This window comes from Paenibacillus vietnamensis, from assembly GCF_020169515.1.
Taxonomy (GTDB): domain Bacteria; phylum Bacillota; class Bacilli; order Paenibacillales; family Paenibacillaceae; genus Pristimantibacillus; species Pristimantibacillus vietnamensis.
In genome coordinates, this window is record NZ_JAHMHW010000018.1 from 1 (window position 1) to 57,671 (window position 57,671).

Consider the following 57,671-nt stretch of genomic DNA (forward strand, 5'->3'; position numbering starts at 1 on the left):
TAGGCTGGGCTGTGATGGGGAGCGAAAATTACAGTAGCGAAGGTCATGTACTCCGGCTGTCAAGAAAAGCCTCTAGTTAGATCTAGGTGCCCGTACCGCAAACCGACACAGGTAGGCGAGCAGAGCATGCTAAGGCGCGCGGAAGAACTCTCGTTAAGGAACTCGGCAAAATGACCCCGTAACTTCGGGAGAAGGGGTGCCTCGGTAGGGTGAATAGCCCGAGGGGGCCGCAGTGAAAAGGCCCAAGCGACTGTTTAGCAAAAACACAGGTCTGTGCGAAGCCGTAAGGCGAAGTATACGGGCTGACGCCTGCCCGGTGCTGGAAGGTTAAGGGGAGCGGTTAGGGGCAACCCGAAGCTGTGAACCGAAGCCCCAGTAAACGGCGGCCGTAACTATAACGGTCCTAAGGTAGCGAAATTCCTTGTCAGGTAAATTCTGACCCGCACGAATGGCGTAACGACTTGGGCGCTGTCTCAACGAGAGATCCGGTGAAATTTTAATACCTGTGAAGATGCAGGTTACCCGCGACAAGACGGAAAGACCCCATGGAGCTTTACTGCAGCTTGATATTGGACTTTGGTACGATCTGTACAGGATAGGTGGGAGCCTAGGAAGCCGGAGCGCCAGCTTCGGTGGAGGCGCCGTTGGGATACCACCCTGATCGTATCGGAGTTCTAACCTGGAACCGTGAAACCGGTTCGGGGACCGTGTCAGGCGGGCAGTTTGACTGGGGCGGTCGCCTCCTAAAATGTAACGGAGGCGCCCAAAGGTTCCCTCAGAATGGTTGGAAATCATTCGAAGAGTGCAAAGGCATAAGGGAGCTTGACTGCGAGACCTACAAGTCGAGCAGGGACGAAAGTCGGGCTTAGTGATCCGGTGGTACCGCATGGAAGGGCCATCGCTCAACGGATAAAAGCTACCCTGGGGATAACAGGCTTATCTCCCCCAAGAGTCCACATCGACGGGGAGGTTTGGCACCTCGATGTCGGCTCATCGCATCCTGGGGCTGAAGTAGGTCCCAAGGGTTGGGCTGTTCGCCCATTAAAGCGGTACGCGAGCTGGGTTCAGAACGTCGTGAGACAGTTCGGTCCCTATCTGTCGCGGGCGCAGGAAATTTGAGAGGAGCTGTCCTTAGTACGAGAGGACCGGGATGGACGTACCGCTGGTGTACCAGTTGTTCCGCCAGGAGCACCGCTGGGTAGCCAAGTACGGACGGGATAAGCGCTGAAAGCATCTAAGCGTGAAGCCCCCCTCAAGATGAGATTTCCCAGTATGTAAGACCCCTTGAAGACGACGAGGTTGATAGGTTCGGGGTGGAAGCACAGCAATGTGTGGAGCTGACGAATACTAATCGGTCGAGGGCTTATCCTATAACGTTTGCTTGGTCCATACAACCGGCAGACACCAACAAAGGAATACTATGCCAGTTTTGCATCCAGTTTTCAGAGCGCAAAGCTCATCTTTGGAATGAAACCGCCTTTCGGCGGTTTTTTTGCGTTTTCGCTATGGATGGCCGCCTGGATTGGCAGCAAGTTGTCATGATCTCCCGAACCATGTTACTAATTTGTAACTCTCTGAATCTGCTATTCCTTTAAGATGAATCTATCAGCGAGGAATAGAAGGTGAGCGAAATGGATAGGGCAAGGCGGAGGTTGTTTGTTCTGGTTATTTTGGCGGTGGTAATGGTATGGATGGCGGGATGTTCGGCTGGTTTGCCTTTGAGCGTGTCGACTTGGGTGTCGGCCGGAAGAGACTCTATCGTGGAAGGTACAGGGGGGAAAGGGCCTTTGACGGAGGCAGGCGCAGGCACAGGCGCCCGGGAGGAAATTGTCGTAGCAGGCCAAACGGGAGGAACGGCCGGCGGCGGCATTACGCATGGAAATTTAGAAGACTTGTCGGATCTGCAAAGCTCGGGAGGCGGCAGCATTGTCAAAGAAACTTCATTCCCGACACCGGCCTCCGCTGCTGCACCGACATCTACACCGGCAGCGTCAATAACGCCGACATCAACCCCAGCACCGACGTTTACACCGACGTCTACTCCGACGCCTACTCCAACGTCTAAACCGGCAAATGATCAGAAGCCGGGGACGCCGTCGCCGACTGCAACGGAATCTGCAAAGGATGGCCAAGCGGATGCGGAGGAGCCGGCAAAGCCGACCCCGGATGCGGATAAGCAGGACAAGCAGAAGGTGATTGCCCTAACGTTCGATGATGGCCCGGACGCGCGTTACACGACGGAAATATTGGATATCCTGAAGGAAAAAGGGGTGAAGGCTACCTTTTTCGTCGTTGGCACTCAGGCGGCCAAATACCCGGAGATCATGAAACGGATCGTGGACGAGGGGCATGCTATCGGCAATCATACGAACCAGCATAAGGATTTGAGCAAGCTGAGCGAAAAGGGAATTTTGGACGAAATAACGGAGGCGGATGAGACGATTAATGAGGCCGTAGGCTTCACGCCGACGCTTTTCCGTGCTCCTTACGGGGCGGTATCGGATACCCTCAAAAAAGTTTTGAAAAGCATGAATCGCGAGCTAATCGGCTGGAACGTGGATACGAGAGACTGGGCCGGCACATCCGTAAGCGATATGCGCAAAATGATCCGGAACGAGGCGAAGCCCGGTGGTATAATATTAATGCATTCTTTTGGAGGCAAGCATATCAAAAACACGGTAAAGGCGCTTCCCGGCATTATAGACGATTTGGAGGACATGGGTTATTCGCTCGTCACGGCTGGCAAGAAGAAGTAGGGACACAGGCAAGAGGGGGCTGCATCGTTGAATGACGCAAGCAATGGAGAGGCTGCGAAAAGGCGCGGCGGTAAGCTGCAGGCTGTTTGTCGGCTGGCAGCTTTACTGCCGCTCCTATTTCTGACGGCAGGCTGCCGTTATACGGCGGCTCCTGCAGATTTGCTGCAGAAGCCGAAGATCGCGCCGGACAAGCAGGCGATCGTTAAGGCGATCGAGGAGACGCTGCCGGCCTACAGTAAGCTGACGCTCCCGCTCCGGGAAGATCATATGGAGGCGGTCCGTCTGATCGATGTGGACAGCGACGGGGAGAAGGAAGCGATCGTTTCTTATTATAATGAGTACAATACGCCAGAGCTTATGTTGTTTAACTATACTTCCGGCACATGGACGCCTTGGGTGCTTATCCAGCAGCCGCTTGCCAGGCAGATCGCCTGGCTCAAGCTGGAGGATCTGGATCTGGACGGCGAATTGGAGCTGATTCTGGGCTGGGTCGGCGGCTTTGACAGTCCGAATATGCTGGAAATCTATTCATTCGGGACGACGCCGGTGCGCAACGATGCGGGCAAGCTCGCGCTGAAGCCATCCGTATCTATGCCCTATTCATACGCGGAAACCGGGCAGCTAAACCTTGACGGCAAGCCGGAATTAGCGGTTGTGACGGAGTCGATTGCCAACCAGGAGGTTGCGCTGCCGGATTTTTATTTGACGACGTACAGCTGGGAGAAAGGCAGTCTTAAGCAGTTGAATGAGGTGAAACTGCAAGACGGCGTAAACCATTATGACCGATTATTGATCGGCCGCATTTCTCCTCGACATCATGGTTTGATTTTGGAGGCGTCGACCGGGGCGCATGCGACCTATACCGCGATGTATGCGTGGGAGAGCGGCAGGCTGCGCCTGATCTATCCTGCTGAAGGAGACAAGCGGAACGGGGTAAGCGGCAGGCCGGTCATGAGCGGCGACCAAAATAATGACGGCATTTTGGAGCTGCAGTGGACGAGGGAGGCTCCAGGCTACGGGAATGTCCCTTATTCCGATTCCAAATGGATTGACGAGTGGATGCAGTGGGATGGAAAAGAGAGCTTCGATAAAATCCGGGAGGAGTTCAGCGATTACCGGTACGGCATTCAGCTGCGCATTCCCGAGAGCTGGTTCGGACGCTATACGCTGCGCAACCCGGTTCGTGATGCTTATGCGGTCGTGGCTATCGATTACTGGAATGCAGGATCGCGGTATACCTCCGAGCTGGCCGCTTTATATGCCGTCCCCGTTCAGCAGTGGGAGGAAATTCAGGAACGCTGGAAGGACAAATCCCGTTCCTACCGGCGGCTGCTGACGGACAGCGGCAATGTCATCGCGATTTCCTATGCGGAGCAAGCGCCGGACGGCTGGCCGGCGTACGAGCGGCAGGCATTCGGCGAAATGCTGGAAGCCCGGGACGAGCTTGCTTCCGGTTTGCGGATTCGCCATGATTTTTAGAGAAGGGGCGGGCGGTGAGTATGCGAATATTATTGCTAGAGGACGAGGAGTCCATCCGCGGCTTTGTCCGCATTAATCTGAAGCGCAACGGGATGGATGTCGTGGAAGCGGAAACCGGGGAGGCTGCGCTTGATTACGCCCGAACGGAAGGGCCTTTCGACATCGCGCTGCTGGATGTCATGCTGCCGACGATCAGCGGGTTTGAGGTTTGCGCAAAGCTGCGCGAGCTCTATCCTCGGATGGGGATTATTATGCTAACCGCCAAATCCCAAGAAGAGGACAAAATTTATGGTCTGGAGCTGGGAGCGGACGATTATGTGCAGAAGCCGTTCAGCCCGGGCGAGCTGATCGCGCGGATCAAAGCGCTATACAGGCGGATGAAGCCAGCGCTTGACGCTGCAGATGAGTCAGCCGGCGTATCGCAGGCGGAAGCGCCGGACAAGTTGCAGCACGGGCCAAGGAAGGTAGACGTGCAAACCGGCTTGCTGCAGGGGCAAGAGAAAATAGACGAGCATAACAGTGTGTCGGATGTGCCAGGGACTATGGCGGAAGCAGAGGCTCTCAGACAGCTGACGGGACATTCGGAGCAGGCGGCGGCCGCGAATGCGGCTAGCGCTTATGAGCTGCAGGTGGCTCCATTCCGGCTTTCCATTACGGAGCGCAAGCTGTGGAAGGATGGAAAGGAAATTATTTTGACGCCGACGGAATGGGCGCTGGTCAGGCTGCTGATGGAGCGAGTCGGCGAGAGCGTGAGCCGCGACCGTATTTTGACCGAGGTGTGGGGAAGATATTACGTGGGGGACTTGAAGGTCGTCGACGTCAACATCCGGAGAATCCGGCAAAAGATTGAGAAAAATCCGTCCGACCCCGCCTTCATCGAGACGGTATGGGGTTATGGCTACCGCTGGAAACGGGGCGGTAACGGATGAAAAGCGTCCAGACGCGAATGGTGTGGAGCTATTTGCTGCTGATCGTGCTCGTCGTCGGCGTACTGGGCGGCGCATTCGCCGCATTGATGTGGAACTATTATTACGGAAGCGCTCAAAGCTCGGTCAAGCAAAGGGCGGAGTCCGCCCTGAATCTGCATAGCCGCTCGTTATCTTCGCTGACGGTGCAGGATCAGGCCGACTACATGCTGCAGAATATGGTCGATGGCGGCACGCGGCTGCAGCTGCTCGACAGCACCGGGCAGATCCGCATCGATTCGGACGGCTTCGCGGCGGATGTCCGTTATACGACGCCCGACGTCAAAATTGCCAAAGCGGGAACGACCGGCACCTGGCGCGGCGTAGATCCTTATTTCGGCGAACGCGTCACCTCGGTTACGATTCCGATCTGGAACGGCGCGCGCGTCGTTTCGATGTTGAGGTATTCCGCTTCCTTGCAGCAGGTGGACGCCATGGTCAGTTTGTTGATCCGGATGGCCGCCGCGGCGGGAATCGGGGTCGTGCTGCTGTTTCTCGGGCTGAGCCTGTTTCTGGCCCAGCGCATCGTAATGCCGATCCGCGAGCTGACGAGAGCGGCGCGTTATATGGCGGAAGGAGATTGGACCCGGCGGGCGCTGAAGCGCAATGATGATGAAATCGGCCAGCTGGCGGAAACGTTTAATACGATGGTTATTGAGCTGAGCAAACGGGAAAAGCTGAAAAACGATTTTATATCCTCGATTTCCCATGAGCTCCGTACGCCGCTGACGTCAATTAAGGGCTGGAGCGAGACGCTGAAGGAAAGCAAGCCGACCGAGGATGACGAAGAGGTGAAGCTGGGATTATCGATTATCAGCAAGGAAACGGAGAGATTGTCGGGGCTCGTGGAGGACTTGCTCGATTTCTCGAAGCTGTCCGCACGGACGATGGAGCTGCACACCGAGGTGCTCGATTTGACGGGACCGGTAAGGGAAACGGTGAATCAGCTGGCGGTCCGTGAAGAGAAGATGAAGGTCAGGCTGCTCGCCGTGTATGGCAAAGAACCGGTTATCGTAAAGGGCGATGCAAACCGGCTGAAGCAGGTTATGATTAATTTGCTCGACAATGCGTTCAAGTTTACTCCGGCAGGAGGGACGATACGCGTTGCCGTAACGGCTGAGGCGGAGCATGCGCTGCTGACCGTAGCCGATACGGGCTCCGGAATTGCAGCCGAGGATCTTCCTCATGTAACGGAGAAGTTTTATAAGGCGAACACGGGACAAGGCGGATCCGGCCTCGGTCTCGCCATCTGCAAGGAAATTATAGAGCTCCACGGCGGTCAGCTAACGGTTGACAGCGAACGCGGAGCCGGCACGGTCGTGACGATTCGAATGCCGCTTATGCATGAAGCGTAGCCGGGCGGCATTTCGGATCGTTATTCTTTGTAAAACAGCAGCTTCCGCTTTGCGATTACGTAAACAACGGCAATAGCGGCGCCTACCAAAAGCGCGAAGGACAGCCAGTGATCGCGAAGCCATTCAATCCATAACGGCATAGTTACAGCACCTCCTGATGCAATGACGGGTGACGATGATCCGAGTCCCTCCGTCTTCTCCGCTTAAGATACCCGTGCAAGACCGCTATTATTAACCTTTCAAAGGGAAAACGCCGCAATTCCGATTATGAGGTTTGGAGGCATTAAAACATTGACAGAATAATGTAATCGGTGATATTATGAGTTAACATTAATTCATAGTATACGGGTAGGAATTATTATATATGGATGCATCAGGAGGTTATCGGTATGGAAAAGCAATTGACGCTGCGGCATGACGGGCTTGAGCTTACAGCTACGCTTCATTATCCGACGGACAGAAACAGAAATGATTTGGAGAAGAAGCAGGCGATCATTATTTGCCATGGTTTTATCGGCTCGCGTGTGGGCGTAGACCGGCTGTTCGTGAAAACGGCGCGGGCGCTGGCTGCGCAAGGCTCCTACGTCCTGCGTTTTGATTACGGAGGCTGCGGCGAAAGCAGCGGCGATTACGGCGCGCTTGGCTTCGATTCGATGGTCGACCAGACGAGAACGGCGATCGATTATATCGCCGGCATGGAATGCGTCGATCCGCGGCGGATCGTGCTGCTGGGGCACAGTCTTGGAGGAGCGGTCGCGATTATGACCTCCGTGAAGGACCGGCGCGTGAAGCGTCTCGTCCTATGGTCGCCGGTAGCTTATCCGTTCAACGATATCGTACGCATTGTCGGCCGCAGCGGATATGACGAAGCCGTCACGAAAGGAAGCACCGATCACCAGGGCTACACGCTGCAGCCGGCTTTCTTCGACTCCCTGCTTCAGCATCAGCCGTTCCAATCGGCGACAAGGTTCGGCGGAGAGGTTCTGCTTGTTCACGGCACGGGCGACGAGCTGATTCCGGTCGATTACAGCTTTCTGTACCAAAAGGTGTTCTGGACCCGCAGCGAGGGCTTGTGCGATAAGGAAATTATTTTTCAGGCCAATCATACGTATTCGTCCCGCCCTCACCAAGAGGAAGCGATCCGAGTGACGGCCGACTGGCTGAACGGGCTCGACAAGCAGCAGGCGGAATGGCATCATTGGAGCATATAATTCATCAAGCAGCTTTAAGCGGCAAGCGGCTGCCCGGAATTTCGGGCGGCCGCTTTTTTTGCCTGGATGGAGGTTTTCTCATTTTGCGAGACAACCGTCTGGAAATATGATTAAATGGAAATTAGCTGTAACCGTATTCAAGCTTAACAATATGGGGGAAAAGGCAGGGATGCTCATGGACAAACGAATGCGAATTTCGGCAGCAGCGCTGCTAGTGCCGCTTATTCTGCTGGCCACGGCATGCAGCGGCGGAAATGGAAATGGCGGGAATGCGGTTCCTGAGGCGACTGAGGTCATTGTCCAGCCAACTGCAAGCGAAGCGCCGCCGCCAACGCCCGAGCCGCTGCCGTATACGGCGCCGCTAACCGGCATCAAGCAAGCAACCGAAGCGAAAGCAAGACCGATAGCGGTTATGATCAACAATTTTGCCGCAGCGCGCCCGCAATCCGGACTTACGAATGCGGACGTCATTTGGGAGGTGCTTGCGGAGGGCGGAATTACCCGTCTCATCGCCGTGTTCCAAAGCACGGACGCCGCAACCGATACGGTCGGACCGGTCCGCAGCATCAGGCCTTATTTGATCGACATCGGAGACAGCTATGGCGCAGTGCTCGGCCATGCCGGGGCAAGTACGGACGGTTACGCGGTTTTGCAGAAGCAAGGCAAGCCGTACTTGGACGAAATTTCGAATGCGGGCGGCTCGTTCTGGAGAAGCAAGGACCGCAAGGCGCCGCATAATTTGTATACGAGCCTTGAGAAGCTGCGCGAGGGCGCGGACAAGAAAAAATATAAGACGGACGTAACGGTGCCGGCGTATACCTTCGCGGACGAAGGAGCGGCGGAGCCGGGAGTTCCGGCTACAGGCATTACGGTTTCTTTTTTATTGAAGGATTACAAGGTTGGATACAGCTACGATGCGGCTGCCGGACTATACAAGCGTTCCATAAATGAAAAGCCGCATATCGATTTGAATAATGGGGAGCAGCTGACGGGGACGAATGTAGTCGTGATCGGCGCAAATCATAGAACTTTGGACAATGAGGGCCGGCTTGCCGTCAATCTGACGGACGGGGGACCTGCCGTTCTGTTCCAGAAGGGCAAAGCGATTGAGGCGGAATGGGTGCGCGCGCCGGACGGCATGATCCGGATCGTGCTGAACGGAGCGGAGCTTCCGCTTGTGCCGGGCAAAACGTTTTTTCATATCGTACCGAACAGCCCTTCGTTTGAAAGCCATGTGGCATGGGTACAATCGTAGCACGTTGGAAATACTGTTAACTGTCGTTAACGGATAGCTTCCAGCGGGCAAAAGGACGCAAATCTGTGACGGGTTTGCGTCCTTTTTGTGCTTCATGCATGAAAATGTTAAAATTTTTCGCGTATGTTTACATTCTCTTAACAATTAGGCTGTAAACTGTGTTAAGATATTGTGGGCTTACAGCAATAGCCTAAAAACATCCAAGTCAGTAAAGGGGATTTACGATGTTCAAGAAGAAGGATATTTTCTTTAAGACGTTTGAAGAAATGGCTGATACCATCGTGGAGGCTGTCGAGTATTTCGGCAAAGGGCTAACCGACTTGTCGGACGTAACGGTCTTCGCCAAAACGATGAAGGAATACGAAAGCAAATGCGACAAATACACGCATACGATCCTTAAGGAACTGAACAAAACGTTCATTACCCCGATCGAGCGCGATGATATTATGGCGCTGACGACTTCATTGGATGATGTGCTTGACGGCATTGAGGCCTGCGCTTCGAGGTTTGAGATGTACAACATTACCGAGAAGGATGAGTATATTACGCTGTTCGGCGACATCCTTGTCCGTTCAGCTCACCAAATCAAGAAGGCGATTTACTTGCTGACGGAGAAGAAGCTGCTTGCGATCCGCGAGCCGAATATCGCGCTCAACGAGCTTGAGAATCAAGCCGACGATCTTCTGCGGGTAGGCATTAAGAGCCTGTTCTCGAACGTAACCGACCCGATCGAGCTGATGAAGCGCAAAGAGATTTACGAAATGCTGGAGCTAACGACCGACTGCTGCGAAGATGTTGCGGATACGCTGGAATCGATCATTATGCGCAACAGCTAACCTAAGGAGTAGGAGTTATACAAATGGAACTGATCGTTTTATGGATCGTAGTGTTTCTGGCGTTGGCATTTGATTTCATCAACGGCTTTCACGATACGGCGAATGCCATCGCCACATCGGTATCGACGCGCGCTTTGAAGCCGCGGGTCGCCATTCTGTTGGCTGCTGCCATGAACTTCATCGGGGCAATTACCTTTACGGGCGTTGCGGCGACGATCGGCAAGGGCGTAGCGAATCCGGCGGAGCTGGCAAACGGCGTCGAGATCGTTATCGCCGCTTTATTGTCGGCAATCGCATGGAACTTGATCACCTGGTGGTTCGGCATTCCGTCCTCCTCCTCGCATGCCTTGATCGGCTCGCTTGCAGGGGCGGTAATCGGAGGAGCGGGGATTGGCGCTATCAACTCCGAAGGCTTGATCAAAATCGTACAAGCGTTGATTTTCTCCCCGCTGATTGCGTTTTCCGCAGGTTTTATCATTATGTGGATTCTAAAGCTCATTTTCGCCAAGTCGAGCCCGCATCAGGTGAATAAGGGCTTCCGCTTCGGCCAAATTTTGACGGCGGCGTTCCAATCGTTCTCGCACGGTACGAATGACGCGCAGAAGGCGATGGGGATCATCGTGTTCGGCCTTGTAGCGGCGGGTCTTCAAGATACGATGGACGTTCCGATGTGGGTTAAAATTTCCGCGGCGACCGCTATGGCGCTCGGAACTTCGGTCGGCGGCTGGAAAATCATCAAGACGATGGGCACGAAAATTTTCAAAATCGAACCGATTAACGGCTTTGCCGCCGATATCGGCTCCGCAGCCGTCATTTTGTCGGCGACGATGATTCACCTTCCGGTCAGCACGACGCATGTTATTACGTCGTCGATTCTCGGCGTCGGCAGCGCGAAGCGCTTCTCGGCCGTGAAGTGGGGCGTAGCCGGACGGATTCTGATCGCATGGGTCATCACAATACCGATCACGGTGCTGATGGCGATGCTTTTCTACTGGCTGATCGATTTGTTTTTCATAAAGTAATTTGAACAACCGGTTGTGGGGTTTTCCTCACTCGCCATGAGCTCGATCTCATGGGGGATGAGGGAGGCCTCACTTTTTTTCGTCCGATTCGCTTGAAGTGGGGCAGGAGCGGGAGACAGCATTGGATTGTGGACAACCTTTTGGCGAAAAAACTCGAAATTTGCGCATGTTCACAATTCTACTCACAGCTGTGTATGAATGGCCTGAATAACTGCCTGGTTGTACACAACAGGAGGCTTCGGCGAATGAACATATGCACATTGAAGCCACAGGCGTGGATGAACGAGCGGGGCAGGGCGATTAAGTTTGTCGAAGGTTGCGTTTGTGCACAATTTCATTGAGGAAATTTGTTTTGTAAAGACGGAATTGAGGACAAAACTGTGGATAATGAGAGAAAAACGGTTATCCACAGCCGTATAATAGTAAAGCAGATTGTGTGAAAATGTGCATAAATAATAAACGGGATTAAATAGGTTGTGCCGGCTTCAAAGAGAAAACGCCCGGTCCGCACAGAATTTTCTGTGCAGTCCGGGCGTCTGTTCGACCAGAGGTATCCCGGGTGGCGGGATCCGGTCTAGCGGCGTTTCTTGGCGGGTCTGCGCCGTCCACCGCCGTTGCCGCTTCCGGTTCTTCTGCGCCTCCTGCGCTTTGGCTCACTGCTGTCGTCCGAATCCGAAGGCTGATCCGCCGGTTTCTTGAACGAACCAAGCAGCACTTTAACAAGCGGAGCCATTTGCGAAACGCTGGACACCACCTTCTGCACCTTTGTCACGGTCGTCAGTATGCCGTCGAGCCCGCCCATGCGGTCAACGAAGCCTTTTATCTCGCCAAGGCTGGCGAGAGAGAAGCCGCCTGATTTGGCAGGGGCGGTCGTATCCACTAATTCGGCAGCTGTTTCCGGAATGACGACGGGCAGGATATCCTGCGCCGGAGCGTGAGGCGCTGCCGGAGGCATCACGGGCAAATCCCCGCCGAGGCTGAAGCCGCCCGACTTGGAGCCGAACGATTTGGAGGGATGGCCCTGCCGCGGCGGTTCATTCCAGTCGTATTGGTGGTTGCCGGTACCGGGGTTATTGCGATAATTCACACGGATCACAACCCTTTTTTTTATTAGTCTATGGAGTAGGCAAACATAAGGATTGGACGAATGTCCCGGTTGCGGAACATTTTTATGGATAAACGCCCGTATTTATGCGAATGCTTGGGCTTCCCGAAGCGCCAAAGCTCTTCCGTCCTGTAAAGCGTGAATACGGTAACGTTTGAAAAAAAGAGCTAAAAAAGCTACAATAAAAGCATTAGTTTTTTACTTGGGAGTGGATGCGCATGCAGCTTAAGAAGCTGAACGATAAAGCGATAGATCAACTGTTCGAAGCGGTTCTTACCTTAAAATCGGTCGAGGAATGTTACATCTTCTTCGACGATTTGTGCACGGTGAACGAAATTCAGTCGTTGTCGCAGCGGCTTGAGGTGGCACGGATGCTCGGCAAGGGCAGCACCTATAACGCGATTGAAGCCGAGACGGGGGCGAGCACGGCTACGATTTCGCGGGTGAAGCGCTGTTTGAATTACGGTAACGACGGCTACAAAATGGCGCTGGAGCGCCTCGGAAGGTAAAGCGTCCGATGAAGCCCGGCATTCTTGTCATTAGTCACGGTTCAAGAGAGGCCGCGTGGGTCCGGCTCGTGGACGATGCCGTATCGGCAGCGGCTTCTTCGCCGCGTTTAAAGCCTATTCCGGTCGTGTCGTCCTTCCTTGAGATCGTGGAGGGACGGCTTATTCAGGATGGCATTGACGAGCTGGAACGGCAGGGGGTCACGGATATGCTCGTTATTCCGCTTTTCATTTCCTCCGGCAGCACGCATGTGGATGAAATCGGACAGGCGTTCGGCGAGCCTTGGGTGTCGGACCTCGAGGGCGATTTGGGAACGTTCCGCGTGAACGCGAAGGTCCGTTACGGCCGGCCGATCGATGACGATCCGGAAATCGCGGAGCTGCTGGCCGGCAATATTGCCGGGCTTTCCGAGGAGCCTGGCAAAGAAGCTTTGCTGCTTATCGGCCACGGAAGCAAAGAAAAGGTGTTTCACGAGCGCTGGCAAGCCGGCCTCACGCGGCTTGGCGAGCGGCTTCGCGCGCTGGGCGGCTATGCCAGAGCGGAGTCCGCGATGCTGCTGCCGGATCAGGCGGCCGCGAAGCTGAAGGCGATGCAGACGGAGCACCCGGAGGAAGCGGTAATCGTCGTTCCGCTGTTTTTGAGCCGGGGTTATTTTACAAATCAGGTTGTGCCGTCCCGGCTGGAAGGGCTGGATTACCGGTACAACGGTCAGGCGATGCTTCCCCATCCGGCTGTCGAGCGGTGGCTGGTGCGGCAAATGGAGCAGTGGCTCGAGGGCGGGCAGGTCGTATAGAAACGATGGAAACACCCTATAAATAGGTTGAATGGATTGTTGGGAGTGAAAGGTAATGGCAACCAAACGGGCGAGACTTATTTATAACCCGACGTCAGGCAGAGAAGAAATGAGAAAGAGACTGCCTGATATTTTGCAGCGGCTGGAGCGCGGCGGCATTGAGACGAGCTGCCATATGACGATCGGCGAGGGCGATGCGACGCTGGCTGCGGCGAACGCGGCGGACCGCGGCTACGATATGATTATCGCGGCGGGCGGCGACGGCACGCTGTATGAAGTGATCAACGGCTTGACGGGCAAGGAGAATCGTCCTCCGCTCGGTATTTTGCCGGTCGGCACAACCAACGATTTCGCGAGGGCGATGGGCATTCCGAAGGCTTGGGAATATGCCGTCGACTTGATCGTCCAGCAGTATTCGCGCCCGATTGACGTCGGCAAGGCGAATGAGCGTTATTTTATTAACATTGCGGGCGGCGGCTCTCTTACGGAGCTGACCTATGATGTGCCGAGCAAGCTGAAGACGATGATCGGGCAGCTCGCTTATTATATGAAGGGCCTGGAGAAAATGACCCGCCTGCGCCCGACCGAATTGAAATTTCAGGCAGCCGGCGTCGGCGAATTCCATGACGAGTTCATGATGTTTCTGATCTGCAACAGCAACTCGGTAGGCGGCTTCGAGCGGCTGGCGCCGGATTCCAAGCTGGACGACGGCCTGCTCGACGTACTGCTTATCCGCAAGTGCAACCTGCCGGAGTTTATCAAGCTGGTATCGCTTGCGGTGCGCGGCGAGCATTTGAGCGACCCGCATGTGCTGCATTTCCGGACGAAAGAGCTGCGGGTCACGACGCCGGATTACGTACAAATTAATCTGGACGGCGAGTATGGCGGGGTGCTTCCGTGCACGTTCTCGGTGCTTCCGTCGCATTTGCATATTTTTGCGGACGAAACGGGCGAGTCGACGTATCAATAGAAGATTTCATCAGGAAAGTAGAGCGGAGAGAGCTTATGCATAAAGGAAAAAGCAGAGGCGGCAAGCGCGGCGCCGGCAAAGCGGGGGCTCCGGCTCCGGATTTGGTCGATGCGCCTTACCGGAAAAACGAACTGGTCACCGCCGATATTATCGGGCTGACGCATGACGGGGAAGGGGTGGGCCGCGCAGACGGTTTTACCCTTTTTATTCAGGGGGCGCTGCCTGGAGAACGCGTTCGCGCGAAGGTCATGAAGGTGAAGAAGCAGTACGGCTATGCTCGTCTGGAAGAGATTCTTGAGGCAAGTCCGTCGCGCATTGACGTTTCATGCGGTATTTATAAGGAATGCGGCGGCTGCCAGCTGCAGCATTTCGATTACGATCCGCAGCTCGAATGGAAACGGCAGCATGTCGTGGACAATCTGGTGCGGATCGGCAAGCTGCGCGTAGCCGGGGAAGAGGAGCGCGGGGGAGCCGGGAAAGCTGAGGATGACGCTGAACACGGTAATCGCGCAGGCGGCACGGACGCGATTATCGTACACCCGACGATCGGCATGGACGAGCCTTGGCGCTATCGCAACAAAGCGGCGGTTCCGGTCGGACGAGGCGCAGAGGGAGAAGGGCTGCAGGCCGGCTTTTATGCCCGCGGCAGCCACCGGATCATCGACATGGACGATTGCCTTATCCAGCATGAGCTTAACGACGAAGTCATTCGTGTAGTGAAGCGGATCGGCCGGGAGCTCGAAGTATCACCGTACGACGAAGAAACAGGCCGCGGCGTGCTTCGTCATGTGATGGCTCGGACGGGCGTCGTGACCGGCGAGATCATGGTCGTGCTCGTGACGAACAGCCGGAAGCTGCCTTCCGCGGACCGCTGGGTCGAGCGCATCCGCGAGGAGATGCCGGCAGTGAAGAGCATCGTCCAGAATGTGAACGAGCGGAAAACAAACGTAATCTTCGGCGACGAAACCCGCGTGCTGTGGGGCAGCGAGGTCATTTACGACGAGCTGGACGGCATTCGCTTCGCGATTTCGGCCAGATCGTTTTATCAGGTGAATCCGCTGCAGACGGTGAAGCTTTACCGCAAGGCGGTCGAATACGCGGGCTTGACCGGTACGGAGGATGTCATCGACGCGTATTGCGGCATCGGAACGATCTCGCTGTTTCTGGCCCGCAAGGCGGGCAGGGTGTACGGCGTCGAAATCGTGCCGGAGGCGATCGAAGACGCGGCTCGCAACGCAGAGCTTAACGGCATTAAAAATGCGACGTTCGAAGCGGGTCCGGCGGAGGTCGTCATTCCGCGCTGGCGCGAGGAAGGCGTCACGGCCGACATCATCGTCGTCGACCCACCGCGCAAGGGCTGCGACCAGGCGCTGCTGGAGACGATTCTTGCGATGGAGCCTAAGCGCGTCGTATACGTGAGCTGCAACCCGTCGACATTGGCTCGTGATCTTCGCGTGCTCGAGGACGGCGGTTACCGGACGGTTGAAGTAACTCCGGTGGATATGTTCCCTTGGACGACACATGTGGAGTGCTGTTCTTTGTTGGTTAGGAAAGACAATTAAATCAGATATGTATGGCCGGAAATAGCAAAGAGGGGCGGAGAGCCCCTCTTTTTTCATCATTGTAATTTACAGGGGGATTATCCGAATTGCTTTCCTTTAACTAGGCAGTTGCATAGGATAAACGGTCGATAAAAAAAATCACCGAGAGGAGCATGAATATGTACCCTGAATCAGGCAATTATTATCAATGGTATAATCAAATGCAATTCCACCGGAATAACCAATGGAATAATGATTGGAATCCCCATTATTACAATTGGAACAATTGCAACTTTAGTCCTTATTACAGAGACATTACATTACAGGATTATGGTACAAGACCATTTGTAGTGAATATTGACCAAGCCGCCAAGCAAAACAACAATTACCGCACCGCTTTATGGACAGGTAAATATTTTCAAGTAACTTTGATGAGTATTAATGTTGGTGAAGACATAGGTTTGGAAGTTCATCCGACAACTGACCAATTCATACGGATCGAAGATGGCCAGGGACTTGTTCAAATGGGGGATAGCAGAGATAACTTGGATTTTCAAGTCATGGCGTACGATGATTATGCCATTATGATACCTGCAGGAAAATGGCACAATGTAACCAATACAGGTGATCGCCCTCTTAAAGTTTACGTTATTTATGCCCCGCCTGAGCATCCATTTGGTACCGTTCATGAAACGAAAGCAATCGCTCAAGGAATGAGGTAAGTGAACACAGCTTTGGAATATGCAAAAAATAACGTTAGGTTTGTTAATTGAACGTTGACTTTTCTAGCCGCCCTTTAGGGGCGGTTATTTGCGTTCGGCGAACATTTTTGAAAATAGTTCAGGCGGTACAGAAGGTTCCAACTCCAGGGGAATAATGTTAAAGTTGCTTTAGTAAAATCTTTTGAGAAAGGAGCAAGATAGCGTGTTCATAGTTAACGTAGAAGGTGCAATCTGCAGGGATGATAAATGGCTTGTTATTACACGAAGCACCAAAGAAGAACATGCGGGGGGTACTCTGTCTCTTGTGGGAGGAAAAGTCGACGTTGAAGGGAACACGCTCGAAATCCTGGAACGAACCGTAAAACGAGAGCTTTATGAAGAAGTCGGCATCGGGATAAAAGATGCTGTTACTTTTGTATACAGTTCCTCTTTTGTGACAGATGATGGATGCAACGTTATAAACATGGTTTTCCTATGCGAATACGACAGTGGTTCCGTACATAGCAAGAGTCCTGACGAGGTTGAAGCCGTACATTGGATGACCTGCGATGAAATAATGAATCATCCCCAAGCGCCTCCTTGGACAAAAGAGAGTATAAGAAGAGCGGCGCTGGCAAGGAGATAAAAATAATGATCAAACATGTTTATGTTGTACGGCATTGCAAAGCAGAGGGTCAGGAGCCTGATGCTAAGCTGACTGAACCAGGAATCCAACAAGCTGAGAATCTTGCCGAATTTCTCTTGGATAAAGATATTGAATCTATCGTTTCAAGTCCTTTTGAAAGGGCTTTCCGTACCATAGCGCCATTGGCTGAACAAATAGGTGTAGAGGTTGTATTGGATGATAGATTGGCTGAGAGGATTCTATCAAGCAAAAATCATCCTGATTGGCGCGATATGCTTCGCAAGACATATGATGACCTAGACTTACGTTACGAAGGCGGGGAATCCAGCAGCACGGCCATGGGCCGTGCCATTAGTGTAGTTATGGAGGTACTGAATAGTGAGTACAAAAACATTGTATTCGTTTCTCATGGAAATTTGATATCTCTGCTGCTTAAGCATTTTGATGACCGTATTGGATTTAAGGAGTGGGAATCTTTATCCAATCCCGATGTGTTTCATCTTTCCTTCTCGGAAAATAAGCCCTCCATTCGTCGAATATGGGCACCGCATTAGCGCTTGAACAGCACCGGGAAATAATCGTTATCGAAAGCCTGCCCGTCGACAGGGCGGGGACCGAGCAGACGAATGTTGTCATGCCGCTGGATGCCGGCGCGGTAACGGGTACCGCCTTTCATCACATGCGCCACGACGGAAAGCCGCGGATCAAAGGTCTGGTTCGGGCCGGATCCATGGAACGTGAGGCCGTGATGGAAGCTGGCTTGTCCCGCTTTCAGAATGCATGGCTCTTCTACCCACTCGCGTCCCCCCGCGTGCTTTTCCTTCAATTCCTCCATGTTCGGATTGAAAAAGGAGTCGCTTCCTTTGAGGAGTCCCCACTTATGAGATCCAAGTATCGTCATCATGGCGCCGTTCGTCAAATCGGTATCCTGCAGAGCGATCCAGACGGTGATCATGTCGGATGAATCCGAGCATTGCCAATAACCGTAATCCTGGTGCCAGCCTACATTGCCATCCTTTGATTTGTTCGTGCCGATCCCCGGTTTGTAGATGACCTGGTCGTGCCACAGCCGGATTTCATCTGACTCCAGCAAATCGGCCGCCAATTCCCCAATGAACGGATCCGTTACGACCTTGCGTATCTCGTCGTTAATCCACCAGCCGTTATCCAATTTCCGCAGCGCGTTCGGATTGTCGCTAAGCCGGAGGCCGTTCATCGGAACTCCGTCTCCGTCATAATCGCCCGACCAGATTCGCTCATGCGCGTGGCGCAACCACTCGATTTGATCATCATCGATCAATTTGGGACTGATCCAATAGCCGTCCCGGTTGAATACCTCTTTGTCCTTTGCTGTAATTTTGTACGTTCTTTCGGCTTGCAGGTTCATCTGTACATCCTCCTCGTTTAAGATTGCCCTCATCATAACTTATCTCTGCTCCGATTGACGTTCGTGAAATTGGGGAGTAGGATTAGAAACATGAAACAGAAATAGAAACAGAGAGGTTAAAATGACAACTTACGATCCGGACGAAAGCAAACCGATATTGAATGAAACTATGCCGCTCTCGTCATATTCCCGCAATACACGGTGGACTTACGATACCGCCGTCGATCCGCCGATTTGTCAGGTACCCGAGCTTGTTATGCTCGGCAGTGATGAATTGCGCAAAGCGCTGCCGCTCTTCGAACATGAACATCCTGGATGCTATGAGTTTGTTCTCATCGAACGCGGGAAGGCAGGGTGGGAGTTGGAAGGGGAGCAATACGAAACGCCGGCAGGACATTTATTTCATTCCCGCCCCGGCGAGAAGCACCGCGGCAGCTTCAACGTCATCGAGCCCTGCAAGTTTTGGTGGGTGATCATGCAAGCGCCAATACACGATGGCTGGTTACGCTTACCCGCGGAGGAATGCTTGTCCGTTCAAGAAGCGCTTGCGAGACTGCCTCGAGTTAAGCACGTAGGACTGCCGCCGGTAGAGAAGTTCAAGAGACTGAAGGACGCGCTGCTTTCAAAAAGTCAGCTTCGAGGCATAACTGTGCGCGCCGCCCTGCTGGACTTGTTGCTCGCTTGTATAGATTTGGATGCCGGTTTGCACGAAATTGCTGCCGATTTGAGGCAGCGGTTCGATCGACTGATCGAAAGATTGGGGACGGAGCCGGAGTGGCGTCCATCCGTCGATGAATTGGCATCCTTCGCCGGAGTCAGCGCCTCTCATTTCTACCGGACGTTCCAGGAATATACGGGCGAACCGCCGATCACCTTCGCGGAGAGGCTTCGAGTGAAAGAAGCTTGCCGGCAGCTGGAGACATCCCGAAATTCAATAACGGATATTGCGTTTCGCCTAGGATATCCATCCAGCCAACATTTCGCTACCGTATTCAAAAGGTATATAGGCACTACCCCGACTCAGTGGCGGAAATCCCGTCAAGTGTAAATGATGAAGAACCGCGTTACTGAAATGATTTTGGCATGGACGCTTTGGTGCATGAGAATTAGAATCGAGGTTGATAGATTATTACGGATACTATATATGTACATGTTCGTCATTGGCTTTTTTGGTATGGAGTATATGGATTTTGCAAAAAAAGTTGTAATGATGAAATTACACTATATTCGGATAAGGGATTGACGCTAGGAGCGACGACATATTCCAGCGTCTTATTTTTATCCTTAACATAGAGCCTTGTTCCATTTAATATAAAAACATGAATCAAGCTCCCGGCCGGGCTGGATTCATGTTTTTTTCTAGTATTTCGCAGATGGAGGTGCATGCCCGATGAAGTTTTTCTCCGTCAAAAAGCTGCTTTCCCCCAGTGTAAGCATACAGGGGAAAATCTTTGTTGCGTTTAGTTTAGTTACATTGCTAGGAATCGTTGCAGTAACAAGCATTGTTTATCTCTATATGAGAGAAAACGTCAAGGATAATGCATTTACTTCCGTCATGGACAGCATACGGCAAGCTGACGAATCCGTTAATCTCCGATTAGAGGAAATCGGTCAATTAAATACGGTTGTCGTGACCAATAAAACCGTGATTAACACCTTGCTAAGCGCTTCGGAGGAACCAAGCTACGAATGGTTCCAGGAGCAGAAGCGGGTCGAAGAATTTTTATCCGCGGTGATTGCCTATAAGCCTTATATCTCGCGTGTGGCTGTTATCGGGTTGAACGAAAAAGTGTTTTTTGTCGGGTCTCCGTGGCTTGACAAGAGTGTCATAAAGACGACGATGATGGATTATTTGCTTGAGCATGGCTCGGAGCGCGCTTATTATCATCAAACCGGGGTCAGCGACTCCATTGTTACGGGCCGCGAGCTCCGGTATAACCGGAATGTCATCGGTATTGTCATGTTTGATCTTAACGATGGATTTATTAAGAAGGCCTATGATGTCAAGCCTACATCGGACAGTATGCTGTATGTGATCGACGAGAAAAACGAATTTATTTATCAGCCTGATCAAAGCGTCTTTGACAAGGAGACTATCCTGAAGGTAAATCAGGAGCTGGCTGTATCCGATATCTCTGCCGAACGGATCATCGATAAGAAGTCTTACCTTGTTATCAGCCGAAAATCGGATTATACCGGATGGACTACGCTTGCACTCGTTCCTATGGAATCGTTATTGAAAGAAACCGTACGGATCCGTAATGTTTTGGCTCAAGTGGCCATCATTGTGTTTGTTCTTATTGTCATCGGTACGTTGCAGGTTTCTTCGAGAATTACTAGAAATATCCGCAGGCTCCGGTCCATGATGATACGTGTGATGGATGGCAATATGACGCTGCCCGCCTCGGAAATTCACTCAAAGGATGAAATTGGCCAGCTCTATCAGGTATTCAAAAGTATGGTGGAAGAATTAAAGCGCTTACTTGAGGGGATTGTGACCAAGGAGAGGGAGAAGCGTGAAGCGGAGCTGGCCGTGCTGCAGGCTCAAATCCGTCCCCATTTTCTCTATAACGCGCTGAATACGGTCAAGTATTTGGCCAAGCTTAACGGGGTGCCGAACATTGTAGAGGTATCGGAATCGTTGATCGAGCTTATGCGGGGGGTTCTGGGGAATTCGAATGAGTTTCTCACGTTACAAGAGGAGCTTCAGTATGTTCGCAGCTACGTCAATATTGAAAAGTACAAATATGTGGAGCCTCTTCAGGTAACCTTTGAAATTGAGGATGGAGAGCTGCTGAGCTGCGGCGTACTCAAGCTGATGCTGCAGCCCTTGGTGGAAAATGCGATTATTCATGGAATTGCTTCCGCGGGGCAGGGGGGGATGGTCTTGATTCGGGTGTACGAGGAGAACAGCGAACTGAGGATCGAGGTTAGGGATAACGGCAAAGGCATGACGAAGGAACAGATCGAGGCGATGTTCGAAGAGAATAAAGGACAAGCTTACTCGCGTTTCAGCGGCATGGGCGTCCGCAATGTGCATGAACGTATCGTTCGGCTGTACGGAGAGTCTTATGGTGTGTTTGTTTATAGCGAGCCTGATTCCTATACCAATGTACAGATCAGATTTCCATTGCTGCCAAGCACGGATCAAAAGCAACAGGAGGAATGAAGGATGTTTCAAGTCTTATTGGTTGATGACGAGGCCTTGGCCCGCAACGATATTAAAAGCATGCTGGATTGGGAAAAGCACGGGTTCACCATATGCGGTGAAGCGCAAAACGGGGTGATCGCGCTGTCCTTCATGGAGCGGCAGGCTCCGCATATCGCGATCCTGGATGTCAGTATGCCGACCATGAACGGGCTGGAATTAAGCGGCATCATTCGGGATCGGTTTCCCAAGGTAAAGATGATTATGCTGAGCAGCTTTGACGACTATGATTATGTCCGGGCTTGTCTAAAGAACGGTGCGATGGACTACTTGCTAAAACATCGCTTGAACTCTGCTGCTCTATTGGCGCTTCTGAATAAAGCGGTTCAGGATTTGAAAGAGGAAGAGAAGGAGAATGAGACGCGCAGCGCTCAGACCAGGATGCTCGAACGTTTGAGTCCGGTCATTCATCGCGAGTATGCGGCTAATCTGACAAGAGATGAAAGTGGAACCGGAGAAGAGCTGGAGACTTATGCACGGGATAATCAGCTGTACGTCCAATGTATGAATTATGCCGCCGCGGCTGTACAGATCGTTCCTTTTCAGCTGCTGACGGAAGCCTTGACCGATGTACAGAAGAACCGGTTCGTGCAGCGGGCCATGGATGTGATGCAAATGGCAATCGGCGATATACACAAACAGACGGTAGCCTATGTGGGGGAGGGACGCTTCATTGTCCTCTTCTCTTCGGCGGATCGAAGTGAGCACACCGCTGTATCCCAAATCAAACAGGCCTTGAGCAATCTAGCTCATTCGGTCGAAAAGTTTCTTAACTTGAAATGTGTTTATGCCATAGGGACGTTATGCGGGAGCTTAAGGCAGCTTGGCCTCAGCTACGGCAAAGCCAATAAAGAGATAAATGACCTCCTCAATCCGGGCATGAGCACAGCCGCCAAGAGAGAAGCTTTGTTTATGGAAGAGCAGAAGCAGCTGCTGCTTTATCTGGAGCAGCTGGATGAGGAGAGGATGAAAGGCGTCATCTCATCCATTTTTGCATCGCTGCCGGGTCTGCCCGTGTACTCCGCGACGATACAAGGCATTGTAAGCCAAATGCTTCATATGGCGGATATATCAATGAAGCGGCATCTTCCTAATGGGTTTATAGAAGATCATAAGCTGACACCTGCCCGGAGCGAGTTTGGTCGAATGGAGAAGGCAGCCGAGCTTGAGCGTTGGCTGATCGGATACTTCACGCGTATTATGGAGGCGATGAAGAAGCAGTATGCAGGAGGGAACTTCTCGCGGCATATATCGAAAGCCGTTCAATTTATTATGGATCATCATGCCTCCGACATTTCTTTGGATACCACAGCGAGCGCTCTGAATTTGAACCCGTCTTACTTCAGCAGATTGTTCAAGGAAGAAACGCAGATGACGTTCACAGAGTATTTGAATCGAATCCGCATAAAAGCAAGCTGCAGCCTGATGGAATCCGGCGTTTGTTCCTTCAAACAGATCAGCAGCCAGGTCGGTTTTGCCAATTATACTTACTTTTTTAAAGTTTTCAAAACGATAACGGGGATGACGCCGCAGGCCTATATGGATCAGCTAAAAGAGTCAAATAAGTAGAATGGAAAGTCATATATTTTAAATCTTCCGGTGAAATCCATTTTCTATAATGAGAGTAGCCCTTTTGGAAAACGCTTTCTTGGAGGCAAACCATTTGATCGGAGGACGAAAGAATGAAAAGAAATTGGGGGACGTTATTGCTTTCCACCTTGGTCGTTTCCGGTATGACGCTGACCGCGTGCAGCTCGGGTACACCAAGTGATGACAAAGGGGATCCGTCCGATACAGCAAATAATACGAAAAGCGTGTCTGCAGAAGGTTTTCCCATTGTCGAAGAACCGATTAAGCTGGAGATGTTCACGAGAATCGCCCCGACCAACGGTCCGTTCAAGGACATGCCGGTGTTTCAGGATTATGAAAAAATGAGCAATATTCAAGTGGAATTTACCGAGGCCCCAACGGATGGCTTTAACGAGAAAAAGAATCTGCTTTTTGCCTCGAATGAGCTTCCGGATGCGTTGTACCGCTCGGGCCTTACTCCGTTAGAGGCAACCCGCTACGGTGCAGGGGGGCAATTGATTCCGCTGGAAGACTTGATTGAATCCCACGCTCCAAACCTTAAACTGCTGATGGATACGTATCCGGAAATCCGTTCGGCCATTACGACGCCCGAAGGCCATATCTATGCGATTCCCGGCATTGTGACCGTCAATGCGGCCAGAACCGACAAGAGATGGATGAATCAGACCTGGCTGAAGAAACTGAACCTGAAGGAGCCGGAGACAACGGAAGAGCTATACGAGGTGCTGAAGGCTTTCCGGGATCAGGATCCTAACGGCAACGGCAAACAGGACGAGCTTCCGATGACGGCACGTAACGGCTTGAGCATTGTGCCGATCATGGGCGGCTCCTTCGGATTGGACTTCCAGCTGGGTTATAACATCAACCTGGAGAATGACAAAGTCGATATTTGGATGGGAAGCGAACGGAATAAAGAGCTGTTAATGTATTTGAACAAGCTCTATACGGAAAAGCTGCTGGACAACGAGCTGTTCACTCATAAGGAAGCCCAATATCTTGCCAAGCAAGGGTCGGGAAATACCGGCTTCTTCTTTGACCAGACGAATAATCCTATGCTGGATACGAAAGTGGCGGATCAATATATCGGGATTTCACCGGTCGAAGGACCGCACGGCGACCGGCTGCAGCTGGCTGCTCCGGTACCCCGGGATTTCGGCGCCTTCGCCATTACTTCGGTCAACAAGCATCCGGAAGCAACCATGCGCTGGGTGGATTATTTCTACGGCGACGAAGGCTCCACCTTGCTGCGCTTCGGCCGGCTGAACGAGCATTATGAATTGCGGGACGGCATTCCTTACTACACCGATGCTTTCTTGGCGACGGGGAATCAATCCAAGCTCACCCCATACGCCGGAGGCGGGGCGCCGCATCTGATCAGCGAGAAGGTTGCGTCCTACATTAATCCGCCTCAGGTACAGGAGGCGCAGAAGAAGCTGGATCCGTACATGCCGGAGATTCGCTACGCGGCACCGATGTTCGATGAGCAAACCGCGCAGCAAATAAATGTGCTCCGAAACGATATCGATAAATATTACGAAGAGCAGAGCACCAAGTTTATCGCGGGAACCCTCAGCTTCGATAAGTGGGAAGAGTTCCAGGCGACACTCAAAAAAATGAATATCGACGAGCTCCAGAAGCTGTATCAGGAAGCTTACGATAACATCAAAAACCAATAATAAGCACCCCATGATAATTGGAGGGCTACAGATGAAGAGTACAGCAACTACAACAGGCGCAGCGTCCCGATCTCGATCGGGACGCTCCCGCCTCCTGAAATCCATGAGCAGCCGATACGATCTCTACCTGATGCTGCTCATCCCTATCGTATGGTACCTGGTGTTTCATTATGGACCCTTGTACGGCTTGCAGATCGCGTTCAAAAACTTCAGCCCGGCCAAAGGGATCTTTGAAAGCAGTTGGGTGGGCTTGGAGCATTTCGAGCGGTTTGTAGAATCCTACTACTTCTGGAGACTGCTGTGGAACACCGTTTCCATTAACCTGTTTTCCTTATTGTTTGCTTTCCCGATTCCGATCCTGCTGGCGCTGCTTATTAACGAAATCCGCAGCAAGGCATTTAGTAAAATCGTGCAAAACGTGACGTATATTCCCCATTTTATTTCGATTGTTGTCATGGTCGGCATGCTGATGCTGTTTTTATCCCCGCGCGGCGGACCTGTGAATGCCATCATTGAAGCGTTAGGCGGAGAGCCCGTTCGATTCCTGGATTCGGCGGCCTGGTTTAAGACGATCTTTATCAGCTCCAACATATGGCAAAATATGGGCTGGCAATCGATTATCTATATTGCGGCCCTGAGCGGGGTAAACCCGCAGCTTTATGAAGCGGCCAAGATGGATGGAGCAAGCCGGCTGCGGCGAATATGGCATGTATCTCTTCCGGGCATTCTCCCTGTTATCGTGATCCTTCTTATTCTTGATGTGGGGCATTTCATGAATGTCGGTTTTGAGAAAATATTGCTGATGCAAAACAATTTGAATCTGGAATCCAGCGATGTGATCTCCACGTTCGTTTATACAACCGGCATTCTAAAAGGAGAATACAGCTACACGGCGGCCATCGGCTTGTTTAATTCCGTTATTAACCTGGCACTGCTGATCCTTGTTAATCGCTTTGCCCGTAAAAAGGCCGAGACAAGCTTATGGTGAGGAGGGCCCTAAAGGTGAAGGAACTAAGGTTAAAGAGATCAAGGTCGAATGACAAAATATTCGATGCCGTCGTGAACACGCTGGCTGCTCTTATATTGGCAGCGGTTCTGTATCCGTTGATTTTTATCGTTAGCGCCTCCTTCAGCGATCCGGCTTTGGTCCTGAATGGAGAAGTGCTGCTGCTGCCAAAACAAATAACGTTGGAGGCGTACCGGAACGTATTCGATAACGATCAAATCTGGAACGGATATGCCAATACCATGGTATACACGGCGATCGGAACGTCGGTCAATTTGATCATGACGACGTTAGCGGCATATCCGCTTTCAAGACCCGATCTGCCCGGGCGTGGAGTCTTCATGTTCATCATCACGCTGACGATGTTCATCAGCGGCGGGCTGATTCCATCGTATCTTCTCGTGAAAAGCTTAGGCATGGTGGATACGATGTGGGCGTTGATCGTTCCGGGTGCTGTCGCCACCTATAACTTGATTGTCATGAGAACTTATTTTCAATCCAGCATACCGTGGGAAATCCAGGAGGCGGCGCATATTGACGGCTGCTCGAACTGGAAGCTGCTTACTTATGTCATTCTGCCGCTTTCCAAGCCGATTTTGGCGGTTATGGTTCTGTTTTACGCGGTCGGTCACTGGAATTCCTACTTCAATGCGTTGATTTACATTCGCTCGGAGGAGCTTTATCCGCTGCAGCTGGTGCTGCGTGAAGTGCTTATGGTCAGCCAGTCGGACGCGGTCGACAGCAACGTGGGCCTGGAGTCGAAGGTGCTGCTGGCCGAGAGCATCAAATACGTGGTCATTATCATTTCCAGCTTGCCGGTACTGGTGATGTATCCGTTTGTGCAGAAGCATTTTGTAAAAGGCGTTATGATCGGTTCTTTAAAAGGATAATCGGAGGAAGGATGAGTTGCTGTCATGGTGCAATCGAGAGCTAGGATCAGTCTGAATTCGAGCAGAAAAGGCCGGGATCAAATAAATCCGTATCTGTTCGGACATTTTGTGGAGGATATTCGCGATCATATGGATGCGATGCTGGCCTATCCTCTTAAGGATATGGATTTTGAAAGTATGGATGAGACGTACCGGGGGCTTTCGGGAAGCTGGCGTCCTTATACGAACGGAAAGAGTACCCGATATGCCCTTGAAGCTGCAGCTGCGCTGCATTCCGGGCATAGTCAGATGGTTCGGGTTTACAGCGCGGACGATGCGTATGCCGGCATCTCCCAAGCCGTTGCCGTGAAGGAGGATCGGGACGGCTATGCTTTGGCGATATATGCAAGGGCTTCCGTAGAGATTAAATATGTAGCTGCAGAGATTGTAGATACGATGAGCGGAGAAGTGGTTGGGTCGACGCGAATCGATCTTGTCAGCCATAACTGGATGCATTATGAATCGCGTCTGCCGGTACAAAGGGACTGCGAGCATGCGGAGTTCAGGCTATATGTGCCTTCGGAGCATGAGCGATGGCTGGATCATGTGTCCACGGGAATGCTATGGCTGGATCATATTTCGCTGCTGCCTTCCGATAGTGTGGGCAATGTCCGTAAAGAAGTATTGGATATGACCAGGGACTTAAACGCCGGTATGATGCGGCTTGCAGGGAATTATATTAGTGCCTATCATTGGCGGCAGGCCATCGGTCCCGTCTATGAACGCCCTTGTGTTGTGAATGAAGCGTGGGGTGGCTGGACGAACAAGTATTTCGGTACGGATGAGTTTATTCAATTTTGCCGTGAGCTGAAGGTGGAGCCGCTTATTTGTGTGAACGATGGATCCGGCACACCGGAAGAAGCGGCCGAATGGATTGAATATTGCAACGGGGATGCCGATACGCCCATGGGGGAGCTGAGAGCCGCTAACGGGCATGTCGAGCCGTATGGCGTGAAGTATTGGGAAATCGGCAACGAGGTCTGGGGACCATGGCAGGTCGGCCATTGCAGCGCAGAGCAGTTCGCAGAGCGGTATTTGCAATTTGCCCGAGCCATGAAAGCCGCGGACCCCGGGATTAAGCTGCTCGCATGCGGGGATGTCAAGATGGAATGGAACCAAACGTTGATCGAACGGGCCGCCGAGCATATCGACTACGTAACCCTGCATTTGTACCATGGGTACAACCGGTTCGGAATGAATGAACGTACGCCGAAAGAGGAGCGTTATAAAGCGATGGTCTCTTATCCGGAATGGACGGGGAACACGATACAGGAGTTAAGGCAAATGTTCGAAGCCTCCGGGCGTTATGCTCATCTGAAGCTGGCGGTTACCGAATATAACACGATGTACTATCCGAATACGATCCGGAAAGGCCTTCCGAATGAGCATACCCTGGAAGCGGCGGTTGCGAACGCTGCGAATTTGAATGAATTGATCCGGAATAGCGACCTGGTTCAGATTGGCAGCTTTTCCGACCTTGTCAATGGCTGGCTCGGCGGTTGTATTCGGGTGGGCGATTACTATGCGGATCAGTTTCGCGGGAAACTGCCCGGCTGGAGTGGGAAATCTTCAACCGTATACGGCACGCCGACTTATTACGTTATGAAAATGTACGCAAACCGGGACTTGGGCTATGTGGTTCAGAGCCATACCGAATGCGGCAGCTTCAACGTCCACAGTCAGGTGCCTGCTTCTCCGAAGCTGGACGATTTGCCGAAGCTGGACGTCGTTGCTTGTACGAATGCCGCCGGAGACCAGTTGACGATCTTCATGGTGAATCGGAGTCTCGAAAGTATGATAACCGAGGTACAGCTGGACGGATTCGCCGAATCGGGTACGGTCCGGCTGCTCGAATTAACGGCCGACGATTATGAAGCTATCAATAATGTGCACCAGCCGAATTTCGTAGATTATCAAACACATGAGCTGTCCTATTCGAGCGGCCAAGTGATTTGTCAGCTCAGGGCGACATCCGTATACGTTTTGGAAATTTGCGAGAACAGGAAGGAACGCTATGACGACTAAAAAATATGTGAAAAATTATCCGAGACCGCAATTCGTGAGAGCCAATTGGATGGACTTGAACGGCGAGTGGCGGTTCGGCTTTGATGATGACAACGCAGGGGAAGCGCAGGGATGGCACCGAAGCTTCGGAGGAGACCGCCGGATTACGGTTCCCTTCACTTACGAGACGAAAGCCGGCGGGATAGGGGAAGAAGCCCATCATCCTTTCGTATGGTATAACAGGCGGCTTGACATTCCTTCGGATGCCGAGGGTAATCGGGTGCTTCTACATTTTCAGGCGGTTGACTATATCGCCAGGGTCTGGATGAACGGCGAATACGTGGGAAGGCATCAGGGCGGATATTCGGCCTTTTCCTTCGACATTACTCCATACGTGCAATTCGGGTCTTCCAACGAGCTTACCGTTCAAGTGGAAGACAGCAAGGACGCCACCCAGCCGCGAGGCAAGCAGCGGTGGGTGGACGACAGCTTTGAATGCTTCTATGTGCAGACGACAGGCATATGGCAGTCCGTGTGGCTGGAGTATGTCCGGCCGGATTATATCGATTCGGTAAAAATCACGCCGGATCTCGATGCCAGTACCGTCCGGTTCGATTATCAGGTCAAAGGCGATGTATGCGCCGGCGGTAAGCTTCGTCTGGAGACGATCATCTCCATGCAGGACCGCCAGGTTAAGCAGGCCAGTCTGGCCATTGACCGGCCGTGGCTGCAGCTGGAGGTTGATCTGGTCCACGAAATGAACGGACCCTGGAAGCGTCGTTATTGGTCGCCTGCACATCCGAACTTGTACGATGTGGAATTTATTTTGTACCGTGACGATGTTGTTGTTGACCGCGTCTATTCCTACTTCGGCATGAGAAAGATATCGATCGAGAAAGGCAGGGTGCTGCTGAACAATGTGCCGGTCTACCAGCGGCTGCTGCTGGATCAAGGCTATTGGCCGGACACTCATCTGACGCCGCCTTCCGAAGATGCGCTAATCAAGGATATCGAGCTCCTGAAGAAGATGGGATATAACGGCGTTCGCAAGCACATGAAGGTAGAGGATGCCCGGTTCTTGTATTGGTGTGATGTATTAGGCGTACTCGTATGGTCCGAGATGGCGGCAGCCTTCGAATTTAACGATAACGCGGTTCAAAAGTTCACGGCAGAGTGGATGGAAATCGTTCGCCAGCAGTACAACCATCCATCCATTATCACCTGGGTTCCGTTTAACGAGTCGTGGGGGATCATGAATATTTTCAAGGATGGCCGGCAGCAGAAATTTACGGAAGCGATTTATCACTTAACGAAAGCGTTCGATCCGAACCGCCCTGTCATCGTGAATGACGGCTGGGAGCATACGGTGTCCGATATATTGACGCTTCATGATTATGTGGAAACGAAGGAACAGTTCCTTAAGAAATATGCAAGCAAGGATGAGATTGTGAACAACGAGAAGACGTTCAACCAATGGAAATATGCGTTCGCAGACGGCTACAGCTACAAGGGGCAGCCGATTATCGTGAGCGAATTCGGAGGCATCGCTTTCAATTCGGACAAAGGCTGGGGCTATGGGAAGCAGGTTGCTTCGGAGGAAGCGTTCCTGGAACGGTTCCGCGGCATTCACGAAGCGATCAAGCAGACGGATTACATTGTCGGATATTGTTATACGCAAATTACCGACGTGCAGCAAGAGGTGAACGGACTTTTGACCGAGGAGCGGGAGCCGAAAATAACGATCGATACAATCAGGGAGATTAATCTGGCCTAATCTTCCATTAGGAGCTGATATTCAATGAAGCAATGGTTGACGGGACTATTTGCTATACTTTTGATTCTGTCTTTTCCGGTATCGGGCTTCTCTTACAGCAATCCTCAGATCGTGCCTGACTCCTGGCAGTGGAATAACGGCAATTTTTACGGGGAAGGCGATCCGTATATCTTGAAATTCAACGGAGTCTACTACCTTTACACCAGTACGGTGGACGATAAGCCGGGCGTGAAGGTATGGTCTTCGGAAGATCTGGTGAACTGGGAATACCGCGGACTGGCTGCTGAAGAACCGGTTACGAAGGGAGCATATGCTCCGGAGGTGGTGTACTGGAACGGCGACTTCTATATGTATACGGCTTTGCTCCGGGACGACCCCAGTACGACGCAGCGAGGTCACCGCGTGCTGAAGAGCTCCAGCCCTACGGGCCCGTTCACGGCCCAGACGGGCAACATGGTCAACGGCATTGACGGTCACGTCTTCATCGACGATGACGGCAAATGGTATTTTTACAGCACAGGTAACGGCAATATCGACGTTCGCCCGATGTCCGATCCTTACACGTTCGGAGAGAAGACGAATACCGGCGCTGCGATGAAGGGCTGGACGGAGGGGCCGACGGTCATCAAACGCAATGGGAAATATTATATGACGTACACCGGTAATCATATCTGGAGCGATGCGTACCGTGTGGATTATGCGAGCAGCTCGAATCCGGTAACGGGCTTTGTTCCGGCTGTCTCCCAGAATCCGATTCTGCTCGATGCGGAAGGCGATCATGTCGGACTTGGGCATAACTCCATCGTGCGCGGTCCCGATCTCGATTCCGATTACATCGTTTATCACAGCCATGCAAATCCCGGAAGACATCTGAATCTCGATCGGATCCTATGGAATGGGGACAAGATGCTTGTGTTAGGTCCTACAACCTCCGAACAGCCCGATCCGGCTATGCCCGACTTCAGTGACAGATTCCAAAGGAATGCATTGGGCGGCGAATGGAAGGCTGTCGGCGGAGGAAATTGGGGGATTCGGGACGGCAGTACGTTATATCAAGACGCACCAGGAGAACCGGAACAATCCCATATGCTGCTATCCCGGAAAGCAACGGAAGACAGCTTCACAGCGGAGTTTAACTTGAAGCAATCAGCGCAGGGAGATAGCGGGAACCCGCTCATAGGTGCCGTCTTTTCCTACACGAATGAGAACAATTATGGGGCTGCCGTACTTAGCCGCAACCATAACCGATTAGAGACCTATTTCCGTATTGACGGCAAGGAGACGGAACGGATCTTTACCCCGCTGCCGGAAGGGTATGATTATACCAAATGGCATCAGATCCGCGTGGAGAAGGAGGGCTCCGACTACCGCATTTATGTAGACGGCATGCTCAAGCAAACCCGATCTGTCGAACAACTCGGGAAGGGCAAAATCGGCTACATGACCCAAGATACGCAAGCGGATTTCGGTTATGTCGCGTTCAGCAACAAGGTGGGCGGAAATAGCGGAGATTCGGTCTACAAGCCGATTCCGGGGGATATCGAGGCCGTTCATTTCAACAGGAAAGGAAATAGCGGGTCTGAACGCGGTAACCAACAAACAAGCTTCGCTGAAGCTCCGGATGGCAGCTATTATCTTACTTCGTTTCAGCAGGGAAATGTGCAATATAACGTTAATGTATCCGAAGCGGGAACCTACGATGTCCTCATCAGGTATGCTGCGGCAGACGATGCACGGTTAAAGCTGGAGCTGGACGATTCGAAGGAGCTTACGGACATCGTACAGCTGCTTTCGACGGGCAGCTCTGCTCAATGGGACAATGTGTTGATTCAGGACATCGAGCTGCCGAAAGGACTTCATCAGCTCAAGGTAGTTGCGCTCGGAGGAGCGTCGTTCGAATTCTCTTCCATAAAGTTTAACCGATCTGAAGAAACGACGCCTGTATCTGATGATTTCAATGACGGAGACGATCTGGGCTGGACGAAATTCGAACAAGGCTGGCGGGTAGACACGGGAAGCGCACCTTCGTTCGACCAACCCAAGCCGGTGCCCGGAATTGTCGAAGCTCCTTACTATAACACGGGGGGCGAAGGGGTCGCCTATCATGACAATACTCCGGATAACATCGGGGGAGCCTATAGGGGAGACTCCGTCGATATCCGGACGAACACGAATTTCAACGGGTTAAATGTGGGCTGGAATCAAGCCGGCGAATGGCTCAAATACAATATCGACGTAAAGCATGCTGGAATATACAGAGTCGAAGTGACGGCGGCAACCACGTTCTCTGATAATCAGGCGCGTGTATGGCTGAATGGTACGACGGATCTGACCGGTGCGATGAATATACCGGCCACTGGAGCGTGGAACAATTGGCAGACGACGCTTTCCCCGGGCTTCTATCTGCCGGAAGGGCAGCATACGATTACCTTCGAGACCGTGAAGGGCGAATATGATTTTGCAAGGCTCGAATTCGTATCCTTTGATACGCCCAAACCGGTTCCGGGTATTATAGAGGCCGTTCATTATAACTCAGGCGGCGAGGGGATCGGTTACCACGATAATGCTCCCGCGAATCTCGGCGGACAATACCGCGATGACGGGGTTGACATTCGCGTCAATCCGAAAGGCGGCTGGAACGTCGGCTGGAACCAGACCGGTGAGTGGCTCAAGTATAACGTGAACGTTGCAGATTCCGCCGTTTATGAGCTGAGTGTGAGGCTTGCGACGGCGCTTAACGGCGGGAAAATCCGGCTGTGGCTTAACGATACGACCGATTTAACCGGTGTCGTGGACATCCCTGCAACGGGCGGATGGAATAGCTGGAAGAACGTAAAACTGGGAGACATAACGCTGCCGGAAGGCAACCACACCCTGAAGCTTGAAATCGTTCAGGGAGAATATGATTTGGAAAGCCTCTCCTTCCATCCGTTAAACAATGCCCAGACTATTCCCGGAACCGTTCATGCCGTGGATTACATGATTGGAGGGGAAGGAGTAGCGTATCATGATAACACGCCGGATAACATACGCGGACTATACCGTACAGATGATGTCGATATTCGATTGCTTCCGGAAGGGTTCACGACAGGCTGGAACCAGACAGGCGAGTGGCTGAAATATAGCGTGAATGTTACCGAGAACACATCCAGGCTCGATATGAGGGTAGCTACGGGCTTGAACGGCGCTCAAGTCCGGCTTTGGCTGGATGATACGACCGACCTTACCGGAATCATCAATGTTCCGAATACGGGAGGGTTTCATGAGTGGATGAACTTAACGAAAGAAGGAGTCTTTCTTCCGGCAGGCCAACATACCATTAAGGTGGAGGTAGTAACCGGTGAATTCGACTTTTACAGCTTCCGTTTTCATAACGACCCGATTGTTCCGATACAAGGTGTTTACAAATCTCAGCCGAAAGGATATCCGAAATCGGTCATCGGAGACAGCGATTGGTCGGACTATATCGTAGAGACGGATATCAAGCTCGGCTCCAATACGCAAGGCGGAGGGAATGCCGGGATTCTATTGCGCGTCAATAATCCCGCTGACGGAACAGAGTACGGACAGAATCGGGATGATTTCTTCCAAGGGTACCTGGCCTATTTGACTGCTGACGGCGTGCACTTGGGTAAATTTAACTATAACTTCCAGCATTTAACCGGTACGGCGTTCACTGGAGCCGTCGGGAGCTGGCAGCATATGAAGGTAGTTGCAGCCGGCAGCAGGATCAAGGTTTACGTCGGCGATATGGAGAAACCGCTTATTGATTTCACGGATCGTAGTGAGAAGGCTTTCATACATGGAAAAGTAGGGGTTAGAAGCTTCAACGGTGAAAGCTTCATCGATAACTTCACAGTGATGCCGATTATAAAATAGGTTCAATTGCTAGAATGCCGCCGTCAGATTGACGGCGGTTTTCGCTGATTCGGGCATGCTGAAGAATCCTGTAGAAATAACCTGGTAAATTCGTCATTTTTCAGGGAAAATATCGATAGATGCGTTGACTTTGACGGGCGGGCATTTTAAAATTAGAAGTGTACCGAGAGTAACGGATCGAATATTGCTCACTTGTATGTCGGTCCTCTGCGGATGACAGGGACGTTAATAGGTAGAATATCATCCACTTGTATGTCTCCTCCCCGAGAGTAACGGAGAGGTTAAATCGAGAATATTACTCACGTGTATGTAGGAAAATCCCTCTGTTCTGTTTACGCGGAGGGATTTTTTCTTTCATGGGGAGGTAAAATGAAATTAACATCGATTTCGGATCGTTTTTTCCAAACCTTCCGTCCGCTCGACCCGGAGATTTTGGAAAAAGACGACAACCGGCCGTATTTGATCATTCTTAGGCTGAAGTACAAAGGAAAACGACATGATTTTGCGATCCCTTTTCGGTCAAATATAGCAAGCTACATACCTAAAGAGCAGTATTTTCCTTTGCCCCCAAGGCCGACAACGCGCACCAGCCGTATTCACGGCTTACATTATGTGAAGATGTTTCCTATTAAAAAGCCCTTCCTTGAGAAATTCCACACCATGGGCGATCCGTACTATATAACCATTTCCGACATTATTAAGAGAAATTTGAAAGAAATCATTGGACAAGCACAAGCCTATTTAGATCGTTATCAGGCGGGCCAATCCATGAGTATGAGCACAAATATCGAGCTAATCTATAATGTGCTTAACCCTGTCGCTGCGGTTCGGGAGGCTGCAGCCGGCAGCCAGGAGATGCAAACCAATATTCATGCCGAAGCCGTACGAGTGCAGATGGAGAAACCCCAATCTTAAGATTGGGGTTTCTTTGTAACTACTGCATGATCCGGTTTCGTGTCGTTTGTAACGTCTTGCTTTTCAGCTCATCGATCTCGCCGATCAATAGGGAGAGTCTCTCCGTATACTGACGTCTCGACTCCAAATCTCTTAATGACGCTAAGTTGATTTCAATGGTCAGCAAGGCGGACTGTGCGGCGGCTTCGAACAAAATGGCTCCAATTCCAAGATCGGAGATCACGTTCTTATTAGAAGCTTCAGCAATGCTGTGCGTGCATATCATACCAGCCTTACAAACCTCAATGAGACGGAGCGGGACCTCGATTGCACGGATCGTCGCTTCTTGGATCGCCTTTACGCGGTTGAGCTTTTCTTCATCCGTCCCCTTCGGAAGCCTCCATGCATCCATATATTTGTCGAATGATGTGATATCGGCATGCAGCAATTTTTCACATTGTTCGGTTAAGCCGTTCATCCTCTCGATCACTTCAGTGATCTGAGGTCGGATATGAGCGAACTTCTCCCCTTGAGATAAACTTCCGACCATCGATGTCATGGAGGCGCCGAGCGCGGCGACAAGAGCGGCGACGCTCCCTCCGCCCGGTGTAGGCTTCGAACTGCCGGCTTCTTGCAAAAAGATTCGAATGGAATCATCCCATGTAATTGTACTCATCTTGAGTGTACCTCCCCGAGTTGAAAGGCTATAGCCTTCAAGAGGTTCTCGTACAGGATCGCAGTCGTCAAAGTTCCGACTCCGCCGGGAACAGGGGATACCGCTGCTGCATGATCGCGAACGTCAAGGGCTGTGTCGCCTACGATTTTTCCGCCCTCTACTTCATTTATTCCTGCATCGATGACGGTCAGGCTCGAATGAACCATATTTCCGCGAATGATATTCGGACGGCCAACCGCAACAAATGCGATTTCAGCATGGGCCAGATGGGAAGCGATGTCCGGTGTGCGGGAATGACATACCGTAACGGTTGCATTTTCCCGCTGCAGCATATGAAAGAGCGGCAGTCCGACCGTTTGGCCACGTCCCACCAGAGTTACGTTCTTGCCTTCGAGAGGATGACCGTAATGCTTAAGGAGCTTTATGCACGCTTGTGGAGTGGCCGGATAAAGACCCGCATCGCCTGTAACAACAGCAAGCTTATTGCCGGGAGTCACTCCGTCAATATCTTTCAGTGGTGAGATCATTTTTTCAATTTTTCCGGCTGAAAGGTGCAGAGGCAAGGGCAGCTCCAGCATAATGCCGTGGACGGACGGATCATCATTCAGTCGGACAATCAGTTGAACAATCGATTCTTCCGTGACATCTGCCTGGAACGAATGGAGATGAAACGTTACCCCAAGCTTTTCGGCGATCTTTTGTTTGGCTCGAGCGTAATAGGCGGATGCCGGGTCTCCCTCAACCAAAATAACGGCCAGATGAGGCTGAAGACCTTTTTGCTTCAAATCCTTCACTTTCGTTCTGATCGAATCATAGACTTGATCTGCTGCCTCTTTTGCTTTCATGAGCATTGTCATTTCGATTACCTCCCTTAAAGGTTCATAGAACGAAAAAAAGCATCTGAGGCGGCTCGTCAATTGCGAGCGCTCAGATACTTTTTCCCAGGCGAACGGTACGTTCCGGCTGCAGGCTCCCTCGTGGTCGATTCCACTTTTTTCGCCAGTCACCTGCAGCGTTATTTTCCTTATCTTATCAAAGATCCGTTTGAAAGAAAACCATCCCGTTTTGGTAGAAGGAATCGTCCTTGTTACCACTTATTACTAATGCTTCAGCAGCAGGATCTAGTTTATAATGGCAAATGGAGTTAATGTTTACATCAGAGAGGATCGAACATCGTGGGAAAAAGTGATAAGTCGTTTGTAGCAGCGTTATTATTATGTTTTTTTCTTGGCGGATTAGGTGTGCACCGTTTCTACGTTGGTAAAATTGGAACAGGTATTCTTCAGCTGATCACATTGGGAGGCCTGGGGATCTGGTCGATTATTGATTTGGTGATCATTATCGTAGGCAAGTTTAAGGATAAGCAAGGATTACCTATTAAGCCATAGTAAGCGCGAATCTGAAGTCCACGGTAACAGCTGTGGACTTTTTTGCTTTTAAAAACGGAAAAAATTCAGTATCATTCAATTATACTTTACGGACGGCGGAGCCAATGAAAATACAACTCGAACATCAAACGATCGACTGTCAGGTCTTGTACGGCAGCAGAAAGAAAATTTCGATTCATATCGATTATTTGGGACGCGTCACGGTGAAAGCTCCTAACGGAACCGGCGAAGATACGGTCAGGAGCGTTGTTGCCCATCACGGGAAACAAATAGAGGAGAGGCTGGGCGCCATTGCGGCGGCACGGGACACTCCGAAAACAAGAGAGTACCAGGAAGCAGGCAAGTTTCTTCATCTTGGCCGGTACTGTTTTCTGGATGAATTAATAGAGACCGCGGGGGCGGACGAGGAAGAGCTGAAAAACCGCCTGAAAAAATTTTATTTTGCCAGCTGCAAGAAGATCGTAGGGGAACGGCTCAAAATTTATCAGGCGCAGCTGAAAGTTAAGCCCAAAAGCGTGGAAGTCGTGGAGTCCAGAACGAAGTGGGGAAGCTGCAGCTCGGATAAGCATTTGACGTTCAATTACCGCCTGGCCATGGCTCCGCTTGACGTGATCGATTATGTGGTCATCCACGAGCTTTGCCATCTTACGCATATGAACCATGACCGGTCGTTCTGGAGACGCGTGGGAAGCATCATGCCGAACTATAAAGACAAGGAAGCGTATTTGACCAGTTACGGGCAGGAGATGACGCTTTGATGGATAAGGCAGCAGTTGAAATCAAGCCGCTTACCGGCTTGATTTTTTTTGCGCCGATGTAACCATTTCGCTTCCCCATTCGTGTTAAGGTGAGAAAATCGAAGGTTGGGGAGAGAAACGAATGAGCACGGTCGAAATTAACGGGTTAAACAAAACCTATCGAAGCGTATCTGCCTTATCGGATATTCAACTGCAGCTGGAAGCCGGATTATTCGGATTGCTTGGTCCGAACGGGGCCGGCAAAACGACGCTGATGAAAATCCTGAGCACCCTTCTTCCTTACGAGAAAGGGCAGGTGTCGATCTATGGCTATGATTTGGCCAAGGAAGGGGATCAGATCCGGGGGCTGCTCGGTTATTTGCCGCAGCACTTCTTTGCGCCTGCGCAGTTTACCGGACGGGAGTTTCTGCACTATGCAGGCTCGATGAAGGGACTGAAGGATCGCCGCGAAAGAAACGAGCAAGTGGAACGGCTGCTCACCGAGGTGAATCTTCAGCCGCATGCCGATAAAAAAATAAAACGGTACTCGGGAGGCATGGCGAGGCGGCTCGGCATCGCGCAGGCGCTGCTCGGAAGCCCCAAGCTCATCATACTGGACGAGCCTACCGCGGGACTCGATCCCGCCGAGCGGATCCGTTTCCGTAACGTGCTGGAGAGGCTGGCCAAAGATTGTACAATTGTATTGTCCACCCACATCATCGGCGATATCGAAGCCAGCTGCGAGAAGGTCGCGGTCTTGAACAGAGGGAAGCTTCTCTACCAAGGGACGACTGCAGGCTTGGCGAACCAAGCAGCCGGACGCACATGGGAGCTTCAGGTGCCGTATGCCGAGTATGACAAGGTGGAACAAGAGTATACGATCATTTCCAGCAGAAGGGAAACGAACCATGCCGTCTTCCGTGTCATCGCGAACGAGCAGCCCCCGCATCAGGATGCCGCTGCTGTGCCCCCGACCATTGAAGACGGTTATATGGCCGCAATTAGCGGGGTGAACCGATGAGCATGCTCGCACTCGTTTACCGACATGAAATGCGTCTATTATGCCGCAATCCGTTTTTGGCGCTTCCGTTTGCCATTCAACTGATTTGTTGGGGCTTTGTCATTATTCCATACGAGAGTCAACCGGTTCACTATGAGGAAATAGCCGCCGTATTTTACGGCAGCTTTCAATGGATCATGCTGGTGAATCTGCTGCTGATCGGCTTATTCGCCGTTTATATGGCCGCCAAGGATAGAGAAAGCGGCTTCGAATTGTTGGCGGCCACTTATAAGGTGAACAATACGGAATGGGTGATAGGAAAATGGCTTGTTGCCCAAACGTACGCTTTCTGCTTCACCCTGGTAACGCTGCTTGTACAGGGGATTTGGTTTCTGGGCGGCAGTATGGGAACAGAAGAACGGGTTCAAAGCCTGATCTATGTTTTCGCCCAGATGGAAGGGGCTTGCTTTGTTCTTGTCACCTCCGGGTTTTTGCTGGGAATTGGCATTAAGCATATGCTTGCCTATATGGGGATGGCTGCCTTGCTCGGGCTCACCCTCTTGTCCCACATGAACAGCTACGGATTCGCTTACGTCAATCCGCGGCTGAACCTGTTGACCCCTTTCGACTCGATGTACGTCTTTACTCCATATGAGAGTATATGGGGACTCGGCAGCGTGTTCGAAGGCGCGATGCTTCATCAGCTGGCCGTCATGTTCATTAGTGCGATTTTGCTGGCCGTCGCGTTCCTGTTGTTTCGTCCCTATCGCAGCAGCAGAAGGGAAAAGGGCTTGTGGTCGGCTTTTGCGGTCATCATGCTCGTACCGGCTGTTCTGGCCGGAGGTATCCGCGTTGCACAGTACGACAGCGCACTAGAACAATACATTGATACCGGCAAGCAATATTTGTCTGAAAGCATGGGGGATAAAGGGGGATTTATCGATGCGATGACAGAACGTCCCCGCTACCCTTTTTCGATGGATCAAGCGCAGTTAAACGTACAATTTCCTTCGGAAAACCGGATTAAAGCCGACAGTGTCTTGTCCGTCACTTACAGAGGGGAAACGCCGGCGCCGGTCAATGAGTTCTCCCTAACCTTGCAGCACCAATTGGAGATTACGGCATGCAGCGGCAGTGTGAAGCTGACTTGCTCGCGGACGGGCGATCTCATTCTCGTGCAGGTTCCTGGCGGAATGCAGCCGAACGAACCGCTCCAGTTGAGCTTGCGCTATGAAGGAAATGTCAGGCAATACCGTTCCGACGCCTTGCGGCAGCAATCCTTTGCCGAGGCGGACCGGATTTATCTTCCTAAAGAGGCCGGCTGGTACCCGTTAATCGGCGAACGCGCATTGGCCCAGAGCGATCCCGATTATACCTACGCAGCCTTTGAAATTACAAACGGAGGGCTGGTTGAAGACTATCCGACCGCTTTTACCGTTACAATCGCGGACAAGCCTGCCGGATTGCCTGTCGCATTGACGATCCCCCGCGAACCGGACGGAATGTACAAAGGAACGACGCAATATGGCCTGTCCCTTATCGGAGGCCATTTCGAGGAAAGTACGGTCGGTACGACCAGGATCGTCGCGCATCCCGAGGTGATGCAGAGTGCGCGCCAAGCGGCCGAGACTTATTTTACTTATTGGAATGCACTGGAGGAGTGGCTTGGCGTACCTGTGGCGCCGCGGGTGATCTATGTATTGGACAAACATCACAGCTATCCGATACAATCTGCGCCTAGACGGGATTACCGCGCTTGGGACGTCTACGATATGAAGGATATTGATCCTACGTTTGCGGTCTCCTCGCTGGCAAGGGATCTCACTCACGGTTATCCGCCGATGGGAGAAGACGCGGATGTGCTGCAGCGCGCCATCACTTGGGGATTAATGAGGCAATTGCATATGGACAGCGGCAATAAGGACTTTGCCGAATGGTATGCGCAGGAATGGCCGTTCGATATTCCTGCGGAGGTGACGGAACGAGTCGAGCTGCTGAACCGATATGACGAAAAGGGAGAAGAAGCATTCCGGCAGGCAGTCAAATATGTGTTCACCCAATACGAGCTTGATGAGAAGGACGATTTCCGTCTGGAAGAAACGCTGGACCGGTATGAGGGAGCGGAAAGCCGATGAGCGGATTTTTGGTCAGGCTGGCTCTTTGGATGAAGCTGTGGCGGGCGTCGCTGCCTGCCGGTATTCTCATGGTGCTGTTTCCGGCAGCGGCGTATGCCATGTATCGTTTTATGCCATACAGGATCGAGTCGTTTACAAGCCTGTTTTATGAAAAAACGGCCATGCTCCTCTTCCTTTTTCTTTTGCAGTGGTGCTTCGCTATCGACTTCGATTCGAAATTTGCCGGCCACTTGCTTATGTACCCGATGGCGCGGTGGAGGCTCCTCATGGAGCGGGCGCTGCTGGCCTCGATTCTTTTTGCTGTGCTGTTAGGTCTGACTACGCTTGGGCTGACGCCTTTTGCAGGCGGCTTTGTTTGGAAGGGGATGCTGTTTTCGGTACCCGTATATATCGGAATGACCGGGGTTTTTGTTTTGGCGACGGTGATCGGAAATCATTCGCTTGGCGGGTTGTGCTCAGGTTTGGTTTTCTGGTTTTTATCTTTGAGCGGCGTGTTCCGAAGTGCCGAACCATGGATTTTATATAACCGGTTAGGTTATGCGGGAGCGGGCATTCTGCTGTCGGGTGCTGCGGTTTTACTATTTAACCGGAGATCGGGATGAGGCCGGCAGGGAAAGGAGGGGGAAGGACGGCATGAAGGATGAGGACTACATGAGACAGCTGTCTTACGGCAGCGATTCGGCACTGGACACGCTGGTTTTCCGTTACCATAAGCTGTTATACGGTTACGCCTACCGGCTGCTGCAGGACGAGAAGCTGGCGGAGGACATCGTTCAGGAAACGTTTCTGAAAATCTACCAGCAAGGGAAAAAAGGTTATGTTCCCGACCAGTTCAAGCCGTGGATGTACAAAATCGCAACGAACGGCTGCAAAGACTATTGGAGAAAGGCATCGACGCAGCGGGAGCGGTTTACGGATCGGGACGTGCAGGAAAAGGGGGAGCTTCACCATCTCCTCGACCGCCAGCTCGAGAGAAGGTGGATGATCGATTCCTTGAACCGGCTTTCGTTCGAATACCGTTCCGTTCTTTATTTGCGGTTTTATCAGGATTTGAAGTATGCCGAAATTGCGTTGACGCTGGATCTCCCCCTCAACACCGTCAAAGGCCGGATTGCGCGCGGATTAAAATATTTGGAAGGCATCTTAACAGAAGACGACCGGAAAGGGGCGGGCGCAAATGAGTGAAGACCGGGAATTATCCCGTTTGGAGCAAAAGTGGAAAAGCCGGTTTGACCGTTATACTTCCCCCGAACCGGCGGCAGAGCAAACTTTGCGGCTGATCGAGGGCATTAAACGATCGGCTGAAGGAAAGCCGGCGGATTTGCGTGCGGAGCTGGAGGCCGCCCAATCGGCTGAATCGGCATTGTCCAGGCTGGCGGGCTTATTTTTATCCCAGTGGAATTTGTACGGGTTGAAGAGCTGGCTGCCGACAGGGCTTGTTATGCTTGCAGTAACCGTTGCGGTCACTGCAGGAGCGCAAAATGAAATGGACGGTATTCATGCATGGATGAAATGGATTTCGCTCGCAACCGTCGCCGCCATGGGCTTGGCGTTCCGCCCGGCAAACGACGGGAATGATGTCCTTGAAAAGCTGAGCTGCTATCCGCTCATCCAGCAAATGTTTGCAAGATATGTCATCGTTACCGTGCTGCAAGTTGTCTTGTCGCTATTCTTAAGTCTTCTGATCTTAGGGGATGAAGTCTCCATCCCGTATTTGCTGGGTTCTTTTGTGCCGGTTATTTTCTTTGGGGCTGTCGGATTTACAAGCGCGATGTGGTTCGGTCCCAAGGCGGGCGTGCTCATGACTCTGCTGGTCTGGTTTGGCCAATTGCTGCTCGATCAGCGGCATCATGCACTCTCTGTGTTTCGGCTGCCTTGGAGCGGTCAATGGTGGGGAGTAACGGCGGGCATTGCGGCTTTATGCTGCTTAATGCTGGGAAGCGTGATGCTGAGATTCCGGTTGAAGAGGGACTTAAAATGACGGTAAGAATTGTGTTAAGCGACGTTGAATATTCGAGCGGAAAAACCAAGCTCATTACCGGCGCTTCGTGCGCGATGTCGACGGGGATTACTTATGTCATCGGCAAAAACGGAGCGGGAAAAAGCACGCTGCTAAAGCTGATCGCTACGGCGGCCGTACCCGATCGCGGGAGCGTGGTTTATACGAGGCTGATAAACGAGGACGGAGCGGGCATGTACAGAAAACAGCTCGGCGTCGAGGAAGTAAGGGGGATGCTCGGTTACATGCCCCAGCATTTTACGGGCCAAACGGATATGACGGTAGAAAAGTATTTGAAGTATATGGCTCTTCACAAAGGAATTCCCCGCCGCCTGGTCAAGCCCTCGCTGGAGAAATGGCTGACGGAGAGCGGTCTTGCGGAACTGAAAGGCAGAAAGCTGCGCTCACTTTCCGGCGGGCAATTACGGAAGGTCGGATTCCTGCAGGCGGTGATGAATCACCCCCGGATATGCGTATTGGATGAACCGTTCGAAGGGTTGGACAGCGTGGAGAAGCTATTTTTCAAACGTACGATCAACCGGCTTGCTTTCCACAGCATTGTGGTTATGAGCACGCATTTGCTGGAGGAAATGGACCCGTCGGAAGACAACAGCCTCTTATGTATGGAGGACGGGAAGTTGAGCTATCGCGGCAGTGTGGAAGAGGCGGGGAGCTTGTTTCCGGATGAAATTTCCGACGGGCCTGTTCACGAGAAATATACCTAAGCTGGAACGTTGGACAAGGCAGGAAGGAAGGAGGCCGGGACGAGCGGTAAGGGAGTTTTTGGACTGTGCTTGCTTCGTCCCGGTACTGTTCGGGGAAGGCTTGATGAGTAACTGGATTTCATACACTTATTTTAAGGCGGCCGCCAGCTGCACAGAAAATAACGGGATTTTATACATGTAAAATGACGATTGCGCACGTTTTTGCGGATTTTCACGGATTTATCTACAAGGAATCCAGTTATTACCTCGGGTCGGAGAGAAACGCTGGAAATTGATACAACAAATCCAGTTAACTATAGCCGGTACATGGGACTAATGGCGAATTTTAGCTTTTGCGCATAATCCTTTTCCTTCCGGGTCAACCTAATCAGGCAGTTTGGACTGGAGAGGAGGGATCGTAGTGGCTAAGCCAGATAATCGTGCGGATAATGCGGCTCACTTGCAGCAGCATATCAACGACACTGTAGAAAATTTGCATGAGGCAGAGGAGTACCTGGACGAGCATGCCGACGAGATTTCGCCGGACGAGAAGCAGGTCATCCAAGCGAAGAACGAACGCCGCAAGCAAAGCATCGCCGGATTTGCAGAAGAGATGAAGGACGAGCAACAAGTGTAAACGGCTGGTGCTACGCACGAACCGTTAGCTGCATGTTTGCGCAGCTCGGTTCTGTGCCGTCCTTTGGCGGCAAAAGCTCGCCATCGCGATGAAAGATAAGACATTTATACGCTCAAACTTATAAATTCTTATCTTTTAAGAAAAAGCGCGGTCAGCGCAAGGACTCGCATACGGGTTCACTGGTCCAAGAGAATAGGGAAAAAGGGCGCCGGTTTCTGAGGAAACGGCGTCTTTTTTTATGCGGGTCAATCGAAGAAGGCAAGGCTGCTTTTGGTATAAAATGCTATAATTGATAGGACAACATGCATTGCGACAGCGGACAAAGCTCATCAAGAGAATATACATAACGGGCATAGGGTGATTGATTAAATCAGCGCAGCGAAGGAGAGGAGCAATTATGCAGCCGGAAAACGAAATTCAGCTAGTCGAGATTGTCGAGATGGAGGAAATGTATCTTGTCGGATTTTCCGTTACGTCGGCCTTTGAGAGGCATGAGCCGGAGGTTGTGGAAGCGATGAAGCGGCAGTTTCACAGCCGAAAGGATGAAATCCGGCACGCCATTCATCCGGAGCGTTATTTGAGCCCGCACTTTTCGTCGGACGTTTTGTTCACGTATTTGATCTGCATGGAGGTCTCCTCGCTGTCGGACATCCCCGAAGGCATGCTCGGTTTTACGGTTCCGCCGCATCGTTACGCGAAAGTTAAGACGAAGGGGGACCCTTACCGGACGATCCATGACTATTTGAACCGCAACGGGCTGCAAAACGACAGCGGGGCGCTGTCGCTGGAAATTTACGCTTTCCGGAATCCGGTTTGGCCTGACGAAGCCGAGGTTTATGTTCCCCTAAATACGGACGCCTAATTGCAGCAGATTCATTCTGACGCACGGCTTAAAAAGGATGTTTATCCCTTACTGGAGGTTACAGGAATGGAAATCATGCAAACGATCGATGAAGTGTTTCAAGCGGCCCAGTCCGGGGATGCACAGCGGCTGAAGCTGCTTCTTGAGGCAAACCCGGGACTGGCCAGCGAGGAAAACCGGGACGGCTTGACGCCACTTGGCTATGCGGCGCATTTCGGCAATCAGGCTGTCGTACAAACGCTACTTGATTTCGGGGCAGATGTTAACGCGGTTTCCCATTCCAAGCTGTCTTACATCCCGTCCAATACGGCGCTGCACGCGGCTATTGCGGGGGAACGCAGCATGGAGGTCATCGGATTGCTGCTCGCGAGCGGGGCGAAAACGGATGTATTCGACAGCAACAGCCATACCTGCCTGCACAGCGCGGCCTTCCACGACGATAACGAAGCGCTGATCGAGCTGTTGATCGGGCACGGAGCTCAGGTGAATGCAAAGGCGGAGGGCGGAGTAACGGCACTGGAGCTCGCGGAGCAGCGCGGGAACGAAAAAGTCATCGGCCGGCTGCTGCGGCATGGAGCGGTTCGTTAGCCGGAGAGCTGCTGAAGCAGAGGCAGGCGATGATGGAAGAGCCTCGTGCAATTGAAGTCATTTAGGAGAGCTGTCCGCTGCGGACGGCTCTTTTCCTTACTGTCTAACCCAATAATTGACATTTTCACTCTCCATTCCTCCTCTTCTCCCTCTCCCGATTTTCTTTTACTTGCGGCTTCTCCGCATCTTTCGACTTGATTCCACTATTATCTATCCGAGAAAAAAGAGGGAAAAAAGGCGCTTTTATGATGTCTTTAGCGTGAAATGTTGATAATATTTCAGTATAAATGCAGTGAAATAACGCAAAATAAATCGCGAATTAAACTAAGGATGAGCCTGAATGGAGTTCGCCGGGCAAAGAGATGATGCAAAAAGGAGGGTAAACTATGATTTTTGATGGAAAAGTGCCCTTGAGAGCATGCTTTTTCAATTGTATACTTATGTTGTTGCAAGGGCTATCGAACGGGAAGCGGGTGGGGAAATGCTGCAGGAAGAGCGATACAAAAAAATCCAGGAAATCTTAAAGCAACATGATTCCGTCAGAGTGACAGAGCTGGTCCATGTTCTAAACGTTTCAATCGATACGGTCAGACGCGATTTGGAGAATATGGAAGCGAAAAAGCTGCTCAAGCGCGTGCACGGCGGAGCCATTCTTGCCGAGGAGCACGGCGATCAGAACGTTTTTTCCCATAGAGAGCATAAGAACAAAGAAAAGAAGATCGAGCTGGCTCAGCTGGCATGCGAGTTAGTGTCGGAAGGGCAGGCGATCGCGTTAAATGCGGGGACGACGAATCTGGAAATCGCAAAGAAGCTTTCGGAAAACTTCGAGCGGCTTACGGTTATTTCGAACGGCTTGCGCATTATCGAGCATTTCTCCGCTAAGCCGGGCTTCACGGTCATTGTGCCCGGGGGGATTCTGGATCAGCAGGAATATGCGCTGTACGGCAAGAAATGCGAAGAGGATATTAGCGGCTACAATATCGATCAGGTGTTCCTCTCCATTAACGCAATCTCGGTGGACAAAGGCTTGACCGATTTTCGGATTCATGAAGTCGATATTATAAAAGCGATGATGACCAGTGCGCGTCAAATCAATGCGGCAGCCGACTCCAGCAAATTTGAGAAGGTATCCTACTTGAATATATGCCCGCTGGAGAAGGTGGATATGATTATTACCGATTCCTCGATCAATGAAGATATCGCGAATAAGTATAAACAGGCAGGCATGAAGATCGTTTACAAACAGGACTAACCGGATTATACATAACGGAACTGGCAGCGCCGGCGCATCCGTCCCGCATTTACAGCGGGAATGGGTGCGTTTTTTTATGGTTTATACGAGAGTATTGGATATTGGTATGGACATTTTATAATTACTTTTGCGTGAATTTTATAGAAATTTTCATACGTCTCTGTTAAATAAACCAACTCGGAATGCTGTAAAGTGCTGTTTTTCATTATACTTTAGTAGCCCGACTCGGGATGAGAACCAGCCATTCGCTTCTAATCAACCGGACGGTTCAATAGCAGAGAACATAAGAACCGCCTCCGCCATATCTATATAGTATCCCCAAATGCGTACGACTCGCCCGTTCAGGGCGGAAGGGAGGGACGTTCATGAAAGCGGATGCTGTATTTGAAGGCGGAGGGGTAAGGGGAATTGCGTTCATCGGGGCGATTCAGGAATTGGAGAGGCAGGGCTACCGCTGGGAGCGTGTGGCCGGCACCTCTGCGGGCTCGGTCGTCGCTTCGCTGCTGGCATGCGGCTACAACGCCGAGGAATTGATCCGGATCATGAATTCGCTGGACTACGCCCGTCTTCTCGGCAAGACGTGGCTTCATCATTTGCCGCTGATCGGAAAGGCGATTCCGCTGCTGCTCCACTCGGGCATTTATCTCAACACGCCGCTTGAGGAGCGTATGACGTTCTGGATGAAGCAAAAAGGCGTGACCACCTTCGGAGATTTGCCTAAGGGCAAGCTCAAAATCATCGCCTCCGATATCAGCAGCGGAAAAATGCTCATCCTGCCCGACGATCTGCCGCGGTATCACATTTCCCCCGACAAATTCCCGATTGCCGCCGCCGTTCGAATGAGCACGACGATCCCTTATTTTTTTCAACCGTACCGCTGGAAAACGAAGGTGAGAAGAAAGCCGTTTTATATTCTGGATGGCGGGCTTCTCAGTAATTATCCGATCTGGATCTTCGATGTGGAGGGCAGGCCGCGCTGGCCGACCTTCGGCTTCCGCCTGCTCGGCGAGCAGCCGATAACGCCTTTTTACGATATTAACGGTCCTTTCTCGATGTTCCGCGCGATGTTCCAGACGATGCTCAGGGCTCATGATCAGCGGCATGTCGACAAGCACGCGAGAAGACGTACGATATTTATCCCGACCGGCAGCGTTACGACGACCCAGTTCGATCTGACGGCCGACGACCGGGATTTTTTATTCCAATCCGGGCAGGAAACGGCGAAGAGATTTTTGGATGCCTGGGATTACGAGAAATACGTGGACGAATTCCGGCTTGTGCAGGGTGACTGGAGATAGACGAAAATTTACAAAAACTACTTCCCTATTTAACGGAGACGCAATACTTGGCCTTTACGATGAAGGCGGGAATGCCAATTTCGTTAAAGCGGGGAGGATTATAATGATGAAATTGATTCTGATGGGAGACTTGCATTACCACGATATCGATGCTGCGGTTCCGGGTCTTGCAGAGGCGCGGGACGCTTTTTACGGCGCCCTGCTGGGACGGTTTATGGATGAAGAAGCGGATTTGCATATATCGCTGGGCGATTTGACGAATTACGGGGAAGCCACGGAGCTGCAGGGGGTTTACGCCTTGCTTGCACGGCCGGGCCGGACGTTCGTCCATGTGCTCGGCAATCACGACCTGTATGCGCAGACGAGAAGCGAGGTGCTGAAGCAGACCGGGCAGCAGCGCTATCACGCCATCGAGACGGAGGAAGCGGTGCTCGTGTTTCTGGATACGGCCAAGGAGCAGGATTTCGCCGATTGGGGCGGCTGGGTCGATGACGAGCAGCTGAAGTGGCTGGAAGCCGAGGTCGAAGCTTCGGGAACGAAGCCGATGCTCGTCTTCGGCCATCATCCACTTTATAAGACGACGGCCAGATCGGAGAAGCCGAAGGGCTCGATTCATCCGTTTAACGAAATATGGCGGGTGCTGGGCCAGAAGCAGGGCGTAGGCGTGTATTTCAACGGGCATACGCATGTGGATTCGATCGTGTCCCGGGATAATTGGACCTTTGTGCAGGTTTCGGCTTGCCTGGACCAGCCGGCCTACCGGTGTCTCGAGCTGATGGAGGAGGAGCTTCGCATCACGGCGGTTGATGTGGACGGTGAAGAGGTAACCGCGCATATTCCGCTGCTTCACCGGCATATGCAGCATTTTACGCCGAATCCGGTCGCAAGAGGACTCGATTCGGACCGCGAATGCGTCGTGTCTCTGCGCGCCGCGGCGAGGCTGTGAGGGTGGTGGCAAGGGAGCTGGCCGGCAGCCGGCTGCGCAAAACCTTTCTCGACGGGCTCGCCGACAGCCGGATGATCGCATCCGTCAAGGACCCGAGGCATATCGAGACTGCGCTATCGCTGCGCGGGAGGTTAAGCGGCGTCTTTCTGCTGACCGGCCATATCGGCGTCGTCAAAGGGTACGTAGATGTGTTCAAAAAGCACGAGCTGCCGGTGTTTCTGCATCTGGAGAAGATCGGCGGGCTGAGCACGGACAGCTATGGCCTCGATTATTTGGCGAAAGCGGTGAAGCCGACCGGCATCATTTCGACGAAAACGAATGTGGTGAAGACGGCGAAGAAGATGGGCCTGACCGCGATTCAGCGTTTTTTCCTCGTCGACAGCGAAGGACTGGACAATATCGCAAAGAGCCTGCGCCAAATCGAGCCCGACGTGATCGAGATCATGCCGGCGCGCATGCCCGAGGTGATCGGCAAGGTCAAGGCGCTGAGCAATTTGCCGATTATTACAGGGGGGCTGCTGTACGAGCAGAGCCAGGCCGAGGAATGCCTGCGCTGCGGGGCGGCTGCAATCTCGTCTTCCAGCCCCGAGCTGTGGAAGGGCACGTATTCACATAATCTTAGCAAGCGGATAACATAGCTTTAACAGTTGTCCTTTAATCTTAAAGACGAAAAGTAAATAGCCGACGGTTGGAGCAATGGAGAAACCTTATCCGCTGTGGACGCTAATGTCCGCGGCAGGATTAAGGTTTCTCTTTTTTGCATGGCCAGCGCACGGTTTAAACAATGAAAAGGTGGAGATGGAACGATGTTCAAGAGGTTGACGGCATTCGCGCACGCGGTAATTATTTTGACCCTGCTGGCAGCATGCGGAACGAACGGCGCAGGCGGCGCAGGTAACGGTGCGGCGGCGGGAAGCGCGGACAGCAGCGGGAATTCCGGGTCCGCAGATAAGATCACAATCAAATACTGGTACGCCTTCGGCGACAAGATCGAAGAGGCGAAGCTCCATATGGTCAACGAATTTAACGAATCGCAGGACAAAATCGAGGTCATTGCCGAGCACCAGGGCGGCTACGACGATCTGCACGCGAAGGTGCAGGCGGCGTTTGCGGCCGGGAACGCTCCGGCGGTTACCGATCTCGAAATCGCCTCGACCGGCGTGTTCGCGCGTTCCGGCATGCTTGAGGAGCTGACGTCTTTCGCGGAGCGGGATAAGGACGAGCTGAAGCTGGACGATTTTAATCCGGGCCTGATGGGCAACGCGTACGTGGACGGCAAGCTGTTCGGGCTTCCTTTCATGAGAAGCACGCCGATTTTGTACAAAAACGTGACGATGCTGAAGGACGCGGGCCTCGATCCGGCAGGGCCGAAATCGTGGGAGGAGCTTGAGGAGTATTCGCGCGTGCTGAAGGAGAAGGGCAAGCTTGGCATGACGGTTCCGGTCGACATCTGGTTTTATGAGGCGCTTGTCGCGCAAAGCGGCGGCCAAATGCTGAGCGAGGACGGCAAAACGGCTATGTTCAACTCTGCCGCAGGCGCAGCTCCGGTCGAGTTCTGGAAGAGGCTTGCAAGCGAAGGGCTGATCAAAATGCCGGTAGGGGACGAGGCCGGCGCAACGGCGGATAAGGACTGGGCGAATCAGCTGTCGGCCTTCAAGTTCGCATCCACGGCGGGCGTGACGGCCAGTCTCGAAATCGCCAAGGGCAACGGCTTCGAGCTCGAGACCTCTTTTATGCCGGCAAATGAAAGCTACGGCGTTCCGACAGGCGGCTGCCAGCTGGTGATGACGTCGAAGAGCACGGCCGAAGAGAAGGAAGCGGCATGGACTTTTATCAAATGGATGACCTCCAAAGAGAACACGATTTACCAGCATAAGCACGTAGGTTATTTGCCGACCCGGATGTCGGCGGTGGAAAGCGACGAGCTGAAGCAGCATTTCGAGCAGTATCCGCAGTTCAAAGTGGCTGTCGACCAGCTGGAATATGCAAGGCCGCGCCCAATGGAAAACGCCTATCCGGAGATTGCCAAAATCATTAAAGAAGCGATCGAAAAGGCGATTCTCGATCCGGGCACTTCTCCTCAGGACGCGCTGAACGGAGCGGCCGAGAAGGCGAACAAGCTGCTGAGCAAATAGGAGGACCGCATCATGGCAAAAATCGAGCTGACGAACATAAGCAAACGGTTCAAGGACGAGACCGTGATCGACAATTTGAACCTGACGATCAAGGACGGCTCGTTCACGGTGCTGGTCGGGCCTTCCGGCTGCGGGAAATCGACGACGCTGCGAATGATCGCAGGACTTGAGAAGCAATCCGGCGGCGACATTCTGATCGACGGGAAATGCGTGAACGATACGCCGTCCGGCATGCGGGACGTAGCGATGGTGTTCCAGAACTATGCGCTTTACCCGACGATGACCGTGCGCGGCAATATTGAATTCGGGCTGAAAAATAGAGGCGTGGCAAAGTCGGAGCGGGAGAAGCTGATCAAGGACATCTCCGAAATCGTCGGGCTCACGCCGCATCTGGACAAAAAGCCGCAGAGCTTATCCGGAGGGCAGCGCCAGCGCGTTGCCCTTGCCCGGGCGATGGTGAAGCAGCCGAAGGTGTTCATCCTCGACGAGCCGCTGTCCAATCTGGACGCGAAGCTGCGCGGCCAGATGAGGACGGAGCTGATCCAGCTGCACAAGCGGCTTGGCACGACCTTCGTCTACGTGACGCACGACCAGGTGGAGGCGATGTCGATGGGCGACGAGATCGTCGTTATGAACAAAGGGGTCATTCAGCAGGCCGACTCCCCGATGAGGCTGTATCACGATCCGGCGAACCTGTTCACGGCGGAGTTTATCGGGACGCCGGCGATGAATGTGATGAAACGGTCGGAATTGAGCGGGCTTGATGTTCCGGACGGCTCCGCTGCCGGCTATGTCGGCTTCAGGCCGGAGCAGGCGCTGATCGGCGCCGGACCGGAAGTTGAGGGTTGGGTCATCGACGGAGAAATCATGACGCGCGAGAGCCTGGGCTCGGAGCAAATTTACCAAATCCGTTCGCGGATGGGCGTCTTCTTCGTCAAGGCGTTCCTTGCGCCGCTTGTGTCCGAGGACCGCGTACAGGTGACGATTCCTTGCGGACAGCTGTACTTTTTTGGTGCGGACGGTGAGAGGCTGCGCGGCATCGAAGCGCGGCCGCTGCAGCCGGCTGCCGGAGGGGCGAAAGCATGACGGTCTGGCAGAAGCTGCGCCCTTACGGGATGGTCGCCCCGGCTATCGTAATCTTTTCCATGTTTTTTATCTATCCGATTTTCTACATGATCTATTTAAGCATGTTCGACTGGAATTTCGTCAGTCCGACCAAGACGTTCGTAGGCCTCCAAAATTTCAGGGATCTGCTGGCCGAGCCCGATTTCCTGAAGGTGCTGTCCAATACGACGGTGTATACGGCGCTTACGGTGTCGCTGACGACGGGGCTTGCCCTGCTGCTCGCGCTGTGGCTGAACCGCAAAAGCTTGTTCCACGGCTTCGTGCAGGGGGCGGTCTTCAGCCCGCATATTATTTCGCTCGTCTCGATCTCACTGCTGTGGAGCTGGCTGATGGATCCGGAGTACGGGCTCCTGAACTGGGTGATCGGCCTGGCCGGCTTCGACCCGCTGCAGTGGCTGTCGCATCCGAGCACGGCGCTGGTCTCGCTCGTGCTGGTTGCCGTCTGGAAAGGGCTCGGCTACAACGCTCTTGTGTTCATCGCGGGGCTGCAGAGCATTCCGGCCGAGATCTACGAAGCGGCCGAGCTGGACCGCTCGAAGCCGTGGACGACGTTCATGAAGCTGACCCTGCCGATGCTGTCGCCGACGATTTTTTTCCTCGTCATCATTAATCTGATCGGGTCGTTCCAGGTATTCGAGACGATTGCGATCATGACGCAGGGCGGCCCGGTCAACTCGACCAATACGCTCGTGTATTACATTTACGAATACGGCTTCCGCTACTTCAAGATCGGCTATGCTTCGGCGGCGGGCGTCATTCTGCTGTTCATCGTGGGCGTGCTGACGATCGTCTATTTCAAGCTGCTGTCGAGGCGCGTCCACTACCGTTAGAAAGAGGTGAAAGGTTTGAAAGCTGCAAACGATACGATCGGCGGCCCGGCCGTCGCGGCTCCGGAGGGCCGCGAGCAGCGGGCGGGCCTGCTGGGGAGGCGGCTTGTATGGAGACGGGCGTGGAAGGCGGCGCTGCAGGTCGTGAACGCTGCCGGCCTGCTGACGCTGGTGACGATATTCGCGATGCCGTTCGTCTGGATGCTCTCCACATCGCTGAAGACGCTGCCGGAGACGATGATTTTTCCGCCGCAGTGGATTCCCGGGAATTTCGTCTGGCAGAACTATGCCGACGCCTGGAATACGGGGCCGTTTCTGAATTATTTCGTGAACAGCGTCGTCATCGCTGTCGGCATTCTAGTGCTGCAAATGCTCACGATTATTCCGGCGTCCTACGCTTTCGCTCGTTATACGTTCAAGGGCTCGGGCTTTCTGTTCGGCATCGTCATGGTTACGCTGATGATTCCCGCCCAGCTGATCTTCCTGCCGGTGTATTTGGAGCTTAGCACGTTGAAGCTGCTGAATACGCATTTGGGGCTGATCCTGCCTTTCGCTTCAAGCGCATTCGGAATCTTTTTGCTCAGGCAGGCGTTTATGCAGATTCCGGAGGAGCTGCTGGAAGCGGCAAGGCTCGACCAGGCGGCCGAGTGGAAAATCATCCTGCAAATCATGGTGCCGATGGTGAAGCCGGTGCTCGTCACCTTCGCTTTGTTCAGCTTCATCGCCCATTGGAACGATTATTTCTGGCCGCTCGTCATGACGACGAACGAAACGGCGCGGACGCTGCCGCTCGGCATCGCCAAAATCCGGGAAGTCGAAGGCGTTGCAACATGGAATGTGCTGATGGCCGGCAATTTGATTTTGGTCGCTCCGATTCTGGTCGTTTTCTTCCTGTCGCAGCGCCAGATCATCAAGGCGTTTGTCTATAACGGCGTTAAATAATAATTACGTGAAGGGATTGGGATACTATGGTAACAATCGTTGCACACCGCGGCTGGTCGGGCGAAGCGCCTGAGAATACGATGGCGGCATTCAGGCTGGCCATGTCGGATCCGGACATCGCTTTTATCGAGCTTGACGTTCATTTGTCACAGGACGGCGTTCCGGTCGTCATTCACGACCATACGTTGGACCGGACGACGAACGGCTCGGGACGGGTAAGCGAACACACGCTGGAGGAGCTGCGCGGACTGGATGCGGGAAGCTGGTTCGCAGAGCGCTTTGCGGGCGAAAGCATTCCGACGCTGGAGGAGGTGCTGCTGCTTGCCAAGGGCCGGATCGGCCTGCATGTCGAGCTGAAGACGATGGGCGGCTGCTATCCGGGCATCGAGGAGGAAGTGCTGCTCTGTCTGGAGCGCTGCGGCATGAAGGAACAGGTCGTGCTTTCCTCCTTCGACCATGATTCCATGAAGCGGGTGCACGAGCTCGATCCCTCAGTCCGCACCGCGCTGATCTACCTCGGCAAGCCTGTTCTGCTGCTGGAGCAGCTGCGTTATGCGGGAGCAAGCGGAGCGTCCCTGCACTACGCGTTCGTCACGCGCGAGCTGGTAGAGGTGATGGCTGCCGAAGGCATCGATCTCGGCGTGTGGACGGTCGACGATTCGGAGGCGCTCGAGGATTTGATCGGCAAATATCCCGACCTGCGGATTACGACGAATTTTCCGGATCGGGTGCTGCGGATTGTGCGGGGAGCGGGCGCGCGGGTTTAGAAACCGGACCTCGAGGTTAAGTAAACGGATGGCGGGAAACGGCCCGGACGGACTTAGACGCTCCAACCTTCAAACTTGAACGATGGCACCATAGCGCAATATCGCACGGAGGTGGGGACGATGTTCAGGAGGATACGCAAAAAGGCTGTGCGGCGCAGGCTGGGGCTGCTGGCCGCTGTGCTGTGCAGCGCGGCATTGACTATATCGGCAGCTTTGCCGGAGGCATTGCCGGCCGCCGCGGAAGGGCCGCTTATCATTGCCCACCGCGGGGCGTCCGGTCATGCTCCGGAGAATACGATGGCGGCCTTTGAGCTGGCGGAGCGGATGGAAGCCGACTTTATCGAGCTGGACGTGCGGCTGAGCAAAGACGGGGAGCTCGTCGTTATCCACGACAAGACGGTAGACCGGATTACGGGCCATACAGGCGACGTCGGGGATTACACGCTGGAGGAGCTTCAGGGCATGGATTCGGGAAGCTATTACGGCCAAGCGTTTGCGGAGCAGAAGCTGCTGTCCTTGGAGGACGTGCTGACGCGGTTTTACGGGCGGATCGGACTTCTTATCGAGGTAAAGGATCCGCAGCTTTATCCGGGAATCGAGGAGAAGCTTGCGGAGGCGCTTCGCCGGCATGAGCTGCTTCAGATGATTGAGGAGCTCGGCTACGGCGCCGGGTTAGGCGGCGCGGCAGGAGCTCCGGCCGGCTTGTTCGGAGCTCCGGCCGGCGTGCAGGAGGAGCTGCTCGCGAGAGAGCTGTTCATGCCCCGGGAGAGCCGGTTTCGGGCAGGCGTCATCATCCAGTCCTTCAACTTCGCATCGATGTACCGGGTCCATCGGCTGCTTCCGGATATTCCGGTCGGCGTTCTGGTGCATGCGGACCGGCACCCGCTCTCGGACGAGACGCTGGCCGAGCTTGCCTCTTTTGCAGACTATATCAATTGCAGCTACGATCTGCTCGATGCGGCTCTAGTCCGCCGGATTCACGAGCAGGGCGGCAAGGTCATGGCGTGGACGATCCGGAAGAAGCGGGATATGGCGCGCATGAAGCGTCTCGGCACGGACGGAATCATTACGGACTATCCGGATTGGCGTTAAGAGAATAGCCTGAGTTTCCCATTGTAGGGGAGCTTGGGCTTTTTTGTTTTGTCGGGGTGCTTCTGACTACCTGTGTCTCCGCCTTCGCCTCCGCCTTCGCCTCCGCCTTCGCCTTCGCGTCTGCATATGCTTCCGCCTCGGCTACTGCTGCACATTTACATCAGAATCGGCTCGATTGGGGAGTAATTGGGAGATCTGCTGCAGTTCTTGCATCAGAATAAAGGAGATACGTCTTATATTCCCGCTTTTGGCTGATTCTGCTGCACAATGTACCGTGTAATCAGTACTGAGGCGGAAATGTGACCGTTCTGATGTATCAAGTGCAGCAGGCGTTAGGATGTGCGGGTACAGGCAGAAGCGGTTGGTGAGAGTCAAGGAAACAAGTTTGGATTTGGAGCGGCTGGAGACTGTCACAGTAATAAGTGTATTTGAAGTTGAAGCGGCGGGAGACTATCAGGGTAATAAGTAACTACGGAGTTGGAGCGGCTGGATAATAAGTGATTTGAAGTAGGAGCAGGTGGAGAGCTTCAGAAGGGCCAATATGTTGTGAGCGGCAGCGGATGGATTGAACTGTATTCCGGTTATACCGCCTTTGGCAGCCGGCAGCGTGAGGAAGACCGCAGATGCAGAAAGGCCTCGACCAAGGTCCGGTTCGGCTTTTGGCCTCGGGTCGGTTTTGAAGGTGCGGGAGGCCGCCTATAATGAAAGTGTGAGGTTGAAAATGAAGGTTAACTAGGGGGACAATGGAATGAAAAAATATAAAAATACGGCTAAACTAGCAGCGATCGTCGTATTAGCGGCTGCAATAACGGGATGCTCGAGCTCCAGCCTCGCGTTGACGGCGGACATGGAGACGGACTTGATCGGGGAAGGCTCCGGTTCGGGCAGCTTAGTCTCCAAAGGTAAAGAGTCGTTCGATGCGGATGAATTCGAAAGCGTCGAGGTGACCGCGACGGCGATGGAAATTTTCGTAACGGAAAGCTCCGCGGAGCAGGCGGAAGTTGAGCTGCTGACGGACGAAGATATCGGGAACCGCTTTACCTTTGAAGCGGACATTCGGGACGGAGTGCTG

50 protein-coding genes, 1 rRNA gene, 3 pseudogenes and 1 riboswitch (1 of these 55 running past the window's edge) are annotated in these 57,671 nt (G+C 52.6%); of the genes and pseudogenes, 49 read left to right on the forward strand and 5 right to left on the reverse strand.

Annotated elements, in window-relative coordinates:
* From KP806_RS22775 to KP806_RS22820, 10 genes and pseudogenes are all read left to right on the forward strand, one after another.
* Window positions 1–1,371: ribosomal RNA gene (locus KP806_RS22775) — 23S ribosomal RNA — on the forward strand; the annotation flags it as partial.
* A 260-nt stretch (window positions 1,372–1,631) separates the two neighbouring features.
* The gene (locus KP806_RS22780; protein WP_224726056.1) at window positions 1,632–2,756 is read left to right on the forward strand and encodes a polysaccharide deacetylase family protein; all 1,125 of its coding nucleotides are present in this window, start codon (window positions 1,632–1,634) and stop codon (window positions 2,754–2,756) included.
* Window positions 2,757–2,783: 27 nt separating this feature from the next.
* On the forward strand, window positions 2,784–4,235 hold the full coding sequence (locus KP806_RS22785) for a hypothetical protein (protein WP_224726057.1): 1,452 nt from the start codon (window positions 2,784–2,786) through the stop codon (window positions 4,233–4,235).
* A gap of 20 nt (window positions 4,236–4,255) precedes the next feature.
* Window positions 4,256–4,639 (forward strand): annotated as a pseudogene (locus KP806_RS22790) (response regulator transcription factor); the annotation flags it as partial.
* Window positions 4,640–4,777: 138 nt separating this feature from the next.
* Window positions 4,778–5,164, forward strand: a complete 387-nt coding sequence (locus KP806_RS22795; protein ID WP_224726133.1) for a winged helix-turn-helix domain-containing protein — start codon at window positions 4,778–4,780, stop codon at window positions 5,162–5,164.
* Window positions 5,161–6,555 (forward strand): sensor histidine kinase, encoded by a 1,395-nt coding sequence (locus KP806_RS22800; RefSeq protein WP_224726058.1) that lies wholly within the window; start codon window positions 5,161–5,163, stop codon window positions 6,553–6,555. Before KP806_RS22795 ends, KP806_RS22800 begins: the two co-directional genes overlap by 4 nt.
* 389 nt (window positions 6,556–6,944) lie before the next feature.
* A complete protein-coding gene (locus KP806_RS22805; RefSeq protein WP_224726059.1) occupies window positions 6,945–7,766 on the forward strand; it encodes an alpha/beta hydrolase in 822 nt (273 codons plus the stop codon).
* A 175-nt stretch (window positions 7,767–7,941) separates the two neighbouring features.
* Window positions 7,942–9,021, forward strand: coding sequence for a DUF3048 domain-containing protein (locus KP806_RS22810; RefSeq protein ID WP_224726060.1), 1,080 nt, complete (start codon window positions 7,942–7,944; stop codon window positions 9,019–9,021).
* A 224-nt stretch (window positions 9,022–9,245) separates the two neighbouring features.
* Window positions 9,246–9,857 carry a DUF47 domain-containing protein gene (locus KP806_RS22815; protein ID WP_224726061.1) on the forward strand — a complete coding sequence of 204 codons (612 nt, stop codon included), beginning with the start codon at window positions 9,246–9,248 and terminating at the stop codon, window positions 9,855–9,857.
* A gap of 23 nt (window positions 9,858–9,880) precedes the next feature.
* Window positions 9,881–10,879: an inorganic phosphate transporter gene (locus KP806_RS22820; RefSeq protein ID WP_263575839.1), complete on the forward strand. Its 999-nt coding sequence runs from the start codon at window positions 9,881–9,883 to the stop codon at window positions 10,877–10,879.
* 574 nt (window positions 10,880–11,453) lie between these two features.
* Here the strand turns inward: KP806_RS22820 and KP806_RS22825 are convergent.
* The gene (locus KP806_RS22825) at window positions 11,454–11,966 is read right to left on the reverse strand and encodes a hypothetical protein (protein WP_224726062.1); all 513 of its coding nucleotides are present in this window, start codon (window positions 11,964–11,966) and stop codon (window positions 11,454–11,456) included.
* Between the two features lie 236 nt (window positions 11,967–12,202).
* On the opposite strand from KP806_RS22825, the gene KP806_RS22830 reads away from it, so the two are divergent.
* The 7 genes from KP806_RS22830 to KP806_RS22860 all read left to right on the forward strand — a co-directional run bounded on the left by KP806_RS22830 (window position 12,203) and on the right by KP806_RS22860 (window position 17,696).
* A complete protein-coding gene (locus KP806_RS22830) occupies window positions 12,203–12,493 on the forward strand; it encodes a YerC/YecD family TrpR-related protein (RefSeq protein WP_224726063.1) in 291 nt (96 codons plus the stop codon).
* Between the two features lie 8 nt (window positions 12,494–12,501).
* Window positions 12,502–13,284: a sirohydrochlorin chelatase gene (locus tag KP806_RS22835; protein WP_224726064.1), complete on the forward strand. Its 783-nt coding sequence runs from the start codon at window positions 12,502–12,504 to the stop codon at window positions 13,282–13,284.
* Between the two features lie 55 nt (window positions 13,285–13,339).
* Window positions 13,340–14,254, forward strand: a complete 915-nt coding sequence (locus KP806_RS22840; RefSeq protein ID WP_224726065.1) for a diacylglycerol kinase — start codon at window positions 13,340–13,342, stop codon at window positions 14,252–14,254.
* Window positions 14,255–14,289: 35 nt separating this feature from the next.
* On the forward strand, window positions 14,290–15,816 hold the full coding sequence (rlmD, locus tag KP806_RS22845; RefSeq protein ID WP_224726066.1) for a 23S rRNA (uracil(1939)-C(5))-methyltransferase RlmD: 1,527 nt from the start codon (window positions 14,290–14,292) through the stop codon (window positions 15,814–15,816).
* 158 nt (window positions 15,817–15,974) lie between these two features.
* The gene (locus KP806_RS22850; RefSeq protein ID WP_224726067.1) at window positions 15,975–16,517 is read left to right on the forward strand and encodes a cupin domain-containing protein; all 543 of its coding nucleotides are present in this window, start codon (window positions 15,975–15,977) and stop codon (window positions 16,515–16,517) included.
* 202 nt (window positions 16,518–16,719) lie between these two features.
* A complete protein-coding gene (locus KP806_RS22855; RefSeq protein ID WP_224726068.1) occupies window positions 16,720–17,142 on the forward strand; it encodes an NUDIX hydrolase in 423 nt (140 codons plus the stop codon).
* A gap of 8 nt (window positions 17,143–17,150) precedes the next feature.
* Window positions 17,151–17,696, forward strand: a complete 546-nt coding sequence (locus KP806_RS22860; protein ID WP_224726135.1) for a histidine phosphatase family protein — start codon at window positions 17,151–17,153, stop codon at window positions 17,694–17,696.
* Here the strand turns inward: KP806_RS22860 and KP806_RS22865 are convergent.
* Window positions 17,693–18,529, reverse strand: a complete 837-nt coding sequence (locus tag KP806_RS22865; protein WP_224726069.1) for a phytanoyl-CoA dioxygenase family protein — start codon at window positions 18,527–18,529, stop codon at window positions 17,693–17,695. The two genes, KP806_RS22860 and KP806_RS22865, sit on opposite strands and share 4 nt — an antisense overlap.
* A gap of 121 nt (window positions 18,530–18,650) precedes the next feature.
* Here KP806_RS22865 and KP806_RS22870 point away from each other — a divergent pair, with 121 nt between their 5' ends.
* The 4 genes from KP806_RS22870 to KP806_RS22885 all read left to right on the forward strand — a co-directional run bounded on the left by KP806_RS22870 (window position 18,651) and on the right by KP806_RS22885 (window position 25,003).
* Window positions 18,651–19,577 carry an AraC family transcriptional regulator gene (locus KP806_RS22870; RefSeq protein ID WP_224726070.1) on the forward strand — a complete coding sequence of 309 codons (927 nt, stop codon included), beginning with the start codon at window positions 18,651–18,653 and terminating at the stop codon, window positions 19,575–19,577.
* A 342-nt stretch (window positions 19,578–19,919) separates the two neighbouring features.
* On the forward strand, window positions 19,920–21,698 hold the full coding sequence (locus KP806_RS22875) for a cache domain-containing sensor histidine kinase (protein WP_224726071.1): 1,779 nt from the start codon (window positions 19,920–19,922) through the stop codon (window positions 21,696–21,698).
* A gap of 3 nt (window positions 21,699–21,701) precedes the next feature.
* Window positions 21,702–23,306: a response regulator transcription factor gene (locus KP806_RS22880; protein WP_224726072.1), complete on the forward strand. Its 1,605-nt coding sequence runs from the start codon at window positions 21,702–21,704 to the stop codon at window positions 23,304–23,306.
* A gap of 113 nt (window positions 23,307–23,419) precedes the next feature.
* Window positions 23,420–25,003 (forward strand): extracellular solute-binding protein, encoded by a 1,584-nt coding sequence (locus tag KP806_RS22885; RefSeq protein ID WP_224726073.1) that lies wholly within the window; start codon window positions 23,420–23,422, stop codon window positions 25,001–25,003.
* Between the two features lie 25 nt (window positions 25,004–25,028).
* Here KP806_RS22885 and KP806_RS28030 read toward each other — a convergent pair.
* Window positions 25,029–25,094: pseudogene (locus tag KP806_RS28030) on the reverse strand (hypothetical protein); the annotation flags it as partial.
* On the opposite strand from KP806_RS28030, the pseudogene KP806_RS22890 reads away from it, so the two are divergent.
* The 6 genes and pseudogenes from KP806_RS22890 to KP806_RS22915 form a co-directional block, all read left to right on the forward strand.
* Window positions 25,074–25,991 (forward strand): annotated as a pseudogene (locus tag KP806_RS22890) (ABC transporter permease); the annotation flags it as partial. The pseudogenes KP806_RS28030 and KP806_RS22890 sit on opposite strands and share 21 nt — an antisense overlap.
* A 56-nt stretch (window positions 25,992–26,047) precedes the next feature.
* Entirely contained in the window at window positions 26,048–26,899 is an 852-nt protein-coding gene (locus tag KP806_RS22895) for a carbohydrate ABC transporter permease (protein ID WP_397376426.1), read from the forward strand.
* A gap of 24 nt (window positions 26,900–26,923) precedes the next feature.
* Window positions 26,924–28,963 carry an alpha-L-arabinofuranosidase C-terminal domain-containing protein gene (locus tag KP806_RS22900; RefSeq protein WP_263575842.1) on the forward strand — a complete coding sequence of 680 codons (2,040 nt, stop codon included), beginning with the start codon at window positions 26,924–26,926 and terminating at the stop codon, window positions 28,961–28,963.
* Entirely contained in the window at window positions 28,953–30,716 is a 1,764-nt protein-coding gene (locus KP806_RS22905; protein WP_224726076.1) for a glycoside hydrolase family 2 protein, read from the forward strand. The genes KP806_RS22900 and KP806_RS22905 overlap by 11 nt, the downstream gene beginning before the upstream one ends.
* Window positions 30,717–30,740: 24 nt before the next feature.
* On the forward strand, window positions 30,741–34,595 hold the full coding sequence (locus KP806_RS22910) for a carbohydrate-binding protein (protein ID WP_224726077.1): 3,855 nt from the start codon (window positions 30,741–30,743) through the stop codon (window positions 34,593–34,595).
* A 369-nt stretch (window positions 34,596–34,964) separates the two neighbouring features.
* A complete protein-coding gene (locus tag KP806_RS22915) occupies window positions 34,965–35,510 on the forward strand; it encodes a hypothetical protein (protein ID WP_224726078.1) in 546 nt (181 codons plus the stop codon).
* Window positions 35,511–35,529: 19 nt separating this feature from the next.
* Here the strand turns inward: KP806_RS22915 and KP806_RS22920 are convergent, their stop codons facing one another.
* Window positions 35,530–36,165 carry a cyclodeaminase/cyclohydrolase family protein gene (locus KP806_RS22920; protein WP_224726079.1) on the reverse strand — a complete coding sequence of 212 codons (636 nt, stop codon included), beginning with the start codon at window positions 36,163–36,165 and terminating at the stop codon, window positions 35,530–35,532.
* Window positions 36,162–37,022, reverse strand: coding sequence for a bifunctional 5,10-methylenetetrahydrofolate dehydrogenase/5,10-methenyltetrahydrofolate cyclohydrolase (locus KP806_RS22925; RefSeq protein ID WP_224726080.1), 861 nt, complete (start codon window positions 37,020–37,022; stop codon window positions 36,162–36,164). Before KP806_RS22925 ends, KP806_RS22920 begins: the two co-directional genes overlap by 4 nt.
* Window positions 37,023–37,097: 75 nt before the next feature.
* A riboswitch (ZMP/ZTP riboswitch) is annotated at window positions 37,098–37,182 on the reverse strand.
* Window positions 37,183–37,340: 158 nt separating this feature from the next.
* Here KP806_RS22925 and KP806_RS22930 point away from each other — a divergent pair.
* The 22 genes from KP806_RS22930 to KP806_RS23035 all read left to right on the forward strand — a co-directional run.
* On the forward strand, window positions 37,341–37,553 hold the full coding sequence (locus KP806_RS22930; RefSeq protein ID WP_224726081.1) for a TM2 domain-containing protein: 213 nt from the start codon (window positions 37,341–37,343) through the stop codon (window positions 37,551–37,553).
* A 104-nt stretch (window positions 37,554–37,657) separates the two neighbouring features.
* Window positions 37,658–38,311: a M48 family metallopeptidase gene (locus KP806_RS22935; RefSeq protein ID WP_224726082.1), complete on the forward strand. Its 654-nt coding sequence runs from the start codon at window positions 37,658–37,660 to the stop codon at window positions 38,309–38,311.
* Between the two features lie 121 nt (window positions 38,312–38,432).
* Window positions 38,433–39,311, forward strand: a complete 879-nt coding sequence (locus tag KP806_RS22940; protein WP_224726083.1) for an ABC transporter ATP-binding protein — start codon at window positions 38,433–38,435, stop codon at window positions 39,309–39,311.
* Entirely contained in the window at window positions 39,308–41,425 is a 2,118-nt protein-coding gene (locus KP806_RS22945) for an ABC transporter permease (RefSeq protein WP_224726084.1), read from the forward strand. The genes KP806_RS22940 and KP806_RS22945 overlap by 4 nt, the downstream gene beginning before the upstream one ends.
* On the forward strand, window positions 41,422–42,027 hold the full coding sequence (locus KP806_RS22950) for a hypothetical protein (protein WP_224726085.1): 606 nt from the start codon (window positions 41,422–41,424) through the stop codon (window positions 42,025–42,027). The genes KP806_RS22945 and KP806_RS22950 overlap by 4 nt, the downstream gene beginning before the upstream one ends.
* 31 nt (window positions 42,028–42,058) lie before the next feature.
* Window positions 42,059–42,610 carry an RNA polymerase sigma factor gene (locus KP806_RS22955; RefSeq protein ID WP_224726086.1) on the forward strand — a complete coding sequence of 184 codons (552 nt, stop codon included), beginning with the start codon at window positions 42,059–42,061 and terminating at the stop codon, window positions 42,608–42,610.
* Window positions 42,603–43,406, forward strand: a complete 804-nt coding sequence (locus KP806_RS22960; protein WP_224726087.1) for a hypothetical protein — start codon at window positions 42,603–42,605, stop codon at window positions 43,404–43,406. The genes KP806_RS22955 and KP806_RS22960 overlap by 8 nt, the downstream gene beginning before the upstream one ends.
* Window positions 43,403–44,149, forward strand: coding sequence for an ATP-binding cassette domain-containing protein (locus KP806_RS22965; RefSeq protein ID WP_224726088.1), 747 nt, complete (start codon window positions 43,403–43,405; stop codon window positions 44,147–44,149). The genes KP806_RS22960 and KP806_RS22965 overlap by 4 nt, the downstream gene beginning before the upstream one ends.
* 400 nt (window positions 44,150–44,549) lie before the next feature.
* Window positions 44,550–44,765 (forward strand): small acid-soluble spore protein Tlp, encoded by a 216-nt coding sequence (gene tlp / locus KP806_RS22970; RefSeq protein WP_224726089.1) that lies wholly within the window; start codon window positions 44,550–44,552, stop codon window positions 44,763–44,765.
* Window positions 44,766–45,162: 397 nt separating this feature from the next.
* Complete coding sequence (locus KP806_RS22975; RefSeq protein WP_224726090.1) at window positions 45,163–45,627, forward strand: GyrI-like domain-containing protein; 465 nt, start codon at window positions 45,163–45,165, stop codon at window positions 45,625–45,627.
* A gap of 66 nt (window positions 45,628–45,693) precedes the next feature.
* Complete coding sequence (locus KP806_RS22980) at window positions 45,694–46,215, forward strand: ankyrin repeat domain-containing protein (protein WP_224726091.1); 522 nt, start codon at window positions 45,694–45,696, stop codon at window positions 46,213–46,215.
* A 418-nt stretch (window positions 46,216–46,633) separates the two neighbouring features.
* The gene (locus tag KP806_RS22985) at window positions 46,634–47,467 is read left to right on the forward strand and encodes a DeoR/GlpR family DNA-binding transcription regulator (RefSeq protein ID WP_224726092.1); all 834 of its coding nucleotides are present in this window, start codon (window positions 46,634–46,636) and stop codon (window positions 47,465–47,467) included.
* Between the two features lie 365 nt (window positions 47,468–47,832).
* Window positions 47,833–48,765, forward strand: a complete 933-nt coding sequence (locus tag KP806_RS22990; RefSeq protein ID WP_224726093.1) for a patatin-like phospholipase family protein — start codon at window positions 47,833–47,835, stop codon at window positions 48,763–48,765.
* A gap of 103 nt (window positions 48,766–48,868) precedes the next feature.
* Window positions 48,869–49,711: a metallophosphoesterase family protein gene (locus KP806_RS22995; RefSeq protein ID WP_224726094.1), complete on the forward strand. Its 843-nt coding sequence runs from the start codon at window positions 48,869–48,871 to the stop codon at window positions 49,709–49,711.
* Between the two features lie 2 nt (window positions 49,712–49,713).
* Complete coding sequence (locus KP806_RS23000; protein WP_224726095.1) at window positions 49,714–50,349, forward strand: glycerol-3-phosphate responsive antiterminator; 636 nt, start codon at window positions 49,714–49,716, stop codon at window positions 50,347–50,349.
* Window positions 50,350–50,517: 168 nt separating this feature from the next.
* On the forward strand, window positions 50,518–51,846 hold the full coding sequence (locus tag KP806_RS23005) for an ABC transporter substrate-binding protein (protein WP_224726096.1): 1,329 nt from the start codon (window positions 50,518–50,520) through the stop codon (window positions 51,844–51,846).
* Between the two features lie 12 nt (window positions 51,847–51,858).
* A complete protein-coding gene (locus KP806_RS23010; protein WP_224726097.1) occupies window positions 51,859–52,932 on the forward strand; it encodes an ABC transporter ATP-binding protein in 1,074 nt (357 codons plus the stop codon).
* Window positions 52,929–53,801 (forward strand): carbohydrate ABC transporter permease, encoded by an 873-nt coding sequence (locus tag KP806_RS23015; protein ID WP_224726098.1) that lies wholly within the window; start codon window positions 52,929–52,931, stop codon window positions 53,799–53,801. The genes KP806_RS23010 and KP806_RS23015 overlap by 4 nt, the downstream gene beginning before the upstream one ends.
* A 90-nt stretch (window positions 53,802–53,891) precedes the next feature.
* Complete coding sequence (locus KP806_RS23020; protein ID WP_397376427.1) at window positions 53,892–54,740, forward strand: carbohydrate ABC transporter permease; 849 nt, start codon at window positions 53,892–53,894, stop codon at window positions 54,738–54,740.
* 26 nt (window positions 54,741–54,766) lie between these two features.
* Entirely contained in the window at window positions 54,767–55,507 is a 741-nt protein-coding gene (locus tag KP806_RS23025; RefSeq protein ID WP_224726099.1) for a glycerophosphodiester phosphodiesterase, read from the forward strand.
* A gap of 120 nt (window positions 55,508–55,627) precedes the next feature.
* Window positions 55,628–56,599 (forward strand): glycerophosphodiester phosphodiesterase, encoded by a 972-nt coding sequence (locus tag KP806_RS23030; protein WP_224726100.1) that lies wholly within the window; start codon window positions 55,628–55,630, stop codon window positions 56,597–56,599.
* A 748-nt stretch (window positions 56,600–57,347) separates the two neighbouring features.
* Window positions 57,348–57,671: the 5' portion of a DUF4097 family beta strand repeat-containing protein gene (locus tag KP806_RS23035; protein ID WP_224726101.1), read on the forward strand. 501 nt of this gene lie beyond the right edge of the window; only the first 324 of its 825 coding nucleotides appear in the window; it begins with the start codon at window positions 57,348–57,350; its stop codon lies off the right edge, out of view.

Bases quoted from the DNA above. Each gene is read 5' to 3' on its own strand.
- KP806_RS22985 (WP_224726092.1), top strand. From the start codon at position 46,634: ATGCTTTTTCAATTGTATACTTATGTTGTTGCAAGGGCTATCGAACGG.
- KP806_RS22840 (WP_224726065.1), top strand. From the start codon at position 13,340: ATGGCAACCAAACGGGCGAGACTTATTTATAACCCGACGTCAGGCAGA.
- KP806_RS23010 (WP_224726097.1), top strand. From the start codon at position 51,859: ATGGCAAAAATCGAGCTGACGAACATAAGCAAACGGTTCAAGGACGAG.
- KP806_RS22940 (WP_224726083.1), top strand. From the start codon at position 38,433: ATGAGCACGGTCGAAATTAACGGGTTAAACAAAACCTATCGAAGCGTA.
- KP806_RS22810 (WP_224726060.1), top strand. From the start codon at position 7,942: ATGGACAAACGAATGCGAATTTCGGCAGCAGCGCTGCTAGTGCCGCTT.
- KP806_RS22875 (WP_224726071.1), top strand. From the start codon at position 19,920: ATGAAGTTTTTCTCCGTCAAAAAGCTGCTTTCCCCCAGTGTAAGCATA.
- KP806_RS22830 (WP_224726063.1), top strand. From the start codon at position 12,203: ATGCAGCTTAAGAAGCTGAACGATAAAGCGATAGATCAACTGTTCGAA.
- KP806_RS22805 (WP_224726059.1), top strand. From the start codon at position 6,945: ATGGAAAAGCAATTGACGCTGCGGCATGACGGGCTTGAGCTTACAGCT.
- KP806_RS22900 (WP_263575842.1), top strand. From the start codon at position 26,924: ATGGTGCAATCGAGAGCTAGGATCAGTCTGAATTCGAGCAGAAAAGGC.
- KP806_RS23005 (WP_224726096.1), top strand. From the start codon at position 50,518: ATGTTCAAGAGGTTGACGGCATTCGCGCACGCGGTAATTATTTTGACC.
- KP806_RS22835 (WP_224726064.1), top strand. From the start codon at position 12,502: ATGAAGCCCGGCATTCTTGTCATTAGTCACGGTTCAAGAGAGGCCGCG.
- KP806_RS22980 (WP_224726091.1), top strand. From the start codon at position 45,694: ATGGAAATCATGCAAACGATCGATGAAGTGTTTCAAGCGGCCCAGTCC.
- KP806_RS22925 (WP_224726080.1), bottom strand. From the start codon at position 37,022: ATGACAATGCTCATGAAAGCAAAAGAGGCAGCAGATCAAGTCTATGAT.
- KP806_RS23015 (WP_224726098.1), top strand. From the start codon at position 52,929: ATGACGGTCTGGCAGAAGCTGCGCCCTTACGGGATGGTCGCCCCGGCT.
- KP806_RS22965 (WP_224726088.1), top strand. From the start codon at position 43,403: ATGACGGTAAGAATTGTGTTAAGCGACGTTGAATATTCGAGCGGAAAA.
- KP806_RS22945 (WP_224726084.1), top strand. From the start codon at position 39,308: ATGAGCATGCTCGCACTCGTTTACCGACATGAAATGCGTCTATTATGC.
- rlmD (WP_224726066.1), top strand. From the start codon at position 14,290: ATGCATAAAGGAAAAAGCAGAGGCGGCAAGCGCGGCGCCGGCAAAGCG.
- KP806_RS22905 (WP_224726076.1), top strand. From the start codon at position 28,953: ATGACGACTAAAAAATATGTGAAAAATTATCCGAGACCGCAATTCGTG.
- KP806_RS22960 (WP_224726087.1), top strand. From the start codon at position 42,603: ATGAGTGAAGACCGGGAATTATCCCGTTTGGAGCAAAAGTGGAAAAGC.
- KP806_RS22920 (WP_224726079.1), bottom strand. From the start codon at position 36,165: ATGAGTACAATTACATGGGATGATTCCATTCGAATCTTTTTGCAAGAA.
- KP806_RS22955 (WP_224726086.1), top strand. From the start codon at position 42,059: ATGAAGGATGAGGACTACATGAGACAGCTGTCTTACGGCAGCGATTCG.
- KP806_RS22990 (WP_224726093.1), top strand. From the start codon at position 47,833: ATGAAAGCGGATGCTGTATTTGAAGGCGGAGGGGTAAGGGGAATTGCG.
- KP806_RS22975 (WP_224726090.1), top strand. From the start codon at position 45,163: ATGCAGCCGGAAAACGAAATTCAGCTAGTCGAGATTGTCGAGATGGAG.
- KP806_RS22950 (WP_224726085.1), top strand. From the start codon at position 41,422: ATGAGCGGATTTTTGGTCAGGCTGGCTCTTTGGATGAAGCTGTGGCGG.
- KP806_RS22815 (WP_224726061.1), top strand. From the start codon at position 9,246: ATGTTCAAGAAGAAGGATATTTTCTTTAAGACGTTTGAAGAAATGGCT.
- KP806_RS23025 (WP_224726099.1), top strand. From the start codon at position 54,767: ATGGTAACAATCGTTGCACACCGCGGCTGGTCGGGCGAAGCGCCTGAG.
- KP806_RS22850 (WP_224726067.1), top strand. From the start codon at position 15,975: ATGTACCCTGAATCAGGCAATTATTATCAATGGTATAATCAAATGCAA.
- KP806_RS22795 (WP_224726133.1), top strand. From the start codon at position 4,778: ATGGCGGAAGCAGAGGCTCTCAGACAGCTGACGGGACATTCGGAGCAG.
- KP806_RS22780 (WP_224726056.1), top strand. From the start codon at position 1,632: ATGGATAGGGCAAGGCGGAGGTTGTTTGTTCTGGTTATTTTGGCGGTG.
- KP806_RS22995 (WP_224726094.1), top strand. From the start codon at position 48,869: ATGATGAAATTGATTCTGATGGGAGACTTGCATTACCACGATATCGAT.
- KP806_RS23030 (WP_224726100.1), top strand. From the start codon at position 55,628: ATGTTCAGGAGGATACGCAAAAAGGCTGTGCGGCGCAGGCTGGGGCTG.
- KP806_RS22865 (WP_224726069.1), bottom strand. From the start codon at position 18,529: ATGAACCTGCAAGCCGAAAGAACGTACAAAATTACAGCAAAGGACAAA.
- KP806_RS22915 (WP_224726078.1), top strand. From the start codon at position 34,965: ATGAAATTAACATCGATTTCGGATCGTTTTTTCCAAACCTTCCGTCCG.
- KP806_RS22880 (WP_224726072.1), top strand. From the start codon at position 21,702: ATGTTTCAAGTCTTATTGGTTGATGACGAGGCCTTGGCCCGCAACGAT.
- KP806_RS22820 (WP_263575839.1), top strand. From the start codon at position 9,881: ATGGAACTGATCGTTTTATGGATCGTAGTGTTTCTGGCGTTGGCATTT.
- KP806_RS22800 (WP_224726058.1), top strand. From the start codon at position 5,161: ATGAAAAGCGTCCAGACGCGAATGGTGTGGAGCTATTTGCTGCTGATC.
- KP806_RS22870 (WP_224726070.1), top strand. From the start codon at position 18,651: ATGACAACTTACGATCCGGACGAAAGCAAACCGATATTGAATGAAACT.
- KP806_RS22910 (WP_224726077.1), top strand. From the start codon at position 30,741: ATGAAGCAATGGTTGACGGGACTATTTGCTATACTTTTGATTCTGTCT.
- KP806_RS22885 (WP_224726073.1), top strand. From the start codon at position 23,420: ATGAAAAGAAATTGGGGGACGTTATTGCTTTCCACCTTGGTCGTTTCC.
- KP806_RS22935 (WP_224726082.1), top strand. From the start codon at position 37,658: ATGAAAATACAACTCGAACATCAAACGATCGACTGTCAGGTCTTGTAC.